This is a genomic window from Paenibacillus sp. P2(2022), from assembly GCF_029522175.1.
Lineage (GTDB): Bacteria > Bacillota > Bacilli > Paenibacillales > Paenibacillaceae > Paenibacillus > Paenibacillus polymyxa.
Genome location: NZ_JAKWFI010000008.1, coordinates 57,672 through 115,342, shown reverse-complemented (window position 1 = coordinate 115,342; position 57,671 = coordinate 57,672). Strand labels below are relative to the sequence as shown.

Genomic DNA, 57,671 nt, shown 5'->3' with positions numbered 1-57,671 from the left:
CAGTCTGGATGCTTCCGGTACAGCTCACTATCTGGGGAGATCATCTCCGGCTCGAACCAGAGTCCGAATTTAAGACCCAGCTGATTGATACGTTTGGCAACATCGGCCAGTCCGTCTGGCAGCTTCCGACGATCCTCGTACCAATCACCGAGAGACGAATTGTCAGAATCCCGTTTGCCGAACCAACCGTCATCCAAGACAAAGAGTTCGATGCCTAGCTCAGCTCCCTCTTTGGCTATCGATACCAACTTATCCGCATCGAAGTCAAAATAGGTAGCCTCCCAGTTATTGACCAGAATAGGGCGTTCTTCATCCCTATATGTCCCTCGGCAAAGCCGAGTCCGATACAAGCGATGATATGTACGCGACATTTCTCCCAGTCCTTGACCGGAATAAACCATAACGGCTTCTGGCGTTTGGAAGCTCTCCCCTGGATTCAGTAACCATGAAAAGTCAAACGAGTTTACGCCAATGCTAAACCGTGTAGAGCCAAATGAATCTAATTCTGCTCCCGCCTCAAAGCCTCCGCTGTACACAAGGCTAAAGCCGAATGCCTCACCCTGGCTTTCCGTGGTCTCCTGCGTGACTAATGCAGTAAAAGGATTGAGTTGATGGCTGCTCATGCCCCTTTTACTATCAATTCGGGTTTCACCTTGAAGAATCGGTTTGCGGGTAATATTCCCTTCCCGTGCCCATGCTCCCGAAAGATACATGAACTCTAAATCGCTTTTCCCCGCGAAATCGACACTGGCACTTAGCGCGCGGAGGAGTCGAAGATTTTGTTCCCCCGCATTACTTAGACGAGCCGAACGAGCGATTACGTTTCGATCCGCGAAGACGGTGTAAAGAAGAACCACTTTAAGACCTGAAAAGGCATCTTTTAATTCCAGTTCCAACGTATCCGCTTCGGCTTCATTCTCGGTATAAACGGCCGGAAGCCCGGGTAAAGATGGCTTTCCCTTAATGATCCGGTAACCATCGTACTTTAACTCCGTGATGCGTGTTCCATCCTCAAGCTCTACTTGATACGCCGGTGTACGGAAGTCTCCACTCCCATACTGCGGGTATTCTTGCGGCAGCCGATCTAATCCAGCCGTCGCGGGAGTGTGAAGCAATAGATCAGCCATGGGCTCACGGTGCTTCAACCTGTCTCCCCAGTATACATGCACAGGAAATCCATCGACAATCTGAATAATATAACTCATGCCCGACGACTGCAAATGAAACAGCCCCGGTTGCTCTTGAACAATGATACCCATTGGGAAAATAACCCCTCTCTTAGATAATAATCATCGGAGATCCACACCTAAAATGGCACTTAGAACAACCCTTTTGTAACAGCCATCAACTAAGTCCATATGGTGTAAAGCTTGATAAGATTCAATGATATAGCAATAGGTTCTATAGAAATCATATATTAATTTTAGATATGAAGTACATGGCATGGTACTCACTATTTATGTTATAATGCTTGATAATTTACATAAGGAGATATACCGTGATTGAGTATTTGCCACGTAGTAAACATCACTCTGAATTGTATCTAACTCAGTTTGGCATAGAGGAATGCATACCCGGTCACTTTTTTGGACCTGCTATAAGAGATCACTATCTGCTCCATTATATTTTGGACGGGGAGGGTACCTTCGAGGTCGGTGGGTTCAGTTATCGCTTACGGAAAGGACAATGGTTCCTAATCTGCCCGCAAGTCATCACTTATTATCAAGCCGATGTAGTGAATCCTTGGTCTTATTGCTGGTTTGGTTTTAACGGGTCACTGGCAGAAACACTCCTCAAGCAGGCAGGCCTGACGATGATGTCCCCAATCCTCTACTTTGAAGGAGAGCATTTGATTTATCAGTATTTGCAGCAAATGAACGAATCAAGTGGGTATCATAAAGCTCGGGAAACCAGATTGGCCGGGCTGCTTTACTCAATGTTATCGGAGCTAATTGAGTTCAGTCCGGCAACGTTCTCTGGACAAAAGGAAGGTCGGGCGGAAATTTACGTTGAAAAAGTGAAGGATTTTATCGAAATGAATTATGCTCAGAAAATTACCATTGAGCATATTGCAAATTTTATCGGACTCAATCGGAGTTATTTATGTTCGTTATTTAAACAACGAGTAAGCACAAGCATTCAGGACTATCTGATTCGCTACAGGATCAACAAAGCTTGTGAAATGATGGGTAACGCTGAACTTTCGATAGGCGATATTTCCCGTTCAGTCGGCTATAATGACCCTTTACTCTTCTCAAAAATTTTTAAAAAGGTAAAGGGATTCTCTCCCAAACATTATCGAGCCGAAACCCATGCTCAAATGCAAAACGACTACTGAAATTACCAGTAGAAGCCTCTAACGAATAAAAGAGGTCAACCAGAAAACTGGCTGACCTCTTTTATGTTTATTTTGCAGTTTGTCCTTCCAAATAAGAAACAGGTTCTTTAACCTCTACTTTGGTACCGCCAAATTCATCCTTAATGTACTTTTGAGTATCCTCGTTATGATAGAGATCCGCTAATTTTTGTAGTCCCTTATCGTTTGCCTTATCCGATGAAGTTACCAGAACGTTAATATTGTTCTTTGTTGCCTGACTGATCTCTTCGTGGAACAAGGAATCCTTCAGTACATTCAGACCGCCTTCTAAAGCAATCGTGTTCCCGATCAACACCAAGCCTACATCTTGAATCACGCGTGGACCAGTTTTGTCGTCGATGAGTTCAAATTTCAAGTTTTTTGGGTTACTCGTAATATCATTGACTGTACCTAAAGCATCATTAAAGTCAGCTTTAAGTTTAATCAAACCGGATGCTTCCAACAGCTTCAAACCTCTTGCTGTATTCGCCGGATTGTCCGCCAGAGCCACCAGCGCTCCGTCGGTCACTTCATCAATACTTTTGAACTTTTGCGAATAAATCCCCATCGGCTCCAGATAAGTAGTGGCTATCGCCTTCAAATCGGCTTTGCTCTCTTTGTTATAGCTCACTAGATATGCCCACGATTGGAATGCATTTACGTCCACATCGCCTTGTTTAGTCGCATTGTTCGTTTCGATTCCACCGTTAATTTCCTTTACTTCAATATCCAGCTTGGCATCCTTGGCGGCCTGGGATTGAGCAATATGCTTCCAAATCTGCGCGTCAGACCCCATGGAGCCAATGACTACCTTTTGCGTTTCCGCACCGGAAGCGGAGCTGGAGCCATTACTGTCTGTACTTTTATTACCGCACCCTGCGGCTACGAGTAATAAACTAATCCCTAATAGTAAAACGAACGATTTCTTCATGTTGTTTTCCCCCAGATCATGCTAGTATGCTAGTGCATCGTCATTCCACCTGTAACATTAATCGCTTGTCCTGTCATATATGCGGAGAGCGGACTTGCCAAAAACAGCACCACATTGGCGACATCCTCTACCTCGGCGGTTCTCCCCAATGGTACCTGCGAACAATCTTCTTCATATATCTCCTGGGCGGTCATTCCGCGAATGACGCCCCCTTCAATCCGCTCACGATGCTTCATCGGCGTTTCTACGATACCTGGACAAACCGCATTCACCAAAATTTGATGCGGAGCAAGCTCAATGGCCATCACCTTGGTCAAGCCGAGAACCGCATGTTTGGATGCACAATATCCGCCCATAGCCCGATATCCATTTTTTCCAGCCTGTGAAGCAATTTGGATAATTCGCCCCGGTTTACGCGCATCCACCATTTCCTTGGCAAACCGTTTGGACGCTACATACAGCCCGGTTGAATTGATCGAAAATACTTTCTCCCAATCAGCCAACTCACTATCAATGACATAATCCATCGTAGAAGTACCTGCGCAGTTCACCAATATGTCAGGAACTCCCGTTTCGCTGATTAGCAGATTGCACCATCTTTCGATATCATCCGGCTTGGATATGTCCAATTGAGTTTCAACCAACTGTGAATTGATCACTCTATACGGCTCTTCATATGAAATATCAGCAGAAATCACCTTAGCTCCACTTTGAATGAAAAGCTCTACAATCCCCTTGCCTATACCCGACTTACCGCCTGTCACTACTGCTGTCTGATGAGATAGGTCTATTGAAATCATAGATTTTAAAATACTCTTTTGAAAGGATCGCGACTAATGCCAGCCTCCAACACAATCTTCACATATTCCTGCGCGGAGAAAAGAGAATGGTCCTTATAGTTCCCGCATTCCAAAGCAGTAACAGCCGGGACTTCTGTCGTTTCCAGAATTCTCTTCAACGTTTTTTCCAAAGCAAGTGCAATTTCCTCAGGCTCGTGTTCATTCCATAAAATCAAGTAGAATCCCGTTCTGCAGCCCATTGGAGAAATATCAATAATTCCCTTGATTTCGTCTCTCAGATACGTCGCCAATAAATGCTCCAGCGTATGTACAGCAGCTGTTGGCAGTGCGTCTTCATTCGGTTGCAGAAATCTCAAGTCATACTTTTGTACCGTGCTTCCTTTTTCATCATGCTCTACTCCCGCTGCTCTTACATAAGGAGCCTTTACAATCGTGTGGTCTAATTGAAAGCTTTCTACTTTTGCCATTTTGCTCATCCTCATTTTCTATAATTTATATTTTTGATCTAATAACGACTACTCAACATTTGTGCTATTTTCGAAAAAATTTAATGCTTTAAATCAGCATTTTTGCAATTATACATCGGATTACTCGGTTTTACCACTATAATTATTATTTTATTTCTTATTTCTTTGTCCGTCTCTCCTTTGCCTGTACGTTTTGACATAGTGTACAATATATACGGTAATCCATTTTTACGAAATAGATCGAGGACATCGTAAGCCTCATTTAGGAGAATGCTCTGTGAATGAACCGGATTGGAAGCACTTGAATGCTGTCCCTTTGCCCTTGCAGGAATTTCAGCTACAGCTGGACCAGAACAGTGTTGACGCCAAGCAACTAGAGGAATGGAGAAAGATTCCCGTCCTTTATCAACTCGCTCTGGAGGAGTTAAAGAATAAAATTAAGCTGATCCAGACGGAATGGAAACTGATAGATGGTTTTAGCCCGATTGAGCACATTAAAACCCGGATCAAAGAACCCCACAGCATTGTGGAAAAGGTTCGGCGCAAAGGGCATGAGGTCACCCTGGACAATATATTGCGTGAAATTCATGATATCGCAGGCATGCGCGTGGTATGTGCTTTTGTCAAAGATATCTATCGTCTGATGGATCACCTCCGCACACGGGAAGACATTCGGATTCTAGAGGTCAAGGACTATATTGCCCATCCTAAGCCCAACGGCTATCAGAGCCTACATGTCATTGTGGAGATTCCGCTAATCCTGTTTGAGGGCACACGCTGGATTAAGGTCGAAATTCAATTGCGCACATTGGCTATGGATTTCTGGGCCAGTATGGAGCATATTTTGTACTATAAGTTTGATAAGAAAGTGCCCGAACACGTGGTTAACGGGTTGACCGAAGCTGCACGTGCAACCTACGAACTGGATCAGAAAATGCTCAAATTGCGTGGCGAAATTTTATCGCTTAGCGAGGAACAGGATGTGGAAGAGGCCTCGGTCAAACGAGCCGAGGAGTCAGCTTTGAAGGCACTTTCCCTCCCCGCAGATCACGCCACTTCTCGGTCGCAGACGTGCTAGGCATACAGGCACAGGATAACTAAAGCATTCAATCGAGGCTGTTCCCTCTCTCGTGCTGGAGCTTAGGAACTTATGTATGATGTATAAATAAAGAGCCGTCAAAACCACTATGATCATGGTTTTGACGGCTCTTTTATATATTTTTTAATCCAATATTACTGCTTCTCGTGAATCTCTGTGCTGATTTTCTCTACGATGTCCGCAATGCTGAATGATCCCAGATCGCCTTCGCCCCGTTTACGCACAGCTACAGTACCGGTTGTTTTTTCATTTTCCCCGATAACGAACATGTATGGAACCTTCTCCAATTGCGCTTCACGGATTTTATAACCAAGCTTCTCATTCCGAGTATCCACTTCGACGCGCAGACCCGCTTTCAGCAACGCTTCCTGCACCTCATTGGCAGTCTCGATATAGTTCTCGGATACAGGCAACAGCTTCGCATGAACAGGAGCCAACCACAATGGGAATGCACCTGTAAAATGCTCAGTCAGAATGCCCATGAAGCGGTCAATCGAACCGTAGATGGCACGGTGAATAACGACTGGACGGTGCTTCTGGTTGTCCTCGCCCACATAAGTGAGGTCGAACTTCTCAGGCATTTGGAAGTCCAATTGGATTGTTCCGCACTGCCAGCTGCGTTTGAGTGCATCGAGAATGTGGAAGTCAATTTTTGGACCATAAAATGCTCCATCTCCCGCATTAATACGGTAGTTCATGCCCAGATGTTCCAGCACGTTTTGCAAAGCTTGTTCCGCTTGATCCCACAGCGCTGGCTCACCCATAAAGTCATCTGGACGAGTGGACAATTCCACTGTGAATTCAAAGCCAAACACACTGTACATTTCGTTAATCAGCTTGATTACGTCTGTAATCTCTTTTTCAATCTGTTCTGGTGTCACGAAAATATGCGCATCATCCTGACAGAATGTACGAACACGCATCATACCGTTCAACGCACCGGACAGCTCATGACGATGCACTTGTCCAAATTCGGATATACGAATCGGCAGGTCGCGATAAGAATGAAGTTCATTTTTAAACACAAGCATATGCCCCGGGCAGTTCATCGGTTTCAGAGCAAATGTAGTTTCATCTACTTCGGAGAAGTACATGTTTTCTTTGTAATGGTCATAGTGTCCCGATTGTTCCCACAGACGGTTGTTCATCATCAGCGGTGTACGTACTTCCTCATAGCCATGCAGACGTTGAATGTCACGGGAGTAATCTTCCAGCGCAGTACGGACAACCATACCTTTAGGCAGGTAGAACGGCATGCCAGGTGCTTCTTCGGAGAACATGAACAGTTCCAGTTCCTTACCCAGCTTGCGATGGTCGCGTTTTTTCGCTTCCTCCAGCAAGTGCAGATGCTCATCCAGTTGCGCTTTCTTCGGGAAAGCTGTTCCGTAGATACGTTGCAGCATCTTGTTGTTGGAATCGCCTCTCCAGTATGCGCCCGCTACACTTAACAGTTTAAACGCTTTGATACGGCCAGTTGATGGCAGATGTGGACCACGACACAGGTCAAAAAATTCGCCTTGATCATAAATCGTAATTTCCGCTTCTTCCGGCAAATCACGGATCAGTTCCAGCTTCAATGGATCTTCCAGTTCACCAAAAATGCGAGTGGCTTCCTCACGGCTGACCACACGACGTGTAATCGGCAGATTTTCCTGCGCGATCTTCGTCATTTCCTTTTCGATCTTCGCCAGATCGTCAACGGACAATGGGTTTTCGATATCAATGTCATAGTAGAAGCCGCTGTCGATGACCGGACCAATACCCAGCTTCACGTTTTTCTCACCGTAAATGCGTTTGAGCGCCTGTGCCAGCAAATGCGCTGTACTGTGACGATAAATTTCCAGGCCGTCCGCACTGTCCAGCGTAATAATTTCAAGGTCAACGTTCTGATCCAAAACGGTGTTCAGATCTACAGCCTTCCCGTTCACTTTACCTGCTACTGCATTCTTTTTCAGACCGGAGCTGATCGAACCCGCCACGTCGGCGATGGATACACCCTGCTCGTACTCGCGTACGGCTCCATCCGGCAATTTCACTTGAATACTCACGATTAAAGCCTCCATTTCAAATTGTGTGCTATATCAAAATTGAACGCAAAAAAACGCCTCTCTCCCTCAAGGGACGAGTGCGTTCAGCTCGTGGTTCCACCCTAGTTCGGCTCGCTGCTGTACGTACATTCATGTTCATCGGAACATGCTCATGCACGACCTGCGTGGCCCTCCATTGGTATCCGTTAACGGGGATAAATCGGTGGGCGCTTACTGATGTCACTGCCAGCTTAAACAGTTACACGTTCAACGTCACGGCTACAAAGGGGTAACTTCACATGCGGTTGCCGGAAAAGCTCTCAGCCTTGGCTTTTCTCTCTGAACGGCCCTTCAAGGAAATCATGTCTTTGGTCAATGCCTTGAATATTACTATATGCTACAGCATTATAGTTCAAATTCACAGGTATTTCAAGTGGGCGTTTATGTAATTTTATGCCCGTTATTGATCATCTGGCTGTGGAGACGAATCGGCTTATATTTACACACCACTAAAACCATTGTAAAATCATTTTATCTAGACGATACCGTACATAAAGAGAGCGCGAGAGATGCCTAAGATTATTGTCACAGAAGAACAATGGATTCAAAAAGGAATGGAACGTTTTGAGCAGGGTGGAATCGATCAACTTGTTGTTGAAAAAATGGCCGCTGCTTTAGGGTGCAGTAAGAGCAGTTTTTATTGGTATTTTAACAATCGCAGCAGCTATATTCGACAGATTGTAGAGACATGGAAGGCACAGACGACGCAACAGGTTATGGCCGCGTCCATCACCCATGCTGCCGCAGATGAGCGGATTCGAGAAGTGCTAACCCAGATGTTCGGCAAGACGAAACGGGGAGATTTTCTGTTTTATCTACGCAGGCTGTCATTGAAGGATGATAGTTACCGTGCTTTACTCGATGAAGTTGAACAGATGAGAATGGAGTTTATGAAAGAGCTTTTAATCCAGAAGGGAATGCAGCCAGAAAAAGCCTTTCAGAGATCATGGATATTGTACCATTACTACTTGGGTTGGTATGAGCGTCACAAGCAAGAGACGTTAAGTGAAGAAGCCATTCAGCAGCATATTCATATGATTTGGACAGAGTGGATTTCAAATTAAGGAGGGAAGTCAGATGTTGGAGTTACTTACATGGGCAGTTGGCGGAATTTTATTTATACTGAGCGGCATGCATGTATATTGGGTATTCGGCGGACAAACAGGCGCTAAGGCAGCGATCCCAAGCACGGGAACGGATTTGCTCTTTAAACCCTCCAAAATAGGGACATCAATTGTTGCCTTTTTACTAGCTTTAGCCGCTTGGTTCGTCCTGCAGCTAGGGGGAGTTGTACCATTTCGGTTTTTTCATTCCTTCTATTCCTACGGTGCAGGCTTGTTGTCGAGCTTATTTATTTTACGTTCAATAGGAGATTTCAAATGGGTTGGGTTCTTCAAGAGAAAAAAAGGAACTGTTTTTGCAAAATGGGACACCGTGCTCTACTCGCCCCTTTGTTTTCTCTTGGGAACAGCCATTTTAATGATCATGCTTTTGCGTACGGCATAGCCTAAAGATGATCTTTACCCGTTTTGTTTCTTTCGTACGTCTCCACTCGTTTCTTTCTCAGTGAAAAAGTACAGTAAAGCCAGCACAGGCAAGATGACTCCAATCAGAGCACTTAAATTCCAACCACCTAATGCGTAAGACCAACCACCTAATGATGATCCAATCGCTCCACCTATGAAAAAGATAGACATGAATAATCCGTTCAGACGCCCTCTCGCTTCACTTCCCAAGGAGTAAATAACACGCTGTCCAAGCACAAGATTTCCCGATACAGCCATATCCAGTGTAATGGCTGAAATAAAGAGAAGGATGAGCGCAGCCGTCGAATGACTTTGAAAAATATAGATGACCAAAAAGGACAAGGCGGCAATGACCATAGCTAGCCCGGTTAATACTTTGCTCCAGCCTTTGTCAGCCAATCTCCCGGCAATCGGAGCAGCTATTGCGCCGCCTACACCTACTAAAGCAAACAGTGCAATCCCTTGCTGAGACATGCCGAAATCATCCGCCAAGCGTAGAGGAACAACCGTCCAAAACAGGCTGAAGGCGCCAAATAAGCAGGCTTGATACAGGGCACGCCGGCGCAATGCAGGCGTTTGTTTGAACAGAGTACCTAGTGAGAAAATCAGTTTACTGTAAGATACCGTAGGCACAGGCTTGCGCTCCGGAAGTGCTTTCGACAGGAGAATCGTCAACAACGTCAAAACAATGGCTGACATAATAAATACGGCTTGCCATCCCCAGATGCTGGTTATGAAGCTTGCCAATGGACGTGCGAACATAATCCCTAGCAGGAGTCCACTCATAACATTCCCTACAACCCGTCCGCGCTGCTCTTCGGATGCTAAATAGGTAGCATACGGCACCAGTATTTGGGCAACTACAGATCCAACTCCAATGAACAAGGATGCAGTAAGGAACAACGTGGCATTGGGGGCGAAGGCAGCAACGAGCAATGCACAGACTGTAATGATGAGCGATACGATCATTAGACGTCGATTTTCAATAATGTCACTAATCGGTACGATAAACAGCAATCCCACAACATAACCGATTTGAGTTAAGGTGACAATGAAGCCCGCTGTTGTGGAAGAAAGACCCAGCGCCACATGAATAGGCCCTACCAGAGTTTGAGCATAGTAAAGGTTGGCAACAATAAGGCCACATGCTGCTGCCAACAGAAACATCATCCAATTTGAAATACGGTTACCTTCTACGGCTTGTTGTTCTCTTTGCATGATAATCCTCCTCAATAATTTAAATACTGAACGTATAGTTCATTAATTCGATAATCAAATAATATACTGAACGTTTCGTTTTGTAAATAGACAAATTCAAATTTTTATTCTTACCCGATATTTGATATACTGAACGTATAGTTTACTTTTCTATGTTTTCTTATATCTATGTAAGAAGGTGAGCATTCCAGTGCAGAGTAAAAGAGGACGTCCGCGTAATGTTGAGTCGCAAAAATCTATCCTTACCGCTTCTTATGAACTACTGTTGGAGCAAGGATTTGGGGCTGTTACGGTAGAAAAAATTGCTGAGCGAGCAAAAGTGAGCAAAGCCACCATATATAAATGGTGGCCTAACAAAGCTGCCGTAGTAATGGATGGTTTCTTGTCAGCTACCATGGCAAGATTGCCCGTACCCGACACAGGTCGTGTATTGGACGATATTCTCATTCATGCTACGAATTTAGTACGGTTCCTAATCAGTCGAGAAGGTAAAATCATTACGGAGTTAATTGGTGAAGGGCAACTTGATCCAGGATTAGCAGAGGCATACCGAACACGATATTTCCATCCTCGAAGACTTGAAGCCAGGCATCTAATTGAGCGGGGAATTGAGCGCGGGGAATTGAAGGAGCATCTCGATGTTGAATTATGTATCGATCTCATTTATGGGCCGGTTTTTTATCGATTGCTGGTAACTGGTTATCCATTAGACGATGCCTATGTACGACAATTAGTCATGAATGCGTTTGAAGGGATTAGCTTGGACTGAATTGCGAATGCCATATAGCGGGATCATTTCTACCGTGCAATAAACCTTTAGATTGCACCAAGCAGCCACCACTGGGTATTCTCTGAGAATGGCTGCTTTTTTCTTTTTTCTTTTTTCTTTCTTCTTTTTTCCTTTTCTTTTACCCGCCGATCCTCTATGCTAACTCCTGATTTATTTATTCGTCAGGATCTGTACTAATCTTTTGCAGTAAGTCGATTAGAAGGTCCTCTTCCTCTTCGGATAAATTGCGGGCAAGACCGGCATTGAGCTCGTCCAATATCCCTTGTAAGACAGGAGCGAATTCTAACGCCTTGGCCGTAGGAGACACAAGTTGGGAACGACGATCATTGGGGTCCGTTTTACGTTCAATGTAGCCTGATTCCTCTAATTGTTTTACAGAGCGTGTCGTGGTTGCCTTGTCAAATTTAAGTTCATTCGTCAGCTGCTCCTGTGTAATGCCCGGCCGCTGCAAAATCAGCTTTAGGAAACTGTGTTGTCCCCCACTGCCGATTCCATAAGGAGCCAGTTTTTTGGACAGTATTTTTTGATTTCGACGGTACAGGTGGGAAATTAGCTTTCCAATCGGTTTTTTTCTCATCAAATACACCTCATTGGCTTGAAAATGGCAATCCCCAGCTGGGACCAAAACAAAGTTTACAATACTATTGTTGCGCACGCAACTAATTTGCTGTACACTAGAACCGTTCATTTAGTTGCGCATGCAACTAATAAAAAGGGCTTTCAACGATAAAGAGGTGTTCATAATGAGTTCAACTGCTACAACTGTTGCAACCTATCAAGAGAATATCGAAGTTCAGAAGAAACGTTGGATGATTTTGATTGTTTTAAATCTGTTTACGTTTATGTCCACTTTGGATGGAAGCATTGTTAATATTGCTCTTCCTGTGTTGTCTCGCACGTTACATTTACCCGTGGCACAAATTGAATGGGTGACAACCGCCTATTTAATGGCGATATGTACCGCTATTTTATTTTTCGGCAAGCTGGGGGATATGGTCGGTAAAATCAAAATATTCAAAATCGGCACAATCATATTCATTCTCGGCTCCCTATTGTGCGGTCTTAGCTCTTCACTCTCCCTATTGCTGATTTCGCGCATCATTCAGGCCATTGGAGCATCCATGACCATGGCGAACAGCCAAGGGATCGTAACAGATATCTTCCCGTCCACTGAACGGGGCAAAGCGCTTGGCCTCATCGGAACCTTCGTTTCTCTGGGCAGTATCGCCGGGCCGAGCTTGGGCGGTATTATTGTCTCCTCGCTGGGCTGGCAATACATTTTCTGGGTCAATGTACCGATAGGCCTGGTCGCTGTCTTTCTTGGCTGGAAGCTTCTACCGAAGGATCTGATCAAGGTGAAGGATAAGGTTGACATTCCCGGCAGCCTGGTGTTTGCCATTTTTATTCTGACCTTGTTCGTCGGATTGTTGCTGGGACAGCAGGTCGGGTATGGAGACGCACGTATTATTGCTTCACTGGTGGTGGCTGTAGTTGCTTTTGCCGTATTCATTCGGTTGGAATTGCGTCGTCCACAGCCACTGTTACAGCTCGCACTATTCAAAAATCCGCTGTTTTCGCTCAGTATTTTGTGTGCTTTTCTGGTGTTTGTCGCTAACTTCTGCTTTAACATCATTTCGTCTTTCTATGCGCAGAATATGCTGAACTTGTCGCCTTTTTATGCCGGATTTCTGCTGATGTTGTTCCCCATCTCTATGGTTATTGTGGCCCCGCTCAGCGGTGCGCTTTCCGATAAAATCGGGTCTGAACTGCTCACTTTCGCCGGGCTGGTCGTTATGGTCGTTGCCCAAATTGGATTAGCCCAGCTGCATGCAGGCAGCTCCATCCCGCTCGTCGGTCTGTGGATTGCCATGCTGGGTATTGGCAGTGGTTTATTCCAATCGCCGAACAACTCGCTGATTATGTCCAAGGTACCCCGCACACAGCTCGGCTCAGCCGGAAGTGTTAATTCGCTGGTGCGCAACGTCGGTATGGTTGTAGGGATTACGCTGGCCACATCCATTCTCTTTTATATTATGAGTAAAGAGGCTGGTTATCGGGTCACCGGCTTAGTTCCGGGTCATCCTGAAATTTTTCTGTCAGGCATGCATGTAGTCTTTATGACGTCTGCCTCCATCTGTCTTGTGTCGGCATTGTTAACAGGCTGGAGGCTGATTGGGGCTAAACGGGCAAGAACGCAACAAGATAAGAGATAGGGCCTCCTTACACTTCTACTAAACGCCCGTTCTCTCTCCAGGATTGCAGTATTTTCTCAAGTACCCACTGATTCTTGTATCCGTCATCGAACAATGGGGCTCGGTCCACGAACTCCCCCCTTGCCAGCTTAACAAAATCGCCATCGGCTGTATGATTATAGATTGGTGGAACAGCCCAATTTTCGTATTCGGCATCCGGGTGTTCCAGGTCACGCAGCACGATGCGAATACTTTCCGGATTATTGAGACTAGCGTGCAGCGTACCGAGCTCGCCGTAGATATCCACTTCGATATCGTGACGTTTGCCGATGGCATTTTTGTGAGTGATGAAGGTACCCACGGTATTATCGCCAATGATGCCATGAAAGGCGGCGAGATCTTCCACATCCACTTTTACAGGCAGACCCGTGACCGGATCGGGCCGCTCAGGTGTAATGATATGTAGCAGCGCCGCGACGCTTTTAAATTCACCAATCAGAAAACGGGCCAGATCAATAATATGTGAGGCAGTATCCCCCACGACTCCAGAGCCGGCCTTGGCTAAATTGTGTCGCCATGTATACGGATGCTGACGATACGGTGAAAATGAATCCATTAGATAGCGGAATTGAATATTGTAGATTTTACCCAGCTTATGCTCTTCCAGCAGTTGCTTGACATATTGGAAGGCCGCTCCGTAGCGATGCTTGTAGTGAACCAGCAAAGGCACTGGATTCACAGTATACAGCTTTTTCAATTCACCTGCCTCAGACCACGTGAGCGTCAATGGTTTTTCTGCCAGTACAGCTTTGTGTTCTTCCAGCGCAATCCTAATAATGTCAAAATGCACATCATTGGGTGTCAGCGACAGAATCGCATCTACCTTTGGGTCACGGATCAATGCTTCATAATGGGAGTACCGCTTGGAAGCAGGCAGTTGCAATTGCTCTCCGATGACTTGAAGGCGGTTCGCATTTACATCACTAACGGCCACAATCGATACCCCCGACATGCTGTGTAATGATCTGATATGATATTCAGCGATCAAGCCCAAGCCGATGATCCCCACCCGAATGGGTAGGATTGGGGAGGTAAAGGTACTCATATGTTCAGAATTCCCTTCTTTGCAATTTGGTTTGATATCTGGAGCACATTTCTTTTTGCTATGCAGTATCACCCTTACCTTTGTAGAATAGTCCCCACCAAGTGAATACAATTCCCCGTAAAAAAAAAGAATCTGCAGCTCCGTTGTTCGGTTTTGCAGATTCTTTGCACCTCTTCTCTATATTAACTACATCATTTCGACTACATCAAAAATGTACCTACGACAAAAGATACCCCGATGATGATTGAGCGTAGCAGTTGTGCCAGAGCCACATTGCCTTTAGCAATTTCCTCGCACACCTTGGTACGCGGCGTTACCAGATCAAAAATCACATAGACCAGGCACAGCACTACAATGCCTACGGCCGACCAGGTCAGCATATCGAGCCATGAATGGCTGCTATACGACACCATTCCCACGATGATACACAGGCCTAGCAGCTTTGCCCCCATGTAGATACCTGCCGCTTCATTGCCGCGTGCGATTTCCTTATTATCGTTATAACGTGTCAGCAAGCTGAACACAAAATAACCTACGATTAAGATGGCAAACAAGATAAGCAGGCCGATACCTACATTGCCCAATGCGTTGCCCAAACTGATATGAGAGTCCAATTTTTTTCCTCCTTATGATACTTATGAATAGGAACAGATCTGTTCGAATAGTGTACATTGTGCAATTCAGCTTATACAGCGGGTGGATTAGAAGGTTCGTTGGCAACGGCGGCAGCGCAATAATAGGCCATATCCCCTGTTACCTTTTCACCGATTCGCGGCAGGACCCCCGCAAAACGCCCCCCGATCACGAATATGCCTGTCAGCACGTAGCCGTGAAACAGCCCTTCCTCGGTCTGCACCACTGCGCTCTGCATGGGCCACAGCCGCTGATAAATCTTAGGCTGTCCCTCGTAATAAGCGGCAATATGTGCGGCTTCCTCCTGTTCAGGCGTTAGTGGAGCAACAACTTGATGAAGCAGATCAGGCTGGTCAGCCCTCACATTTTCAACCACTCCCAAGACGCCTTCCAGTCTCTCCTCGGGTTCAGGCTGCTCAATCAAATGCGTCCCTTTACCCTCTCGTCCCCATATACCTTTGGCGACATAAGGCTCTTGATTTTGCAGAAACACGGATGGCTCAAAATATGTAGGTAGCAGGTAGGTTCGTATGACCTCCAGCTCCCGGTCGTCAAATAAACGAAAACCGCAGAACGCTGGTGTCTGCTCATTGCGCTCGTACAGCGACCATACGGTTGCGGTGAACCCTTTGCTCTGGGTAATGATATGCTGCGGCGGATTAATGAGTCCTATTTTCCCGTCTGCCACCATATCCATTAACGCCTGCCCCACCTCAAGCCCCGTGTCCTCTTCCCGATCATCAATCAGGTATTCCAGCGGATACAGGCGATAGAGGATGTGAATCTGCTCTCCCCGGTGATACAATCCTTCATTCGGGATAATTTCCAGTTCTTCCAATGGCGCATAAACCACTTCAAACCCTGCTTGTTCACATAAACGCATGATATATTTGGTATTCGTCTGATCCTCAATATGCCAATCATAGCAAGTGAAGTGCACCTTTGTCCCTAAACCCTTGCGGCTATAAAAATGAATGAGCTCCGTCAAGGCAGACTGAATCGCCTCATCCATTCCAGATGAGGGTCCATGTAGAGCAATGTCATCCCTTGACATTCCCTCACTATGCAGCACCTCCAGCAGCTTTCCTTCGAGATAAGCTACCTCGGGAATCCCGGTTGGGGTATCGGTGTTATTCTCAATGCACTTGATCCCCGCTTCCCCCACAATCCAGTCCTGTCGGGTGATCCCATCCGGCGCGGCCTTCATACGTGCAGCACGCAGCAAGCCTGGATGAATTCCCAACCGCTCCACCAGGTATTCATCCGGCATATAGCGCTGGATGAATTGCTGAACCTTGCGATAAATACGATGTACCGCCTCAGAAGCAGCCTGAAGCTCTGCCAGCTCGCTTTCCCGATACACCGTTAAGGCCGGCACGCAATAGGACTTGCCGTACATGCGATGGTACGGAATCATACGGCTGATTTCACCCTGAAAAAGCTCGTCATGTTCATAAGGTAATTGCCAAATCGTACGCATGCTCATCTTAACCCCCAGAAAAAAAACCGCTGCGTGAGCCGCTGCTGCCAAAACCACTGTGTGAGCTGGAAGATGAAGACGAGCTCTTGCGATAAGAACTGGAAGATGAACGGCTGCTATGATATGAGGAGCCTCCGCTATAATAGGTCGATCCGCCATAATAATACCCGCTGCTGCCTGAATCCCGGCAGGCCGTTTGCTCCGATACAGGAAGCTCGTCGCAGTCATAATATTCGTCGTCACCGCAACCCGTCAGAGCGGCCGGGACAGCCAGCATCAGGGCAAAGGCCGCCATCCGTGCACGAGAGCCGGGCTTGGATTTCATGGTTTCCCAAGAATGCTCCATCACAGATCGACCTCCTTCACAAACAAATGCACCTTTTTCAGCTGAGGGTCCAATACTGAATATATAAATTCGTATGTTTTGCCACCCAAAACCGTATAGTGATCCAGTAGCCGTTGGGCCAGCTCCAAGGTAAATACCGAGCCTTCCCGCTGATCCATACTGCGGAACGCAGGCTCATGCCATACCCAGTACAAGGCGCTGAATGTGGAGCTGTAGCCTCCCTCACTAGCCAGGACGAGGTCTGTGATCGACGCGCCGTAAGGCTTCGCACGTTCCCCCGTAAATTCGGTTACATAGACGGAATGATCCGTATGCTCCTCACTTTCATTCGAGATATGCGCCCACAGCTTGTCATGGAGACGCGTAGCGTCTACAAGCTTGCGCAGGAACAGCTCATCTCCCGATACGGACTCCCGTGTTAGGCTGCGCAGTTCCTTTTGAGTGTCTTCTGACCATTCGCGATACGTTAATGAATAATAAATGATGATTCCCTTCCCTTCCTGTACGCTTCTGTCATGAGGTTTACTATAAATCCAAGCATCTATCGTCGTTCACTATACGAGATTCTACCTTGAAAAGGTTCAATTTGGAAGAAGAATACGACAAAAAGCCGCAATCCCCAGGATTACGGCTTGGTTGTAACGCCTATAGTTTGATATTGCTTTCGTCGAAATACTCCTCAAGTGTCAGCCCCTGCTTGGCAACATCCTCTGCAATATCTACTCCCACATAACGGATATGCCAAGGCTCGTACACATAGCCAGTCACATCTTCTTTACCCTTCATATAACGAATAATAAATCCGTATTCCGGTGCATGTTGTTCCAGCCATTCACCTTCCTTGGAAGCACCGAAGGATTGCTCCAGCTCATTGCCTACGCTGGGGCTGGATACGTCAATGGACAATCCCGTCTGATGCTCACTCGTACCTGGTACGGCGCTGACTTTAGAGGCATATTCCTGCCCCTTTGTCTTTACATTGTTGTTGAAAATAGACACCTGACGCTTATAGGATCGGTATCCCGATACCGCACGCAGCTCAATGCCGTCCTTTTTCGCACCGTCGAATAGCTTCTCCAGTGCCTCTGCCGCTTCCTTACGCAAATGCCGCTTCTCATGCGGTCCCTCGAAGGAAAAAGGCACCTGCGGCTCCACCAGATCATCCGGGACATAGCCCACGGGCAAGCTGCGCTTTTTGTTCACAACGACTGTATCTGAAGTCGCATTGGTGACAACCGCTGTTCCATCCTCTTCCTTAACCGTAGCTTGCAGCGCACTCTGGCTCCGCAACGCCATTACAGGGTCAGCTTGTCCGCTTCCAGTACCCGCGGTGGCTTGTCCAGCGCTAGCGCTGCCATTCCCCGCATCCGGCTGGGTGGAAGGCTGTACATTCTCCTGTACCGCTGTAGACGATTTTAATGGCTCACTTTCCTGTCCACCTGATCCTCCTTGCTGGCACGCTGCTAGCAATAGACCCGGCAGGATCAGTCCCGGAATAAGCGCTTTAGTCCATCGCTGAGATGTGCGCGTCTGTTGTATATGTCGTTTCATGCTGGTATCTCCTCCAATATTGCAATTGATACATGACTTGCAGTGACTTTTCCGTTTCCCCATTGTAACTGAACTTTGGACACACTTCGAAGCTGTTATCCTATCCAATGAAGGTGAACAGTCTCGAAAAAGGAAGCATATCCCCGAATTGTTACGGATTATGACGTTTTTGCGGGATTGCAGCCCGAGCTCGCTCGGCTACCCGTTCACGTATGAGTTTCAATGCTTCTTCAGCACGGGGTAACCTCGGCAGCAAAGACGTAATATCAGTTTCCTTCTTGAAAGCAAGTTTCTGTGGCAGATGGATTTCAATGGCATGAAAGCCTGCTCCGGGACGATGCAATGCTCCTTCAGCTGCGGATTCTGCAATCCATTCGCTAATTGCTGCCGATCCGCTGCGTCCGCCCTCCGCGCGTGAGGTAGGCTCAAGCGCGGGGGAGGTTCTCTGCACATGGGATAACTCTCCAGCCCAAGCACTAAACACGTACTCCAGCAGCTCTTCCGGCGTCATTCCGATCAACGCCGGACAGTGTTGGGGCTCGTTTTTCAGTCCAGCCTGAAGAGCTTCCTTCACGTCTTCGACTGCACCCACTCCATTCTCTCTGCTGGAAACGGCGGTCTCAGCTGCGAGTTGAACAATTTCATCCAGCGACAGGCAGGCTTCTCCTTTCAGGAGACGGTAGATGTCCAAAGGCTCCGCTTTTAGCTGCTCCAGCCATGCCCCTCGCTCTTCCAGGTTCAGTACAGGCACTGGGCCAGTCCATTGGACGGGTTGTGCGGAAGGTACACCCGTCAATTCACCTTCCGGCCCATTTCCGTCAAATCCCACGATCCATCGACCGTCAGTTACGTCCAGCTTCACTCGCGGTCTCGTCATCGCCTTCATCCTTTCTCTGCTCACTCGATCCATACATCATTTTGCAACGCAATCAGACCACGCAGTTCATCATCAGACATTTCGGTGAGCCAATGTTCACCCGAGCCGACAACCTGTTCGGACAGTGCCTTTTTGCTCTCGATCAGCTCATCGATTCTTTCCTCCAGTGTCCCCTGACAAATCAACTTGTGCACTTGTACATTGCGACTTTGACCAATACGGAATACCCGGTCTGTCGCCTGATTTTCCACCGCAGGATTCCACCAGCGATCATAGTGAATGACATGGCTGGCACGCGTCAGGTTCAGACCCACGCCACCTGCACGCAAGGAAAGTACGAATATATTCGGTCCTTTTCCCTGCTGGAAGTTGTGAACCATTTCGTCCCGTCTGGTTTTCGCCAGTCCCCCATGCAGGAAATATGGCTCTTCTCCCAAAATTTTGGCCAAACGGGAAACCAGTAGTTCTCCCATCGACACATATTGGGTGAAAATCAGCGCCGATTCATCGTTCTCGCGAATGGTTTCTACCAATTCCAGCAGTCGCTCCATTTTGCCCGAGTTTTCGGCTTTACTGCTGTCAGCACGGCCTGGAATAATTAAACCCGGATGATCACAGATTTGCTTCAACTTGGTCAGCGACGACAGGACAAGCCCTTTGCGGGCCATACCGACCTGTCCATCCAGTGTTCCCAACAATTGATCCACCACACCGCGGTATAATCCGGCCTGCTCTGGTGTCAGTACGCAATAGGACTTCAACTCCAGCTTCTCTGGCAAATCCTTGCGGATATCCGGATCGCTTTTGAGCCGACGCAGCATGAACGGGGAGACGAGACGATGAAGCTCACGCAACGCGGACCCCCGTTCCTCTCCTGCCAGACTGTACCGCTGGCGGAATGAAGACGCTGTACCAAGATACCCTGGATTCAGGAATTGGAAAATAGACCACAGTTCGCTCAAGCGATTCTCTACCGGAGTACCTGTCATGGCAATCCGATGTGGTGCGGACAACTTCATGACGCTTTGTGCCTGCTTAGTGCGTGCATTTTTTATATATTGCGCCTCATCCAACACGATGGAAGACCAGTAGACCGCAGATAAATCGCTGCCGTCCCGGCCCGCCAAATGATAGGTAGTGAGGACGATATCATACTCGCGTACATTTTCCTGAAACTGCTCCCCGTGGAGTCGCTGGTTGCCATGGTGAATATAAAGCGACAAATCCGGTGAAAAGCGCTTCAATTCCCGCTGCCAGTTGCCAAGCAAGGACGTCGGACAGATGATTAACGCCGGACGCTGATCCTCTGCTCCGATGCCACCATCGAGCAGACAGGTAATAACCTGAATCGTTTTACCCAGCCCCATGTCATCCGCCAGGCACACACCAAAGCCCAATCCGCGCATCGCAGCCAACCATTGAAAACCCCGCTCTTGATACGGCCGTAGTGCACCATGCAGCGTCTCCGGCACAGGACGCGGCTCTACGGAACGGAGTACCCCTCCCTCAGCCAACGACGCAAGCAATCCGGCGGATTCTGCGCCAAAGATAGACAAGCCCTTCCATGAGGCCTCGCCTGCACTTTCATTTTCCGCAGCCAAATGCATCCATTCGGACAAGCTCATTTCACCGTTTTCTCCACGCTTGATAAAGCGCAGCACCTGACGAATTTCCTTGGGGTCTACCTCGATCCATTCCCCTCCGAGACGTACGTATGGCAAATTGGCCGCGACGATGCTTTCCAGTTCCTCCATCGTCAAGGCCGTATCCCCCAGCACAGCCTCGGCGTCAAACGAAATCATTCGGTTAATGCCAACAGACGATGTATCGGCGATCACACCATCTGGCTTGGTCCCCTGCTCTGTCGAGCGCATTTTAAGCCGCAAGCCTGCACGTCTTCGCCCCTCCCGGCTCCAGCGTGAAGGCATTTGCACAGTAATACCGTTCTTTTGTAAAGAAGGTACGGCTTCCGTCAGGAAGCGGAAGAACATCTCCGGCTCCAGGGTCAACCCCTCGGGATAAGGGCGGTTTAATGCTTCCTGCAATATAGGTGCCGCTTCAGCCGCCTGTCCGAGCCTCGTCAGCAGTTGCGCCTGCACTTGACGGTACACAATTTCACCGCGAACCAGATCACGTTCAGGATATGCCCACAATGCCAGAGCAGGCAGTCGTAATCCGGGCTCTGCATCGCTTTCTGCCCAAAAGGTAATGCGCCATTCCTGGATACTCTCTTCCAAAGAAGGCTCCAAACGAAGGCACAGACGCAATTGCCCTTCAATGGGTTCCTTGGCTTCCCGTTCGGTGACAGGCATTGTGCTTCCCTCAAGAGAGGACGCCTGAAGAACCAACTCCTCCATCTCAGCAGGCGTTCCCTGAATCGCAACCTGACGCGAACCCGTCAACAGACTGTTCCACCACAGCTCCGCCAGCGGTGATCCTCCGCGCCGATAATCTGCCCGATATCGTCCCAGCTCACGATCTGATGCAGCCAGCACCGCGGTCGTTTCTGCATGAACGACCGCACACAAGAAGGAATACAGCACCATTCCGGCTGCATCCTCACGTGTTTCTGGCTCCTTGCCCGCAAAAACGGCCGGAGCTGCCATACAAACAGCCGGCATCGCAGCTGCCAGCTCATGAAAGCGGCGGATGTCTTCCTCTTCGCGAAGCCGAGGAATCCACACCCCTACCGCCGCATCCGGACCGCGTCGTCGCGGTCCAGAGGGACGCGCCTCTGTAAGTGATGGCACGATTTCGCCCCGCTGCATCAGCTCTAGCGCAAAATAAGCAGCCTTTTGCCAATATTGCATTTCCTCGCCAAGCGTAATGCCCGAAGCCGCACAGCCCTTCTCGTCCATGCGAGTCAGCAGAGCCATCGTCTCGCGAGGTTCCAGTGCCAGACCCTCCAGCGTACGCCCCAGCATGGAACGTCTTTTGCCACCTCTGCCCGCGGTTTCCACGCGAGCATTGTTAGGTATCCGCACCTCGGCAAGACGCAACGCAGCCTGCCGAAACGGCCGAAGGTCTCCCTTCAGCGTCAGCCTGCGGATCACACTGCTCCACGCATCAATACGTGGTTCCGACGTCTCACCAGAAAAGCAAAAAAACACATCTCCGAGCCATATTCCATAAAGCGGTTGATTCATATCTGTCTCCCGTCCAGCCTTCTGAATTATTACTCTTCATCATATACGAAAACGGGCTCTTTTCAAAACTTTATCACAAAAATAATTGGAAAGTCATACGTTAATAACCTTAAATATTCATGTAATTAACAATTAAGAGACTTATCCTTCCTGATCGGCCTCATCATCCTTCAGATAAGGATTCAGGCTGTCTTGCAGCAGCCGTTTGACTTGCATACGCAGCTCTTTCGGATATATAACCTCGGCCTCCGGCCCGTATTTTAACAGAAGTCTGGATACATATTTAAACTCTTCGACCGGGATATGTCCGTACCATTCCTGACCCCGCGATTTCTCATGAGAAACATTTTGGAAGAGGGGGTCTGATTCCGCCAGCCGAGCACCTAATGGTGTAAATTCTATTTTTGACGGAATTCCCGTACGCCAATCCTCCGCAGTCAACCATTCCTTAAGGGTGGGAAGGCCGGATAAGGTGTCTTCCAGTATGGTCATTGTCATCACTCTGTCTGAGCGGTACAAAATGATCCGATCTCTGCTTTGCGCAGGCATGTACCAATATCCGTGATCAAAATAGAGCCCCACCGGATATACTTTCGTCCACTTGTCCCCAGAAGCGGAGCGGTAAAGCATGTTCACCCGGCGTTTATTCAACGCAGCCTCCAAAATGAGCGAGGTGTAGGGTGACTCTGCGTGAGTCGGCATCATCCGAAAAGCGATATAGTCCTTGAATTGATCAATGCTATCCCGCACATCCTGAGGAAGCTCGGCATAATAGTGCTCGGATAAATGCTCCCGCACCGACCCGAAGGGGATGTCCGGGATATTTTCTAGCAGCTGCAGCATGAGAAAAAGACCAAAAGCCTCATCGCGAGCAAGATGAAGGGGAGGAAGAAGTCGATTGGGAAGTGCCCGATAGCCGCCATGAGGTCCGGTTTCGGTATACAGGGGTAACCCGGTCTGCTGCAAATAGTCGAGATCTCTTTGAATCGTCCTGACGGAGACACCAAACCGCTCGGCCAGCTCACGTGCCGTATATTTTTTTCGGGAATCCAGTATCCTCATAAGTGCGATTCTGCGTTCGTTCATAAGGTACTCCTCTAATAAAAATAAAGTTTAAACGATTATTTTACTACGACAAAGTATGTCATAAATAGATTGTAACATAGGTGATAGAAAGGAGTGATGAACCATGGATGCTATAAAATCCAACAAAGTCGTATTGTATATTGCCGTGAGTCTTGACGGGTATATTGCACTGCCGGATGGCTCGGTAGACTGGCTGTTTGATGTCAAAGGGGATGGTGGCGACAATGGATATGCCGACTTTTACGACACTGTAGGTACGGTACTGATGGGCAGGCTGACGTATGAAGAGGTATTGAAGCTTTCCGATGATTTCCCCTATGCTGGCAAGCCTTGTTATATACTCACCCGGTCATTAGCGAAGCATGAGCAAGCACCGCATGTTACATTTACGGACGAGGATCTGTCTGAGCTAGTTCCGCGTCTGCAAAAACAATCGGAAGGTTTGGTATGGCTAGTAGGTGGAGGTCAGTTAGTTCAGGCCTTCATGCAGGCTGGACTGCTAGAAAAGGCGATCATTGCGATCATTCCTAAAGTGCTTGGACAAGGAATACCGTTATTTCCAGAAGGAACACTGCCAAGTACATTTGAACTCCAAGAAATAGAACGCCGCGGGGATATTGTACTGCTTTATTATAATGTATAATTATGTTAACAAAAAAGCCTTCGGATGTTCAGGATCATGCAATCTCCCTGACATACGAAGGCTCTTCTGCGTATTTTATTTAATTATTTGGTCTTCAAATTATCCCATGTTCTCTGGAAATCCTCGAACAGCTTCCCAGCATCCGATTTACCTGCCACATAAGCTTGCATCTGACTTCCGAATTCTTGCTGCGCTCCTTCAGGATAACGGCTAAAGAACCAGCCCAGCAGTTTATTTTCCTGACTGTATTTCACCACTTCGGCACCCAGTTGGCCCATATCGGCCTCTTCTCCTTTGATGCTCTTGAACGCTGGAATGAACTTAAATTCCTTGGTGATATACTTTTTCCCTTGCTCGGATGTCACCATCCAATTTAAGAACTCTTTGGCCTCAGCTTTGACAGACGAATTTTTATTAACCACCCAGTTATTGGCGACACCTACAAACAGCTTATCTCCGGCTGTTGCATCTTCACCAATCGGCATAGGCAGAATACCCAGATTCAGTTTCGGATTAATTCCGTCAATTTGGACCTGAGTCCAGTTCCCTTGCTGCATCATGGCAGCCTTGCCAGTGGCAAAGTTCGTTACCTGCGTATTGTAATCAGTCGTGAGCGGCTTCGAATTGCCATACTTGAGCGTCAGATCGAGCAGCTTGATCCACTCGGCGAATACAGCATTGCCCGGAATTTTGGCTGTGCCATCATTCAGTCCCTTGACGAAGCCCGACGGGTCTGGCTGATTAGCAAATGCCACGTTCAGCAAATGATTGCCCAGCACCCAAAACTCCTGGTATCCGTTGGAGAAAGGTGTAATCCCTGCGGCTTGCAGCTTTTGCGCAGCAGCCTCCAGCTCGGACAGCGTTTTAGGAGGCTCGGTGATTCCAGCCTTTTTGAACAAATCCTTGTTATAAATAAAGCCGTATCCTTCCAGATTCATTGGCTGACCGTACAGCTTGCCATCCTTGGTCATCGGTTCTTTGGCGACATCGACCACATCACCAACCCAAGGTTGGTCGGATAGGTCCTCCAAATATTCCATCCACGTATCCAGCTCACGATATCCGCCGACATTAAAAATATCCGGCTGTTCACCAGAAGCAAACTTGGCCTTCAACGCCGCCCCATAGTCACTACCCCCACCTACGGTCTGAATGTCGAGCTTAATCCCCGGGTGAGTCGCTTCATACTCCCCCTTCATGCGATTTAGTGCTTCTGCAATCTCTACTTTAAACTGAAAAATGTGAATGGTTTTCTCCTTAACTTCCTCATTGCTTGCATTTTGCCCCCCGCTGCTGTTACATCCCGCCAAAACCAGAGCAAAAGCTGCAAAAAGCAAAATCAGTGCTTGGGCTTTCATTTTAAAAGTATGCGTTTTCATATTTATGTTCCTTTCTATTCTAGGTTTCATAGCACCATAATCAACACTCAACCTTTAACCGAACCTGCCATAATCCCTTGTATAATATATTTTTGCATGGCCAGAAAGAACGCGATGACCGGCAAGATACCCAGCACCAGAGCAGGTAATGCCAAATCCCACTGCTTCGTATATTGTCCGAAAAAGGCATAGGTTGCAATCGGAATGGTGCGCAATTCAGCCTTTTGCAGCACGAGAGAAGGCAGTAGATAGTCGTTCCAAATCCAGAGTGTATTCAAAATAATAACTGTTACCATCATGGGCAGCATCAACGGATATACAATCCGGAAAAACACCCCGTAAGGCGTGCAACCGTCTACTGTAGCTGCTTCTTCCACCTCGACTGGCACACCTTTGACGAATCCGTGAAAGAGAAAGATGGACATAGGAGCCCCAAATCCCAGATAACAGATTACCAGACCACTAATACTGTTCATTAAATCCAGCGTACTTACAACCTTGACCAAAGGGATCATCACCGATTGAAAAGGAATGACCATCGCGGCCACGAACAGGCTGAACAGCACCCGATTATAACGTGTTGGATGCCGAACCATTCGATAAGCAGCCATTGAGCTGATCAGTACGAGCAGCAGATTGCTGACCACCGTAACCACGAATGAGTTCCATAACGCTTCAGGAAAACGCGTAATGCTCCAAGCTCTAGCATAGTTGCTCCATACAAATGTTTGTGGCCAGGCCGCAGAATCCGTGAGCAGGTCACCAAAGCTTTTGACCGAATTCACGAACAAAAAGTAAAACGGGACGAGGAATACCAATGCGACGAGGATCATCACCAACTCAGTCGCCCAGGTTCCAACGCGGTAGCGATTGTTTGTTTCCATCTACGATTCCACCTCCCGACTTTTCGTCAGGCGTACCTGAAGGCTCGTAACGAGAGCAACAATGATAAAGAAAATAAGTGCTTTAGCCGTTCCCAACCCATAACGATTATTGACAAACGCTTCATTGTATATATTGAGCGCCACTGACTCTGTTGAACCAAAAGGACCACCCTTCGTCAATGACAGGTTGAGATCGAACATTTTAAACGACCATGATATCGCCAGGAAGAGACATACCGTAATGGCGGGCATGATCAAAGGCAGTATAATCGACCGCAAGATTTGCATCCGGCTCGCTCCGTCAATCTCGGCTGCCTCCAGCATATCCCGGGGCACGTTGGTCAGGGAAGAGATATAAATCACCATTAAATAACCGGCTGTTTGCCAGATAAACACGATCACAATGCCCCAGAAGGCCGTAATCTCATCTCCCAGCCAGGACAGGTTGAAGAAGGATAACCCCGTACTCTCGCCGATCGCTGCAAATCCCTTGACGAAAATAAACTGCCAGATAAAACCGAGCAACAGACCTCCGATCACATTAGGCATGAAAAAAATAGTTCGAAGCACATTTTTTGTTTTTAGCGGCTTGGTTAGAAAATACGCCAGCAGAAAACCAAAGATATTGGCTGCCACCACTCCAATCACCGTAAAACGGACGGTAAACCAGAACGCTGTCCCGAATTTGTCGTCATTTAATAAAATGTGACTGAAATTATCCAGCCCGACCCACTTTGCCTGATTGGCTACCCCATTCCACTCTGTAAAAGAATAGTACATTCCTAGCATGAAAGGGATTACAATAATGATAACGAAAAATAACGTCGATGGCCCTACAAAAATCCATTGCTGGAGCCATTGCGACGACTTGGCGCGATTCAAACCGATCCCCCCTTTGTTCTCTTTGGTGTCTGGAACGCTCCTCTACGGCATCCTTGCAAGCAGTGTGGACGTTGAATCCGTATGGATATGCAATTCACATGTTCATTATGTCGAATTAGCGCTCTGGAGAACACGCAAGATCGTGAACCATTAAGGGGGAAAATATTGACCTCAGGCCTGCCTTGAATTGTGAAAGGAGCTTACCTGCATGAAATTTCATAGCATTCGTTCTCGCCTAATCTGGTTTCTACTCATTGCGGTCACCATTCCGTTGCTGCTTTCAATGACCATGACCTTCATCCTCACCAAGCAATCCTTACGGGAGCAGGCCACCCAAGAAAATGAGCGGCTTATTTTTCAGGGAATTACGAATCTGGATAACTATTTACAGGGATTAAATCGCGCATCGATCGGAGTCTATAATGACCCTCATTTTCTGCGCAACCTGGCTAAAATTCCAGATGATTACCGGGCCGTTGCCGAGATTTACACCACGCTGCAAACGATGATGAATGCTTCCTCAGGTATTGACCAGGTGTACTTGCATTCGTTTGAGGCTGGGCAATCTACGCTGATTACCAGCACGGTTCCTTTACGGGAGTTCCGGCTGGAGCCCTTTACCGGTTCTATCCATTACGGCCCTTCCGGACTGTTCATACAACCCTCGCATATAAAGCATTTGTACGGCTTTTCGGCGGTTTCCTATGCGGAGCACAGCACAGAGCGGCAGGTATTTACACTCCACCGGGCGATTCGGAACATTCCGTCTTCAGAAACGCTTGGGGTACTGGCTATAGACGTTGATCTGGAGGCACTGCGCAGTATTTGCCGTCAATTGTATGATGCAGATACAGAGGAGCTGTTTTTAATTGATCGGAACGGAACGATCATCTATAGTGGAAAAGAATCATCCATTGGAACACACTGGAAGGAATCTGGCCTACTCAAGCGAATTTCTAAAGAAGACGAGCACGGTGTAATTGAAGATGATACAGCACTGCACGTATATGGCAAACTGGATGCCAACCTGTCAGGCTGGACACTCGTCAAGAAAATCCCTCATCGGACGCTTTATATGCGAGCTACCCAACTGACCCAGATCAATGCGGTCATTACAGGCGCCGCATTGCTGCTCGTTATTGTCGCCACGTTATGGATTTCAATAAAAATTACGGAACCGATTAAGCGGCTGACTCGCTACATAAACCAGATTCAGTCTGGTCAACTGGATGTAGACATCCGGGCCATGAGCAACGATGAGATTGGAGTGCTCTCGCGTCGTTTTAGACAGATGATGGATACCATCAACAACCTCATTTTGCGGGAATACAAGCTGGAACTGGCAAACAAGACACACCAATTGAAAGCGCTTCAGGCACAGATTAATCCTCATTTTTTATATAATACGCTACAGTCTATTGGAACACTGGCTCTACAGCATGAGGTGCCGCGAATCTATTCGCTGCTCTCTTCCCTTGCCAAAATGCTCCGCTATAACATGCGGGACCATACGATTGTTACACTCAAGGAAGAGGCTGAGCATGTAAAACAATATCTTGATTTGCAAAAGGAACGCTTCGGTGAGCAATTAGAAGTCACCTATCAATGGGATGATCAAGTTCTGAATGATCGGGTGCCTAAAATGATTCTCCAGCCGTTGGTGGAAAACTACTTTAAACACGGTGCCGATCCCCGGCTGGGACCCGGTAAGATTCGTATTACAGCCTGCCGAATCCGGGAAGGCATTGTGAGGATTGAAGTGGAAAATAACGGCGCTTCGATTCCACCAACCGAGTTGGAGCAGCTTCAGCATATGCTGCAACGTCCGCTGAAAGCCCATGAAGAATCAGACACTGATGAGCAAAACTCTATTGGTCTTCGTAATGTTCTATTACGTATCCAGCTTCACTCGGATGATGGTTCTAATACCCTGTGTGTAGACAATATTCTGCCTCATGGCGTTCGTTTCACACTTGAAATTCGCACCGAGCCCCATACAGAAATTCATATTAAGGGAGAGTGATCTGTCAATGAAGGTCCTGATTGTGGATGATGAAAGGCATGTACGTCACGCCATTCGGATGCTTGTACATTGGGAAGCTTACGGTGTGACCGAGGTGATCGAGGCTGAATCAGGCGATCAGGCGATTGAGGTCATTACCGCATTTTCCCCACCCGTGGTACTCACGGATATGCGAATGCCTGGTAGAGATGGAGTAGCCTTGATGGAGTGGATTCAAGCCAATTCTCCAGCTACCAGAGTCGTGGTGGTCAGCGGCTATGATGATTTTGAATTGGTTCGGCAGGCCATTCGCCGGGGAGGCATGGACTATATCCTTAAGCCCGTAGATCCGGTAGAGATCAATGAGGCGCTCAGTAAAGCCACTCAAGCTTGGCGGACAGCGGAGCAAGACCGGAACAGGCAGACCATGCAGGCTATGGAGGTCAACCGGATGAGGCCGCACTATGCTGATAAACTCCTGACCGAACTCATTTCCGGTACGGCGCTATCCATCACTCCCTTACGTGAGGAGCTACGTCTTCCCACAGCTATTCAGATCTGTAATGCAGCAGTGATGAGTACCACTCAACTGGATGCCGATATACTGGACAAATATAAAACGCGCCGCGCGCTTCTAGGCTTTTCCCTCATTAACATTTGCAACGAATTTCTGGGTACTTCTCAAACCGGAATTGCATTCCGTCATCTGGAGCGTACGGACGAAATTATTCTGCTGTATTGGGCCGAGCCGGCTCGTTGGCCAGTGCTCTTGCAGGAGATTCACACAGGGATTAGAACGGCGCTGCGCTGCTATATGCACATCGGGGTTGGTTCTTTCGGAACCTTTCCGATGGGGGCAGCCACAGCCTACCAAGAAGCACGGCAAGCGCTCTGGAAACGGGATATGTTGCAGGCCACCGACTGGATACATGAGAGTTCTCCGGCCCGGCAGACCGTTCGTCTTCCCCAGTTGTCTGAAATGGAAGAGGAACTACGGCTTAGTGCGCTCAGCTGTAATGCCAGTCGCGTATCTACAGCGGTAGGCGACTGGGTGGCAGCCGTAGCCGTGCTGCCTTCGGTTACAGCAGAGCAGCTCGCTGGCTGGAATCAAGAGCTGGATTGGATGCTGGCTCGCTGGCTGAATGACAGACCTGGAGATGCCGAAGGCGAGGAGCTGACAGATGAGTCCAACTCCATACCTGCCCTGCCAGTCGACAACCGTGGGGTGCTTTCCCTACCTTTATGGAAAAAACAGATCGAAAATCGATTGCTGGCAGCCGGTCAGGCACTTACGCCAAGCCATAGCCCAAACAACCCGACGATCCGTGATATTGCCCGCTATCTGGATGCTCACTATGACGAGGATATTTCCCTACAGGATATAGCGAGCCGCTTTTACCTCAGCCGGGAATACATTTCTCGTAAATTCAAGCAGGAGTACGGGGTTAATCTGTCCGATTATTTGTGCCAGATCCGGATGAGCAAGGCAAAGCTGTTACTGCTGAATGACAAGCTGCGCCTTCACCATATTGCCGGTATGGTCGGATATCAGGATGAGAAATACTTTGGCAAGGTGTTCAAAAAACTTGAGGGAGTTACGCCTGGCGAATTCAGAAGGCGTCATTCTGCAAATCCTCAGCCGTTATCGCATATAACACATGATCTTCCCACACACCATTAATCTTCAAATAGTTGAGAGCCAGCCCCTCGCGGCGAAATCCCGCCTTTTCCATCACTCGATGGGAAGGCGAATTTCTTGGCATGACTCCAGCTTGAATACGGTGTAATTCCAACTCATTCAGGGCGTAGCGGACAATATCCTGCACTGCGGAGGTAGCATAGCCTTGTCCATGATATGCAGGATCTACGAAGTAGCCCAGATTGGCATTTTGGAAGGGACCTCTAGCGACACCAGACAGCTCCATTCTGCCGATCAGCTTATCATTTTTCGGTAAAAAAAGTCCAAACGTATATCCCTGTCCGGCTTGTGCAGCTTCCAAGCCGTTGGAAATCAGACGCACCTGTTCTTCCAGGGTAAAGTAATGTTCAGGTCGTTCTGGCTCGAATGGTTTGAAAAACTCAAAATGTTGGCGTCTAATTTCTAATAAACGTTCTGCATCCTTTACTTGTAAAAGCCGAATCTGTAGACCTGGATGGGTGGACTTCATCGAAATCACACCATTCGTTTCATGGGACATTATCATTACCTTCTCTCTGTGTTATTCCTACGTAATTGTAATTCACAGTCACGAGACAAGAAAATACCCCAGGCGCATAAAAGCAGCCTAGGGTATTATTATTTAAAATTTAGTCCGTAACAGGCATCCAGCCAGGAATAGTCGTCAGCGCACCCCACAAGTAGTCAGGAATGACCAGCTCCTGCTGGGCTTGCTTGGACAATGTCGTGCGAATGGTATCCTCTGTACCGTTCTGCACTTTCTGAACCCATTGCGGCTCCATCAGCAACGGACGTCCCAGTGAAACAAGCGGTACACCTGTCTCCAGTGCTGCAAGCGCCTCGTCTGGTGTATTCAGGGAACCCACTCCCATGACTGGTACACGGTTCCCAACCTTCTCATGAATCAGAACCGTACGTGAACGTTCGTCACTACGGTCGCGGAACGAACCGCCGAAGAAATGATTTACGGAAATGTGCAGGTAATCCAGCCCTTCATCCGCCAGACGGTCTACAAGCACCATCGTATCATCCAGCGTGATGCCTGGCGTGTGTCCTTCCTCAGGAGACAAGCGGTATCCGAAGATAAATGGACGCTTCGCATGCTCTGTGATTACTTTCTTCACTTCGTGAACAATTGCCAGCGGAAAGGTCAAGCGTTTCTCAAGACTTCCTCCCCATTCATCGGTACGAATGTTGGAATGCGGAGAGAAGAATTGCTGCACCAGGTAACCGTTCGCTCCGTGAAGCTCTACACCATCATAGCCTGCTTCAATCGCGCGGCGAGTTGCTTCGCCATAGGCGCGGATGACGCGGTGGATATCGTCAGATGTCATTTCACGCGGCACAGGTGCGCCTTCTTTTTCCTCAGCTACTGCGCTTGCACTGATCGGTTGTCCGTCTGGAATCTGATCCGGTGGGCACAGGCGACCACCATGATAAATTTGCAGAATCGCTTTCGCGCCCTCCTGATGAATCGTATCCGCCAGACGACGCAGGCTAGGAATCATTTCATCCTTGTCCGCACCAAACTCATTAACAAATCCTTTGCCATCTGGAGTTACATACACACAAGCGGTAATAACCGCGCCCACACCACCGGAGCGTTCACGGTAGTATGCCAGTTCCTGGTCACTGACTTCGCCATTTTCGTGGGAAGCAAAGTTAGTCATAGGAGCCATCGTAATGCGGTTCTTCAATGTAACACCGGATGGCAGGGTATAAGCTTCAAATAAAGGATTATATTTCGGGTTCATTCGTTCTCTCTCCTTCAGTTTAAGTCAGATCAGATCATATAGGGCTATTGAGCATGAAACGAATACGAATTCAATGTCATTTTCCTTCCATGACGAAGCCTCTTTGCTGTTGCTTACTTAAATACAGTGGTTATAATAACCACAGTATAATGATCCGCCCCTATAAAGTCAAATCCAACCTTTTTGACCTCCCTTAAACTGTCCGAAAAGTCCGAAATTTAGCCACTTTACATCAGCTATTGACAGTCGCTTATTTGCTTCCGGCTATGCTATCTTTCTCCTCCCGGCGTGAAAACCAGGTCGCGAGCAACGAGCCGGAAATATTATGCCACACGCTAAAAATCGCACTCGGTACAGCAGCAATCGGATTAAAATGAGCCGCTGCCAGCGCAGCGCCCAGCCCGGAATTCTGCATTCCTGTTTCCAGCGTAACGGCTTTACGCTTGGAAAGATCCATGCCGAATAGCTTGGCAAACCAATATCCGAGCAGAAAGCCGATACCGTTATGCAAAATAACCACAGCAAAAATAATCGGACCTGTCTCCAAAATCTTGCCTCTGCTGCCTGCAACCACAATAGCCACGATAAGTACAATCGCCATGGTTGAAATGAGCGGCAGCGCCTTGACACTGGCTTCCGCTTGTCTGCGGAATAGCGATTTGACGATTACACCCAGCACAATAGGGACAATAACCACGATGAGAATATCCATGATCAGCGACTTCGCATCAATATTCATCCAGCGTCCGGCAAGCAGACTAATCATCGCTGGGGTTGCCAGTGGAGCAACCAGCGTCGACACTGAAGCGATCGATACGCCAAGCGCCACGTCTCCTTTGGATAAGAGCGTCATTACGTTGGATGCAGTTCCACTTGGACAACAGCCGACCAAAATGACACCCACCGCAATATCCGGTGGAAGCTGCAATACTAATGCCAATACAAAGGCGAGAAACGGCATGATCAGATAGTGCCCTACCACTCCTATAGCCACATCCACTGGACGCCGGAACACTTCACGAAAGTCGGCCGCAGATAAAGTCAGCCCCATCCCGAACATGACAATGCCCAGAAATAACTGTATGTATCCTTTCAACCCTGTAAACGCCGTAGGAAAGAAAAATCCCAAACATGCAAATAAAAGCACCCAGATGGAAAAGGTCCCACCTACAAATTTTCCTACTTTCTCTAATCCTCTCATTCTACTGATCCCCTTACTTCTATATAAGCTGATTTAAGAAAATGCACATCGGAAGCATCTTCTGGCTGCATAGTTGGCACGCCATGTGAACTCTTCCTTCAGCTTATATAGTGCTTAAAATTTTTACCATTGTACTACATATGAATGCATATACATACAACTTTTTATGATTTTATTGGGATCAAGAAACTTTTCCCCGTTCGGACATATTTGAAAGCAAAGTGGGTATATTCATAGTAGAAGATAGTGACCAGTCGGTCATTTTGAACATCATTTGTTGAGGAGGAGTTATTCCTATGTCACGAAGCCATCCGTATAAATGGTGGAATATTATTGCATTCATCGCTGTCGTTCTCGTTAATATTTTGGCTTCTACACTTCCTATTGGCGGAAGAAGCACCGCTGCTGTATCCAACATGTATCCTACCTTAATTACGCCAGCAGGTTACGCTTTTTCCATCTGGTCGGTCATCTACGTGCTACTCGCCTGTTTTGCCGTGTACCAAGCTACATCAACAGGGCAAGCCAAGACAAGCGTTCAATCTATCGGTATTTTCTTTATTTTGAGCTGTCTCTTCAACATCATCTGGATTTTCCTATGGCAGTATGTATACGTAGAACTGTGCGTGATCGTCATTATTTTATACTTGCTCTCCCTATTCGTCGTATATACACGTACTCGTACACCGCAGCCAACTCGCGGAGAAATGTGGTTCGTCAAGCTTCCTTTCAGTCTGAATCTCGGTTGGGTATCTGTGGCTACCATCATCAACATTGCAGTAGCATTGGAAAAGAATGAATGGAGTGGCTGGGGTCTCAGCGATACGATATGCGCGATCATCATCCTGTTTATTGGCACCGTATTGGCCATCTTGGTCAGCTTTCCTTATCGTGACAGCATCTACCCACTTGTATTTGTATGGGCCTATGTCGCCATCGCCATCGAGCATCCACACAATGAAAATGTACGGCTGGCTGCATGGATCTTGTCGGCAATCATCCTGGTGTACGCGCTATGGCTATTCTTTGCCCGTAATCGAGACCGGGATTAAAGGAAACGAATATCATCTCCTAGCAACAAGCACAAGCGAGCATGGGTCTGAATCATTTTAGCCCAAGCTCGCTTGCTTTGTTTTTTCTAAAATATGATCAGGCATAGACTTTAATCAAATCTAAAAGCTTGCTTGTCGATTGATCCGTATTAATTTTCTCCATATTGTGAATGTAATCCAACCTTTTTTCATACAAACGAAGAATCATATCGACAAAGCGTTCAGATTCCAGCTCTTCTTCTTCTAAAAATTCACACAAGCCTTGTGCTTTAAATGATTTTGCATTTAGAATCTGATCCCCCCTGCTGACTGCCTTTGAAAGAGGTATCAACAGCATAGGCTTACGCAACGTCAAGAATTCAAAAATGGAATTTGAACCTGCCCTGGAAACAACCATATCTGCCATCGCCATTACATCCGCCAGTTCATCGTTTATGTATTCAAATTGCTGATAACCATTCGTACGAATAGAATCATTCACTTGGTTCTTACCACAAATATGCACGATTTGAAATTGAGCGAGCAAAGCCTCTAAATTCAGCCAAACCAGCTCATTGATCTTCTTGGAGCCTAAACTCCCACCCATGATGAGCATGATGGGCTTATTTCGAGTAAAACCGCAGTAGGCTAACCCTTTGGCCGCCTTCCCCTCTTTTAGCTCATCTCTCACAACAGCACCAATATATCGGGTATTCCTAGAGCGAAAATATTCAGTTGTTTCAGGAAAAGTAGTACAAATTTCGGTAGCAAACATGCTGGAAATTTTATTCGCTAATCCAGGGGTAAGATCGGATTCGTGGATGATGACGGGGACTCTGTTCAACCACCCAGCCAATACCACAGGAACGGAAACAAACCCGCCTTTTGAAAAAATAATATTTGGTTTTTCTTTCTTTATAATTCGGTATGCTTGAGAAACGCCCTTTAGCACTTTAAAAGGGTCCTTAACATTATTCCAGTCAAAATATCTGCGTAATTTCCCGGTTGCGACACTAAAATAACACACGTCTTCTAATCCAGAGATCAGTTTTCTTTCAATCCCTTGTTCAGAGCCTATGTATTGGACACTCCAATGCTGTTCCAATAAGTGAGGAATCAAAGCCAGGTTTACTGCTACATGTCCTGAAGAGCCTCCACCAGTGAACATTATTTTTTTATTCATCATCTCCACCTCCACTTGTATATAAAAGAACAGCACTCATTACATTCAAAACAACCGGATGCCACTATAGTAGTGACACCCGGTTCCATGCAAACTATTTATTATATGAACGAACCCTGGTAACTTATTCGCCCTTCAATGCAATGACTTCAATCTCCACCAGTGCGTCCTTAGGCAGACGAGCTACCTCCACCGCACTCCGTGCTGGGTATGGTTGCTCGAAGAAGGAACTGTACACCTCATTGACACTGACAAAATCGTTCATGTCCTTCAGGAATACAGTCGCTTTCACAACCTGGTTCATGTTGCTGCCTGCCGCTTCCAGAATGGCCTGTACATTGCTCAAGGACAGGCGAGCCTGCTCCTGTACATCCTTGCCGAACTCACCTGTTGCCGGATTCAGCCCAAGCTGTCCTGAGGTGTAAATAAACCCGCCTGCCTCTACCGCTTGGCTATAGGGCCCGATCGCGCCGGGGGCTTTTTCAGTAGCAATTGTTTTTTTCATAGGGGTTGGATTCTCCTTCCTGATACTGGTTCACCGTATTATAGCATGTGAAGTCCAAAGCCACTATTCCGTGCGACGGTTTGACACGTTAGGTTTCTCTAAAGAACCTTATTGCGATGGTGCTACATAATTTTATTTCCGCTGTAACCTTTAGCGCCCATGTATCATCTAATTCTTGTAACCTGCTACACAATAGATTGTACAAATTCAAATACAGGTACAATTACATTGATCATAGCTAGTATAGACGGGAAAGGAGCACCATCCTTTGAATCTCGAAACAAACGTATACCAAGCAAGGCACGGGGATCGCAAGGCGTTCGTCGCCTTGATGAAACAGATGGAATCCGATATGTATGGCATGGCGCGTTCCATTCTTCGCAGCAATGAGGATTGCGCGGACGCAATACAAGAAGCGATGCTCAAAGCATACAAGTCTCTGGGTGAGCTGCGTGAACCTCGCTATTTTAAAACATGGCTGCTTCGTATTCTCATTAATGAATGCCATCTCATGATCCGCAAGCAAAAACGGGTTGTACCCGTCGCGGAATTTATAAAGGAACCGTCCACCTCGGGCGGATACGAAAAAATCGAGCTGCGCGAGGCCATCGACCACTTGGAGGAATCCATGCGAACCGTGATTTCCCTGCACTATTTGCGTGATATGCCGATCAGGGAAATCTCAGAGCTACTGGACCTATCAGAGGGTGCCGTCAAAACACGATTGCACCGTGCTCGCAGAACATTAATGGATCTGCTACAAAATCGCGGAGAAAGGAAGGTGACCTTTCAATGAATCCTTCAGAGTATGAGAATCAGGAACAAAAGCTGGATGAGAAATTACAATTGGAAAAAGAAAACTTGGAAGCAGATATGGCAGACATCCCTGATTTGGTAAGGCAACGCCTAGACGCATTTTATGCACAAATGGAATCAGATTCTGACCTGCTACCCGACCGTTCATCCTCTCATCGACCCGTTAAAAGGTTTCTTCGGAGAACTGCAATTACCGCTGCTTCTGCAGCGCTCGTTGGCGTTATGATCATTGGCAGCGCCTATGTTTCGCCTACAATGGCGGAATCATTGAAACAGGTCCCCCTTGTCGATAGCGTGTTCAAGCTCGCTGGGGATCTGGGGCTGCAAACCGCTGATCAGAAAGGATTGGTAACTTCATCGAATCTCAGCGTTACCCATGGCGGTATTACATTGGAAGTACCTCAAATCATATTTGACGGGACACGCTTGGTCGTAGCGTTGGAAAAAAGCGGTGGGGATTCACAACATGAACCCCTGTATCCCACTACCAATACGCAAGGGCAGGAAGAGGATATAGTGGAGAAAATAGACCTGTTCATCAATGGGACGTCGGTCGACAGCAACAGTAGCGCCTTTAATCTCATGTATGGTCGTCCGGGCAAAGACAATAATTCTATGCTGATTGCGTATATGCGTGACCCTGCCAGTGGTAAAGCCGCCTTACCAGATCAGTTTGAGCTAGAGGTATATGCAAAGTTAAAAGGTGTATTCGAGCCGTTCCGCATACAAACCACGGTTCACAAAACTAAAATAAATAACAAGATACTTCAGCCGCAAATGAGCAAATCTAATCCTTATCTTGCATTTACGGTAGAAAAGTTAGAAATGACCCCTATCACGACCAAGATTACAACATCGTTCAAAATGCTGACCGATATTGCACATATGCCGGATGAGTACACCGTGGAACGAGAGTACAATAACATGAAGAATGGACACACGATCCAGTACACCAAAAAGGAATTGGATATACTCGATTATGCTGTATTCGACGAGCAGGGAAGAGAACTTCAATTGCTGAGCGGTTCTGGAGTTCCCCATACCCAAGAACGTGACAGCAAAATGATCACACTGTTTACTCCTTTTGTGGACACTCCCCAGAAGATCATTTTCAAGCCATATATCTTGCCAACCCAATCAGGAGGTAGCGCCCTACTCGATGCTAAAGGTAACTGGACACGCCATTACATCGATGAATTAGAAATTACGATCGATGTGCCGCAAAATACAAACCACCCATAAAACACGAATAACGCCGCTGCTGTCCGAATGATCGGGCAACAGCGGCGTTATTATCATTTCTAATCCTAAGCGTGGTTTTAGACATTGTCATCAGGAGTCGTTCCTGTACCAGGTTCCTCATCATCGGAGGTTAGTTCTGCACCGATGACCCGAATGATGTCATTCGGATAAATATGTACACCGCTCGCCTGCGCGAGAGCAATTCGTACCATAGCTCGTGCGATGAACGAAGCGGGAATGGCGCGATAGGAAGCGAACCTGCCCGTCATTAGGCCATCTAGCGCTTTCATGACAATCGTGGCAGCGGCCTCGCCAAATCGTCGTTCAGATCTCGCTCCCAAAATGAGCGACGGACGGAACAAATGCAGTGCAGGCAATCCGATCGCGGCAAGCGCCTCTTCAGCCTCACCCTTGGTACGGTTATAAAACACACGTGAATCCGGATCAGCGCCCATCGCAGAGATCGCAAGCATTTGTACTGCTCCAGCCTCTTTACCCAACTGAGCTGTCAGAACCGGATAGTCCAGATCCACCTGTCGAAACTGCTCCTTGGAGCCAGCCTTTTTCATCGTTGTCCCAAGGCAGCAAAACACATCATCCACCCCTTCGAGGGCGAAGGCCGACTTCTGTGGTTGTTCCCAGTCGATGAGCGCCTGCTCTAGCTTGGGATGCTTGATGTCCAATGGACGCCTGCCCAAAACCATGACGCGGGTGTATTCTTTTTGCACCAGTAGCTCCCGTACAACATAACCCCCGACAAGCCCTGTGCCACCCACAACGACCGCTTTACGTTCCATGATATACCTCCTAACGCTCCTTGTCCCATGATTGCGATCAGGTTAATTTAAACGGCTGTTCGTCCGCCTCCTTGCTGTCGGACGGACACATAGGCAGGTACAGGGAAAAAGTACTTCCCTTGCCCTCTTCACTCTCCAGACGGATAAATCCGCCCAACAAACGGGAAAAATCACGGCTAATGGACAACCCCAGCCCAGTTCCACCATATTTACGATTAATCGAACCGTTCGCCTGCTGGAATGCCTCAAAAATAACATGCTGCTGAAGCTTGGATATACCGATGCCTGTATCTTTTACAGCAAATACAACCCAATCTCCCTCCTGACCCTTTCGATCCAGATGCTGTGTGCTGATTTCCAGTAATACACGCCCTTCATGAGTAAACTTAAAGGCATTGGACAATAGATTACGTAAAATTTGCTGTACTCGTTTGGAATCGGATCGGATTTCATCCGGTACATGTTCATGCACGTTCAGGCTGAATTCCAGGTTTTTATCCTTCGCTGTGACATCAAAATGCATCATCATCCCCTGCGCAATTTCACGCACACTGACTGGCTCACTTACGATTTCCATGTGTCCAGCCTCGACCTTGGATAAGTCCAGAATGTCATTAATCAGTTGGAGCAAATCATGGCCCGAGGCATAAATTAGATCACTGTACTGGTATAGCTCGTCCTCATTCAGCTCTTTTCCCTGCTCATTGATAATCTGTGCCAGGTTAATGATGCTGTTAAGAGGTGTACGTAACTCATGCGACATCGTTGCCATAAAATCCGATTTATACTGGGAAGCCATCATCAACTGCTTGGCGCGTTCCTCTAAAATAATCTTTGCCTTTTGCAGCTGATCACGCTGCTCTGACAACAACTCATTCGCCTGCTGAATCTGATAGTTTCGCTGCTGCTCCATCTGAAAATCACGTAATATCAGTGCAAATAAAAAGCTGAGGATAACGGCGATAGGCAGTGTAAGAGGAACGACCTCTGCTACATAATAGCGCCAGGGAATGACGCCCAGGAAGGCAATATTTAACGTATTTACAATATTAACCGCTAAAATGGTTACAGATGCCTTAATAATCAAGCGCCAAGTGGAGCGGCGCATCCAGTAGTTCAAACCGGCGCATAATACGCCCAAAATGCTCATATTCAGAAAACCGACCCACGCCGCCATATTCAGGCCGAAAGTAAATCTCGTAAGACCGATTGCTACCCCAATAATAATCAGCGTGTAGGAACGGGGATACACCAATGCTGCGATAATGAGCGGAACAAAACGCAGATCGAAAATAACCGTTTCATTGAAATTAAAGCCAAAGCAAGAACTGACCCATCCGCCAAATACCACCAGCAACACTGAGCTGACATATTTGAACCGCGTAGACGTACGACTCAAGCCATATTTATAAATCACGTTCGCCACATAGGCAACGGCAATCAGCATCCCCAAATTCATTATAAACATCGTTGAAAATTGCATGGATTCACACTCCCATTGCGCGAGAAATTGGATGCCAGGCCTATGCTAGCCGATTTTGCCTTACTCGTACATCATAACATGAAGCCCCATCTTTCGACATATCCAAGAGGCTTGCGTGTGTGTATAAAAAAAGCGAACCGCAACGGCTCGCCCTAGTGGGAGTATCTATAGAGTCAGCTTGGAATGCCTTTGTTCCGGCGCCACTCCTTGACAAATAATTCGGCAAAGTAAGGATCCCACTGGGTTCCTTTACCCTCTTCCAATATCATAACCGCCTTCTCTTCCTTCATACCTTTCCGATAGGGACGATCCGACGTCATCGCATCATAGGCATCTGCTACGGCTATGATGCGCCCAAATAGTGGGATGTCTTCCCCGGAGAGCTGGTCAGGGTATCCCTTGCCATCATAACGCTCATGGTGCGAGCGCACGCCGGGCAGATAAGGGGCCATAGCATAAGCCGGCTCCACTTGCCGAAGAATACTCTCCCCCATAACCGGGTGCATCTTAATCTGGTCAAACTCCTCGTCCGTCAGCTTGCCATCCTTAAACAACACAGCGTCAGCCACACCGATTTTACCGATATCATGCAGCAAGGCTGTTTTACGCAGCAAGTCAAGATCCGTCTCGCCCAAGCCGCCCTTTCTCCCAATGAGTACAGAGTATTCAGCCACGCGCAACGAATGTCCTGCGGTATAGGCATCCCGCGCATCCAACGCTGCAGCCAAAGTGGCAAAGTAACTGTCTAATAGCTGACCGTTTTTTTCCTCTCGTTCCTTCAGGCCCTCGATCATCATGTTAAATCCTTCGACCAGCTCCGCAAATTCGTCCGAATACAAGTCGCTGGCGTTACTGTTCAGGCGGCCTTCCTTCACTTCATTCATTTTTTCCAACAAGTGATGGATCGGCTGTTCGATCTCACGGGTTAGCAGCCTGCCTCCCAAATAAGCAAAGGCTACACCAGATATTAAAATCGTACCCGCCCATGCCCAATAGGAGCCGGAATCCGCCGCCTCCAAACGTTCCAGCCGAATCTGCGTAGCTAAACAAAACAGAAATAGAGGAAAAGCACCAATTAACGTTGCACTTAACTGAAATTTATGCCGAAGTGACAGCAAAACTCGACCTCGCAGGGACAGGTTCAATCCATATTGCTGATAGGTTCGATCCCGAATCTCCTCCAGCAGCGGTTTGATTGCTCTCATGGTCAGAAAAAATTCAACCAGTGCATGCATGGAAGCGACCAGACAAGCTCCTATACAGGCGATTCCTACATAATAAAAGGGAAAGGTAAGTTGTCCAGTATGTATCATCCATAGTGCAATGACGGCTGCCGGGATAGAGAAGCCTAGCAAATGCGGTCCGACAATACGTAAAACTGACAAATTAGGCAGATGATGAACCCGGATATACACCGCTTCTACATCCTTGAGTGTCTCCTGATTGCCTTGGAAAAAACGATGAACGGGTCTTAAGTGCATTCGAAACACTATGGTTTCACAGACAATCATAATGACGCTGGAAAATGCAACAATTTTGACAAGACCCAAAAGCTCATAGTGGGCTACATTTAACGTGGAAAATACAAAAATCATACATACCAGTAGTACAGCAATAAATGAACCTATAATATAGTTCAGGATAACATGCTGAATAAAGCGCTTATAGATCGGCAAAATGCTACCCCTCTTTTCATCCGTACGCTCATAAAATATCTTTGTATTCAATATCGGAGTCCAGCCGTCAAAAGTTAACCTTCTTCCATGAGCAATTTGCATGAATTCTAGGAAAATAACACTAGCGAGCGGTCCGCATCGGATTGCGGCTTTCGCAGGGCACCTTGGTCTGGCAAAGTCCGCAACCGGCACCCGATTCAGCCTCACCGCCGTTTAACACTGCCCACTTTCGAGATTCCTCGCCGTACACAAATTTCATGCAGGCGATTTTGTCATGACCGCCTTCCTTGCTGATGGCCTGCACAGGACAGCGGGTAATGCACACACCGCAAATGCCTTTGCTGCACAGCAGACAGTTACCGGTATGGCTCAGGTTCGAGGATACTCTGACATCAGGCGGCACCTGCAGATCCGTTACTACAGACAGCAGGCGGATGGCAATTCCTTTTTCGGTGATGAAGCCATCGTTGATACTGAAGGTGCCGAGACCGGCTGCATACGCGATATGCCGTTCCGACCAATTAGAGACCGGACCACCTGTGGCACCGTGGATGTTGTACCAATCCGTATCCAGCGGCGCCACAGCTCGATAGCCAAGTCCAGTCAGATATCCCGCCAAATGGTGCCTTGCCGACCGCACAAAATATTCATCGCCAAAGGTCCGTAGTAGCGCCCACTCTCTGGAGGCTCTTGCTTTTTGCGCACGATTGGCCTTGCGAATCGTCTCACTGATCGGCAGCACAACACTGACAACGGTGCCTCCACCAAAACTTCCTGTGCCGAAGGTCCGTTCGAAGGCTTCCTGCGGTGTAGCATGGTCGGGGCCCACCACTCTTTTATAATCCTCAAACAAAGGATCATTGGCCTCTGCAAATTGAATAATCGGTTCCTCGTAGTAAGGGCTCTGTAATTCTTCGCAGAAATTGCCCTTGTCTTCGCTCACATAGGCCTTCATCTCGGCTGCGATAAGTTCTTTCATGTCTGGTACGGGCGTTACCATCCTATCCACATCCCTCTTCTTAAGTTATTGTGATTCTCTCGAATTCCTGGCGGATACCCGGTTACCGATGAATGGCTGCGTTACATATTTGAATCCCTATTCGTGTATATACACGAATAGGTCAGCATGACCTCCCTTATTAGGCGAAGGCTAATCACAGTCTCAATTTTTCAATTTTGGATAACAGTGCGGTCAATATCTGCAAATCGGCGCCTCCCAGTGACTCCTGTAAAAATAACTGCGCCTCCTCCCAGAGCTCTGCTGCATCGTTATATAACGCTTTTCCTCTCTCTGTTAGGATAAGGCAGCGGTTCCGGCTTCCCTCAGCGGATGTATCCTCCACATACCTACTTTGCTCCAGTGCCTTCAAATTGCGCACAAGCGTGGTTCGGTCGAGTCGCATCTCCGATGCTAATTCGCTTACGCTTACCGGTCCCAGTACCGTTAAGTGCTTGAGCAGCGAAAACTGGCTGATATTGAGTCCACTTGGAGCCAGATACTGGTCATACAGCCCTGTTACAGCCATCGAGGCACGACGCAGATTAATGCATGTGCAGACTGAGGGCGAGTTATTCTGTGATGTTTGTTTGTCTTTCCTTGAGGCAGTCATAGTTCTTGTTTCCTTCCATCTTTCGTGTAACTACACTATTTCAAAATTCGTACGCTCTGTCAGGGCAATTTATCACAGCCTCTATTCTCTGCAAATGAAAATAAGTCTAATCCATTGCAGAAAGTGCATTATTTCCAGTCTACAATCAAAAAAACCAAAAATCCCTTGTGTTTTAGAATCATTATTGTTATACTGTATTAGTATGTATTAACCCCATAGGATTCCACGCAAGAAGCTATACTCCTATCACCGCATGGAGCTTCTCCAAATTTTATGTATAACCCTAATGTAGAATTTTGAGCTTTTGCCGAAGATTTTCACATTCACACTGGCGCGGTCATCGGAGCCGCAAGGACGAAAGAGAGGTAGGGCTTTTGTCGTTTGGAAAATGAACAGAGGAATCAGACTGCCCCTTATGAACATGCTGACCATATAATACAAGGTAGCAGGGGTTAAATATATATTATGCCGTCAAACGATGAAGTTTGAGCAGGCCGTGCAGTATAGGCAAGCTGCGCAGATCCTCCGGATGATCCCCGGGGGATTTTTCATATACGGAAAACGCATCTATGAACAAAAAAGTGACCCTGCCGATACATCGACAGGGCCTATAGCTTGATCAAAAAGGGGTTAATAGGGTCATTATAGTCTTGCTTTCTTAAAACAAAATGATATGCACCTTAAAAACTCATTAATTTTCCAGCTTTATATGGCTACTAATAATTCGTCCAATATTCCATACTACCGGACTGTATCTTTTGGGTAGTATGGCGTCCAGCTTCCACTTGGGCAGGCTTGTAGCTGGAAGGACGCTCCCATCCTTCCAGTAAAACAATATGCTGGGTACCTGTGTTAGTTTCCCATGTGATATAGCGCTCTTGTTCCATATGTCGCAATGCAGCTGTAATTTCAGGGTCTCGCCTACCCGTTTTTGCTGACAATTCAGCCATTGTAGGCATATGGCGATGCTGAGCAAAATAATTATACAAAATACGTAGTAGCTTCCGTTCCAAATCCGGCAACATCGTTACCCCTCCTAAAGAACATATGTTCCCATTATAACACATAAAAATGCACCCTCCTACTGGAAGATGCATACGGGCTTGTATGCCCATGCTGAATTTAGTTTTTTTCCTTTTCCTGACGACCGATAGAGCGCAACCACCAAGAGATTCCTCCAACGCTTCCAAGCGCCAAAACCGTCAAGAAAATAATATAAAACAAATGAAATGTACGATCACTCATGGCAATCGCCTCCTTACTTTATGTATACACTTTCCAGCTAAGCCTGTAAACCTCTTTTTGATCCCACAATCACATTTTCGCCAAACATTTGACAATAGATACTTGCTTAGGATGCATCGGTGCACACTTATCAAAAATGGTTAATATCAAATAGGAGACAGATCAAGGAGGTTATCGAATATGAAGTTTCTATTGATCGTGATCATCATTGCGCTAATCGTTGTTTTGCTCATGAGAAGACGCAGATGAACGAAGACATCCTCTATGGTTAACTGAGAATACAAAAAGGGCTTTCGGTACATCACCGAAAGCCTTTGTTCATCTGAGGTTAAGGCTGAACTACGCCTTGTTCTTTTTGCTATATTTAATAAAAGCAATCACAAGCGCTATAGCAAACAATATTCCGCTGACCACCCATGTGGTCAGAAACGCCATACCCAAGCCGACATTAGCCCCCATGGTCGGGTGCTTCATAGCAGTAAACACCGAGCCCTGCATCATAAATATGGTACAGAACAAAACAACGGGTGCCAAAATAATTGTGCTTGCGGTCTTACGACTACCAGATACTGCAATCACACACAGAGCAGAAATCACCAAGATCACCCAATAGATAACTGCTTCCCAAATCGCTGAAGTGCCCACCTGTTCGACCTCTTTTCTATCCATCATATATACCTCTTCTATTGTAACAGACGTCACACAGTGAACCAAGCCATAATTTGATTAGAAAAGGGCTAAACCCTGCCGACAATGTAAATAATGTATAGTAGCAGACAAACCTACATAGAAGAAATGAAAGGAATTGATCTTATGAGAAGTGCAAGTCCTTTTGTCATTGTGAACGATGTGCAGCAGTCTGTTGACTATTACCAATCTGTTTTAGGCGGGAAAATCAAAGTACTGAACAAGCAGGACGGCAGGCTCTTACATGCCGAACTGCACTTGGGCAGCAGCCATATCCATTTTTCCGATTCCTATGGTAAACCACTGAAAGCACAGCATGTCCAAATCATTCTCGACTGTGAGAGTGAGGATGAGCTTAAACAGGCTTACCATGCACTATCCGAAAAAGGCACCATCACTGTAGAACTACAAGATACCTTCTTTGGTGCGCTACACGGCGAAGTAACGGATCATCTGAATCAAATTGGATGGGTGATGAACTATTTCAAAAGATGATTACGTTTAGCCATAACTGAATACGTCTTGTAGCCGCCATCAACGTTTCTCACCCGATATCCGGATTGGGTTAGAATTCTGGCCGCTAGATAGCCGCGTAGCCCGACTTGGCAGGATACCGCGATCTCCAGATCAAGAGGAATTTCCGACATCCGCTCTCTGATCTCGGCCAGAGGAATATGAATAGAACCTGGAATCGCTCCTCCCTGTAGCTCCATCGCATCCCGGACATCAATAACAAGACCACCATTGCGGTAAAAATCGTCAACTTCATGCCACTGTATCGTCTGGACCAGCCCATCCAGGATGTTCGAAGCTACGTAACCCGCCATATTCACTGGATCTTTAGCTGAAGAATAAGGAGGTGCATAAGCAAGCTCGATATCTGCCAGCTCACGGACGGTTAAATGGCCGCGAATCGCCGTCGCAATAACATCAATCCTTTTGTCGGCTCCGTCAGCCCCAACAGCCTGCGCTCCGTAGATCATCCCGGTCTTCGGATGAAAGAGCAGCTTCATAGAAATGGGTGACGCGCCAGGATAATAACCGGCATGTGAACCAGGATGAATATGAATAGCCTGATAAGGAACAGCCAGCCGCTGCAATGTTTTTTCATTGTTACCTGTAGAAGCTGCGGTCAATGCAAAGGTCTTAATTACGGATGTTCCGAGCGCACCATCATAGGAAATCGGCTGACCATTAATATGATCCGCTGCCAAACGCCCCTGCCGATTGGCTCCCCAGGCCAGCGATACCATCGTTGCAAACCCATGATTGCGGTCTTTGACCTGGATGGCATCACCTACCGCATAAATGGACGGATCACTGGTTTGCAGCTGTGCATTCACCTGAATAGCGCCGCGAAAACCTAGTTCCAATCCGCATTGCTTGGCCAACTCATTTTCAGGCACAACGCCAATCGCCAAAATAACCATATCCGTCTGAAGCATCTCCTCAGAGGTCAAACGTAGCCGTGTACCCTGTTCTTCAAAAGCTGCGACTCCTTCCTCTAAACGCATCTCCACCCCGTTCAGCTGCATATGCTGTTCCACCAGTTTGGCCATTTCAGGGTCAAGCGGATTCAACACTTGTTGTCCTTTATCCATAACGGTTACTGCAAGTCCACGCTCCCGCAAATTTTCAGCCATCTCCAGCCCAACAAATCCAGCACCAATTATCGTGGCATGCTTGGGTTGCCTTTCATCTACATATGCCTTAATAAGGTCGGTGTCATGAATGTTTCTTAACGTAAATACATTTGTAGCTTCATGTAGTCCGGGAATGTCTGGTATCATCGGTTTGGCTCCCGGCGACAATACCACAATATCGTACACCTGCTCATCCATCTCTCCTGTGATCATATCGCGGTAACGGACAAGCTTATGCTCGCGGTCTATTTGTATTACTTCTTTCAGCACCCGAACATCTATATTAAATCGGTCTCTAATGCCTTGAGGCGTCTGGAGAAACAGCTTCTCCCGTGCCTGGATTGTCCCCCCAATATAGTAGGGAAGACCACAGTTTGCAAAAGAAACATGCTCACCGCGTTCAAACAGAATAATCTCGTCTTCCTCATTCCATCTACGCAATCTCGCCGCAGCAGAAGCTCCACCTGCTACCCCGCCAATAATAACTATCCTCTTACCCATTTCTTCTCCTCCTCATATACCCTATGGGGTATAATATATACCTATGGGGGTATGATGTCAACAAACAAAAAAGGCAGAGGTTACCCCCCGCCTGCTCAAACCCTAAACGAAACCCGATTGGAATCACAAATCACTTGCGACTGCTGCAAAAATGCCTTATCTCACTGGGCTAACTAGCCGCCAACTACTGTTTATTACTGTTGACTGGCCGCGATTGCCTACTCCAGATCATACAAAATATCGTCTATCGCTTCGGTCCCGACAGATAAACGTAACAGCTCCGGTTTGACTCCAGCAGCCACCTGTTCTTCTGCGCTCAGCTGCTGATGGGTTGTGCTTGCCGGATGAATAATCAAAGACTTGGAATCGCCAACATTCGCCAGATGAGAAAACAGCTTTACATTCGCAATCAGCTTGCTTCCCGCCTGACTCCCGCCTTTGATACCAAAGGTCAAGATTGCCCCTTGTCCTTTTGGCAAATATTTTTGGGCCAACTCATAGGATGGATGGCTCGGCAATCCAGAGTAGCTGACCCACTCCACATCCTTGTGACTTTCGAGGTATTGCGCTACTTTCAGGGCATTCTGACTATGTCTTTCCAGCCGCAGATGCAATGTTTCCAAGCCTTGAAGCAGTAGCCATGAATTGAACGGAGAAATGGCTGCTCCCAAGTCACGCAGCAATTGCACCCGTGCCTTGATAATGTACGCGATAGGTCCCACCGCCTCGGTGTACACAACTCCATGGTAGCTTGGGTCCGGCTCAGTCAGTCCGGGGAAACGACCACTCGCTTTCCAGTCAAACTTGCCACTGTCCACGATTACCCCGCCAAGAGACGTACCGTGTCCGCCAATAAACTTGGTTGCCGAATGCACCACAATGTCCGCTCCATGTTCGATAGGGCGTAATAAATAGGGGCTTGGGAACGTGTTATCCACAATCAGCGGAATACCATATTCGTGTGCAATCGCTGCTACAGCTTCTACATCCAGCACATTTCCCTGTGGATTGCCAATCGTTTCGGCAAATATGGCCTTCGTTTTATCCGTGATGGCTTGGCGGAAATTCTCCGGATCATCCGAATCGACAAAATGCACCTTAATACCCAATTTCGGTAGTGTAGTAGAAAACAGATTATATGTACCGCCATACAGGCTGGAGGCCGATACAATTTCATCTCCAGTTCCTGCAATGTTCAGAATGGAGAAGGAAATCGCCGCCATTCCCGAAGCTGTGGCCAACGCGCCAGCTCCGCCTTCCAGTGCGGCAATTCGTTGCTCGAATACATCCGTAGTCGGATTCATCAGACGCGTATAAATGTTGCCGAATTCTTTCAGCGAGAACAAATCAGCCGCATGCTCGGCATCCCGAAATCCATATGAAGTGGTTTGGTACAACGGAACGGCGCGGGCAAAGGTATTAGGATCAATCTCTTGTCCGGCATGGACAGCGAGGGTTTCGAATGACAGCTTGCGTTCTTCTGACATGATTATTGCCTCCCTTGTTATACGTGCTGTATGAATCGTCTCTTCCTGTATGCGTAGTCTTGGATGATTTTTCAACTATTCTCGCACAAAAAGAACGATTTGGGAAGATAATTCTCATTATTCAGGTAGGATATTATTATTTTGTTGAATAATCAGGTTTCGGATCGGAAGGTTTTGCCCAAATGCTCGCCCAGACCAAAATAATGGCGGAAATTATAGATGAGCGGACTCCACTTTGCTGGATCAATATGATTCTCTCCGAGGATGATATCCTGATGAACATGCACCTGTATGGCTTGGGTTTCGACGATCGCAAAATAAGGAGAATGGTCAGGAATCCGCATCTCCTTCACCTTGGCTTCAATTTGAATAGGGCACTCCCTGATTCGGGTGGGCTTGACTCTATTCGATTCAATCGCAGCCAGTCCGCTGATCTCATACTTATCTTTTTGATATGAAAATCCATTTTTCTCTTTTTCCACTGGAACGGGATTCTTACCTGTAAAAGGAGCCAAACGCTCTACATTTCCCCACATGGAAGGCCCAGGAACATTGATTACACATTCGGGATGCCGCTCCATATTTTCTAATGCTTTGCCACCTGTTCCAATGCCTAGTACCACACAATCTCCTAATGCCCACGAGGAGGAAATAGGGCTAATATTGGTCGTTCCATCCTCATTCAGCGTGTTGAGTAAAATCACAGGAGTTCCGTAATATAAAATGCTAGGGGTTATCGTTTGTATGCTTGGGCTGACATTCGATTGATTTATTTGATTCATTGAGTCCATGTTCTCTTCTCCTTCTGTTCAGATCTGCCTCCTTATTGTAAAATGTAAACATTTCAACCTTCATCGAAGTATGGATTACAAAGGGGGATAACCGTGCCATGAGCACCCAATCGAATGTAGCCATGATTGCTTCTCTCGTCAGCGAGCCTTCCCGTGCAGCTATTCTCACCGCTTTATTAGATGGTAGATTCCACACGGCAAGTGAATTAGCCCATATGGCAGGTATCAAACCGCAAACCGCCAGTTTCCATCTGGCTAAAATGACCGAGGCACAAGTCGTTACCGTAGAAAAACAAGGACGGCACCGTTACTATGGCATTCAAGACCCCGAGGTTGCCCAGGTGATGGAGTCACTTTTGTCCATAGCTCCACCTGTTCCAATCAAGTCATTCAAGCAAGCCTCCGAAAACGAGGCCATACGGTTGGCAAGAACTTGCTACGACCATGTTGCGGGTCATTTAGGCGTACAGATCATGAGTTTTTTCATGCAAAAGGGAATTCTTTCCGAGGATCAAGACGGACTTCATATCACCCAACAAGGAGAGATTTTCTTCGCTGACTTTCAGATCAACCTCAAGAACACAAGACAAAAGCGTCGCTCCTTCTCACATAAATGCCTGGATTGGAGTGAACGACGCCATCATCTTGCCGGTGCTTTAGGAAGTGCTCTTCTAGACAGATTATTCGAATTACATTGGGTCGAGCATCTGCCCACAACCCGAGCGATACGCATTACAGCCGAGGGTAAAAGAGGCTTTAAAGAGGTATTTTCGATAGAGATCGGCTAAGTAATCATAGTTCTAATGCTTTTCTTGTTTCGCATTGGATGTTATGACTGGAGACAAGGACCTTTGTTTTCTCGTCAATGGCCGGACATAGGCATAATTGTTTTTTGGAGCCTTTCCTTTTGCCACACCTGCTTTATATCCTCCAGCAGCAGCCGGAATGGCAACCAAGGTTCCATAGGTTCTCATCGCCCGTTCAATTGGGAAAGATACAGAACGCATTCCATCGGTAGATCCGGCAAAATGAACTGCGGCTGCATAATTGTTCAGCCGATCGTTACTGTCATTCAGCCATACGGAACCCGAATCTCCAGGTCCAGTTCGTCCCTGGGTAAAACGAATGACGGTTTGATCACGGAAAATCTCGATTCCCGAATCGCCCCTCACTCTTTGTTCCACGCCAATCGCCTCCACGACTCCTCTGGCGAAGCCGTTTGTTTTAGCCATTCTTTTAAACGTCATTCCCAGACGATAGCTCAATAAGTGCCCAGGCACGGTAATAAGACCACCACTTTGGTTAATCAGATACCTCGGATTAAGCAGACTATTTGAATTGGCAATAGCTATGGCAGAGTCCTGAAAGTTAACACCTGTCGTAGTAAGCGGGACAAATTGAAAAGCTCTCCCGATCTGATCCGCCGTTCTGCCTCCATCTGCCGGAGAAGGCTGAATGGTATTGTGAAATTGGTTTGTATTCGTTGGGACTAGGACATGGGCATTACTCAAAATAAACAAAGTATTATTCTTAATAACAATGAGTCCTCCGGTTCCTCCTGCAGTGGTGGGAACCGTTGTTCCTACACTGACCGCACCGGGCACGGGGCGCCATCTTTGGCGTGGGTTCGTTTGGGTAGGAGTCGCCGCTTCCCTTTTGAAGGAACCCACACCCAAAATTCGGATAGGTACCGCAGAAGCCTGACTTATATTATGGGTTACTGCCTGCAATTTGGTTTGCGTCACAGCCGAAAGATTTCTCAAGGTGTATACCACTATCGCCGCGCCCTTTGCCGGTCTATTGGGATCAGCATAACCTACTCCAATCCCTGTTACTCCGTTCCGTTTGAGCATCGTTCGCCATATCCGACTCTTCAGCTTGAAAGCTTGATAAAAGGTAGCCACAGCCACATACATCTCCTTTTCATAGTCAATGATGTATATACATATGACTAATCCGCACATCATGACTGTGCGTTTCCCCAGAACAGTGAAAAAGGTGTGGGCTGGAAGCAAACGACTGCTTTTATTGATCAGCCTTCCTAAAGAACTCTACCATTTCGATAAATGATTGCTGAGCTGAATGTACGTGATATCGGGGAGAGTACGGATCACTGAATCCGTGCTGTCCGCTGAATTTATGTACCCGGATATTATGGTTGTCTAAAGCTGAAATGAGCTCATCCACATTAAATGATATTTCTTCCTGTGGGAAAAAAAGTAGTGTTGGACAATGTGGAGTTATTTCCAAATAATTTCGAATACGAGAGCCGTAGTATCCTACGATTCCATCAACATATTTTTCTTTGCTACACAGCCAGGCAATCGTTGCCCCGATGCTAAACCCGACGATAAATACCTTTTTATAGCGAGCTCGAATACTTAATAATAAACTTTCAATATGATAAGAAGCGCGTTCGAATCCTATATTTTTCATAAAATGGGCATAGGCAGCTTCCTCTTGCGAATAGTCAAAAGGCGTTTCTTTGCCTATTAAATTTGGACAAATGACGTCGTAATTCTCATCCGATAATAAGCTGCAAAAATTTTGTATATGCTGGTTAATTCCATAAATCTCATGCAGCACAACAATAAGGGTGTCCGACTTTTTATCTATGCTTATCATGTTGCCCCCCCTTACCAGGTTTGAATATAGGAAAACAATTCAACCGGATACGCATATTTATACTCTTATATTAACAACCTGCAGAAAAGCCTCATCAGATATCGGAGGAGTATCTGGGATTATTGTGGTTTGAGGGATGATGTGGTTTCCATTTCCCGTCTTATCGAGTCAGAAAACTCATCAAAGGGCTTATTCTCTCTTGCCCGGGACCCTACGATATAAATCGCTATATTTCATCATTAGAAGTTCCCCATTCGAATATTCGCTCTTCGAGCACTTCGTAAGCATTATTCATACTTCCTAACCTCCCTTTTTTAGAAAATACTATATCCAATATGATCATTTCGCTATATATTTTTAGTTGAAATCTTGAGAAATGCTACCTGGCATACACCACTCATCCAATCAATTCTACATCTTCACCCTATGATATAATTCTCTCAGTATTATCGTATGGAAGGAGGATACAGATGTCGGAGCAGCAAGTATACGTCCGGTTCCCAGAAGAAGTGGACGTCACAGAATTGACAGCAATGTACAAACGCAATCGGGAATTCTTTGATACGTTTTCGCCAAACCACCAAGAAGAGCACTATACGGAGGAGCACCAGCTCCAAACGATTATTAAGAGTAAGGCTGACATGGTAGAGGATCGGAAATATTCCTTCGTGGTGTGCCACAAGGAAGACAATCAGATTATAGGCAGCATAGGTCTATCTTTTGTGGTGAGGGGACCACTTCAGAGCTGTATGATCGGATACAGCCTAGACCAAGCCTATAACGGCAAGGGTTATATGACGGAGGCGGTGAAGCAGGTGGTTCGCTACGCTTTCGATGAACTAAAATTTCATCGGATCGTCGGAGAAGCCTCTCCTCGGAATCCAGGGTCCATCCGTGTGCTTGAGAAGGCTGGCTTTCACAAAGAAGGCATTTCTCGAAGCAACGTAAAAATTAATGGAAAGTGGGAGGACCATCAGGTTCTGGCGATTATCAATCCATCAGAGGATATCTAAGTTTAGTGAATATTGGTCTCGAAAGTTAATGGAAAAGAAAAGTTATGACAACCTAATAGAATGCGTTAGTTGAATGACAACAGCGACAGTCTAAGACTTTACTTTTTAAGTCTTGTTCTGCCGCTGTTTGAATTTTTGCTCAATCTAAAACTTTATTTCCAATGCACATTTTACAGAAACTATATTCGTTTTGCTGGGAATCTCAGTGCATGATTTCTTTCTTATTCACCTTAACGCCGGATAAGGACTGATCAAACATTTCGAGAATAAAGAGGAAGCGCTCAGCTTCACGAAATACATGATCAGCTAATAGAGGATGGATAATGCTTTTTATTCGGCACTCGTCGATCAAATCACGCGCTGTTTTCTTAAAATCTCGCAAGGACTTAACAGAGATACGGTTTTCATCCACAAATTGACTCAGAAGTGGAACGGTCTGCGACTGTGGACGCATATAACTTAAATCAATCGCCTGAAACATCAGTGTATCAAAGTCATTACTAAACTCCCTAGCTTGTTCAACCAGTTTGCGTTCGGATGGATCCAGCAAATGGCCTATGAATTTTGCGTGATCGGCCATGATCTTTAAGAAAAAAATATTTTCATCAATAATAGCATCGGGTAATGGTTCAAGCGTTCCTGAATTGAGTTCCCCTAAACGGTTTCTGAAATAATTCGCTTCCCGGCTTACATGATCTACCAGTAAGGGAAAATTGGTTTGTCCAGGAAGTTTGCATTGTAATATAAGCCCCAATACCATCCTCTTAAATGCCCAAATATTTGTCGCCGCATTCTGTACTTCCGTATTAAACTCTTTGATTGTATAAGGATCTGTATTGATATTAAATTCATACGATCTTTTCTCAATATCCTCAAAGATAGCGTAAAACCGATTGGCTTCTGTTTTAAGTTGAGTATCTTCCGCTCTAAAGCCTAACCCCAGAAAAAAGGAATGCTCCTTCATAATCCTGGACCAAAAACGTATTTCATCTAATGAGCGTGAAACAAATGCATCCAATGATATCCCTCCTCTAAATGAGCAAAAAAGCACTTACTTAGTCATATGGGATATGACAGGTCATTATGAATATCGAAGTTCAACGTCTCATACGAATCCAATTTCGAAATTGAGCCGGAGTTATTAAATCATTCAGGGTTTTCTTCCGCTACCAAGTCTACCCGAAACTCAAGCTGGTCTCTCATAAAAATTTTACCTGCTATCTTGGCCGATTCTGGCTTAATCTCCTCTACTATTCCCCCACAATCCTCAAACGTCACGCGTAATTCCTCATCAACGGATACCACATATACATGCGCCTGGACCAAAGCGGCTCCGAACAGTTCCATATCTGTCTTCAATACTTTATATGTACGTTTCACAACGATCACCTCAAATATTTTCATTCGGTAGATTATATATAGATTCCTTCTGCAACAAGCATTTCTGCGTATGTTATCTCATGATCCTCATGAAAATTAAATTCCATAATATAACTCATATTTGAATATATATCATTTAATGTTTGGACAATTATCCCACTCAAGTTCTATAATTCACTTGTTATTACATAATTTTAGGAGGAAGTCATGAAAAATATTATATTCAAAAAACTTGGAACAATAGTGTTAGCCCTACTTATTGGAGTTTCGGTGTTCTCATTGTTCCCTAACGTTACAAAAGCTGAGACAACAAATGTGACTTGGACAAATGGTTCTTTAGTAACTTCTCTTGATGGTTCAGGAACAAGAGACAGAGCAACAGTTGGGAAAACAAATGGAAAATGGTACTGGGAAATAAAAGTAACTAATGTTGCATCATTCGTAGGAATAACAGGTGAATCAGATCAACAGGCTCAAACTATTTATGGAAACAATGGTTCGATTTATAACAGCATCAAATCACCTGTTATTATAGGTTACAGTCCTGGCTTTGGAACAGGTGACGTTATCGGCATTGCATTGGATTTAGATAACGATAAAATTGTCTGGTACAAAAATGGAGTCTCCCTTGGAGCTAATTCCATAAAACCATCTGAATTAGAAGGTGCCCAGATTTTCCCTGTGATTGCAAGTGGAACTGGTACAAAAATAAATTTTGAAGCTAATTTCGGAGCAAGTGATTTTAAATATCCAATCCCTGAAGGGTTCTTACCTTATCAAGCTACGGGTGGATCTACAACACCTGATCCATCAACAAAACCCGACCCATCTACAACACCTGATCCATCTACAACACCTGACCCATCGGATACAGATGGATCATCGCAACCAACTGGTGATCGCGCCATTCTAACTGTAACGATGGACAATGGATTTGATAAAGAATTCGATCTGAGTAAAAAAGAATTGAATGCCTTCATCGCTTGGTACGACGCAAAAGATGCGGGCAGAGGTGCTTCATTCTTTGCCATTGATAAGCATAATAATAACAAAGGCCCATTCAGCAATCGCAAAGATTATGTAATCTTCAACAAAATTCTCACATTTGAAGTAAGTGAGTATTCAACCAAATAAATATAGGGTTTGCAACCTGCTCATTTCAATAAAAAAGCGCAGCTTCCAAAAAGCATGGACGCTGCGCTTGTATTTAACTAAACTGCTCTTGAATGAGTGCAAAAAAACAACCTAGACTTGGCTTCCAACTTGGTTTGGATTAAGATCCATATTTTTAGTGTACACCTTGCTATTAATGAGACTGATGATGCTGTTAACAATAATTGAGGTAAGTATCGTTAACAGAATTAACCACAACAAAATCAAGATAGATACCTTGGGGAAGAAAACAATGCTCTGAAAATAATAATAACAAAAAAAGGTATGGGTTAACCAAATATTCATTGAATTTTTACCTAGGTAAGCGAAAGGTTTGGTTAGTTTTAATTTATTCATTAAATGAATACTAACGAGGATAACTATAGGGGCTATTATCATATCAATCGTTGTCTTCTCAAACCATTGACTCGTAGTACGAAAACGGAATAATAGCACAAGAACAATAACATCAAATAGTATATTATTGAAAATAATGGAATCATAAATCTTACTCATCCATGAGTACAATTTATATTTTGCAAAGAACAGCCCTATCATAAAAGGCAGCTGCCAATACATAATACTGTAATAGTTTCCTTGTGAATATGAATTATAAAAAACTAGGCCAGCAATTAGAAGAGTTACCCATGCGTTACGTTGGAAGGCTTGGAAGGTGACCGGAAAAATTAAT

The 57,671-nt window shown here is 46.5% G+C and carries 56 protein-coding genes (2 of these 56 cut by a window edge); 16 read left to right on the top strand and 40 right to left on the bottom strand.

Annotated features, from left to right (window positions below; genetic code table 11):
* Positions 1-1,259, bottom strand: the 5' portion of a protein-coding gene (locus MMB75_RS21345) for an alpha-galactosidase (protein WP_045245059.1). Its footprint begins 925 nt before the window's first position; only the first 1,259 of its 2,184 coding nucleotides appear in the window; the start codon lies at positions 1,257-1,259; the stop codon falls past the left edge of the window.
* 239 nt (positions 1,260-1,498) lie between these two features.
* Here MMB75_RS21345 and MMB75_RS21340 point away from each other — a divergent pair, with 239 nt between their 5' ends.
* A complete protein-coding gene (locus MMB75_RS21340) occupies positions 1,499-2,338 on the top strand; it encodes an AraC family transcriptional regulator (protein ID WP_045245060.1) in 840 nt (279 codons plus the stop codon).
* Positions 2,339-2,405: 67 nt separating this feature from the next.
* Here MMB75_RS21340 and MMB75_RS21335 read toward each other — a convergent pair whose 3' ends face one another.
* From MMB75_RS21335 to MMB75_RS21325, 3 genes are read right to left on the bottom strand one after another with little or no spacing between them, the layout of a single operon-like run.
* Positions 2,406-3,287, bottom strand: a complete 882-nt coding sequence (locus MMB75_RS21335; RefSeq protein WP_016819515.1) for a MetQ/NlpA family ABC transporter substrate-binding protein — start codon at positions 3,285-3,287, stop codon at positions 2,406-2,408.
* Positions 3,288-3,316: 29 nt separating this feature from the next.
* Positions 3,317-4,087, bottom strand: coding sequence for an SDR family NAD(P)-dependent oxidoreductase (locus tag MMB75_RS21330; RefSeq protein WP_016819514.1), 771 nt, complete (start codon positions 4,085-4,087; stop codon positions 3,317-3,319).
* A gap of 5 nt (positions 4,088-4,092) precedes the next feature.
* A complete protein-coding gene (locus MMB75_RS21325; protein WP_013369209.1) occupies positions 4,093-4,554 on the bottom strand; it encodes an S-ribosylhomocysteine lyase in 462 nt (153 codons plus the stop codon).
* A 277-nt stretch (positions 4,555-4,831) separates the two neighbouring features.
* Between MMB75_RS21325 and MMB75_RS21320 the strand changes: the two genes are divergently transcribed.
* On the top strand, positions 4,832-5,632 hold the full coding sequence (locus tag MMB75_RS21320; RefSeq protein WP_016819513.1) for a GTP pyrophosphokinase: 801 nt from the start codon (positions 4,832-4,834) through the stop codon (positions 5,630-5,632).
* 155 nt (positions 5,633-5,787) lie between these two features.
* Here MMB75_RS21320 and thrS read toward each other — a convergent pair whose 3' ends face one another.
* Positions 5,788-7,701, bottom strand: coding sequence for a threonine--tRNA ligase (gene thrS, locus MMB75_RS21315; RefSeq protein WP_016819512.1), 1,914 nt, complete (start codon positions 7,699-7,701; stop codon positions 5,788-5,790).
* A gap of 548 nt (positions 7,702-8,249) precedes the next feature.
* Here thrS and MMB75_RS21310 point away from each other — a divergent pair.
* Both MMB75_RS21310 and MMB75_RS21305 read left to right on the top strand, forming a co-directional pair.
* Positions 8,250-8,804: a TetR/AcrR family transcriptional regulator gene (locus MMB75_RS21310; RefSeq protein ID WP_016819511.1), complete on the top strand. Its 555-nt coding sequence runs from the start codon at positions 8,250-8,252 to the stop codon at positions 8,802-8,804.
* A 13-nt stretch (positions 8,805-8,817) separates the two neighbouring features.
* The gene (locus MMB75_RS21305) at positions 8,818-9,246 is read left to right on the top strand and encodes a DUF3995 domain-containing protein (protein WP_277510532.1); all 429 of its coding nucleotides are present in this window, start codon (positions 8,818-8,820) and stop codon (positions 9,244-9,246) included.
* Between the two features lie 14 nt (positions 9,247-9,260).
* Here the strand turns inward: MMB75_RS21305 and MMB75_RS21300 are convergent, their stop codons facing one another.
* Positions 9,261-10,484: an MFS transporter gene (locus MMB75_RS21300; protein WP_045245063.1), complete on the bottom strand. Its 1,224-nt coding sequence runs from the start codon at positions 10,482-10,484 to the stop codon at positions 9,261-9,263.
* A 190-nt stretch (positions 10,485-10,674) separates the two neighbouring features.
* Between MMB75_RS21300 and MMB75_RS21295 the strand changes: the two genes are divergently transcribed.
* The gene (locus tag MMB75_RS21295) at positions 10,675-11,253 is read left to right on the top strand and encodes a TetR/AcrR family transcriptional regulator (protein WP_016819508.1); all 579 of its coding nucleotides are present in this window, start codon (positions 10,675-10,677) and stop codon (positions 11,251-11,253) included.
* Between the two features lie 175 nt (positions 11,254-11,428).
* Here MMB75_RS21295 and MMB75_RS21290 read toward each other — a convergent pair whose 3' ends face one another.
* Positions 11,429-11,851, bottom strand: a complete 423-nt coding sequence (locus MMB75_RS21290; RefSeq protein ID WP_017428023.1) for a MarR family winged helix-turn-helix transcriptional regulator — start codon at positions 11,849-11,851, stop codon at positions 11,429-11,431.
* A 166-nt stretch (positions 11,852-12,017) separates the two neighbouring features.
* Between MMB75_RS21290 and MMB75_RS21285 the strand changes: the two genes are divergently transcribed.
* Entirely contained in the window at positions 12,018-13,487 is a 1,470-nt protein-coding gene (locus MMB75_RS21285; protein WP_045245064.1) for an MFS transporter, read from the top strand.
* A gap of 7 nt (positions 13,488-13,494) precedes the next feature.
* Here MMB75_RS21285 and MMB75_RS21280 read toward each other — a convergent pair whose 3' ends face one another.
* The 9 genes from MMB75_RS21280 to MMB75_RS21240 form a co-directional block, all read right to left on the bottom strand.
* Positions 13,495-14,571, bottom strand: a complete 1,077-nt coding sequence (locus MMB75_RS21280; protein ID WP_039276698.1) for a Gfo/Idh/MocA family protein — start codon at positions 14,569-14,571, stop codon at positions 13,495-13,497.
* Positions 14,572-14,771: 200 nt separating this feature from the next.
* On the bottom strand, positions 14,772-15,185 hold the full coding sequence (locus tag MMB75_RS21275; RefSeq protein ID WP_031462776.1) for a DUF350 domain-containing protein: 414 nt from the start codon (positions 15,183-15,185) through the stop codon (positions 14,772-14,774).
* Positions 15,186-15,256: 71 nt separating this feature from the next.
* A complete protein-coding gene (locus tag MMB75_RS21270; RefSeq protein WP_045245065.1) occupies positions 15,257-16,690 on the bottom strand; it encodes a glutathionylspermidine synthase family protein in 1,434 nt (477 codons plus the stop codon).
* Between the two features lies 1 nt (position 16,691).
* Positions 16,692-17,030 (bottom strand): hypothetical protein, encoded by a 339-nt coding sequence (locus tag MMB75_RS21265; protein ID WP_013369194.1) that lies wholly within the window; start codon positions 17,028-17,030, stop codon positions 16,692-16,694.
* A complete protein-coding gene (locus MMB75_RS21260) occupies positions 17,030-17,188 on the bottom strand; it encodes a hypothetical protein (RefSeq protein ID WP_225164838.1) in 159 nt (52 codons plus the stop codon). Before MMB75_RS21260 ends, MMB75_RS21265 begins: the two co-directional genes overlap by 1 nt.
* 487 nt (positions 17,189-17,675) lie before the next feature.
* Positions 17,676-18,581, bottom strand: coding sequence for a M15 family metallopeptidase (locus MMB75_RS21255; RefSeq protein WP_016819500.1), 906 nt, complete (start codon positions 18,579-18,581; stop codon positions 17,676-17,678).
* A 151-nt stretch (positions 18,582-18,732) separates the two neighbouring features.
* Positions 18,733-19,458, bottom strand: coding sequence for a hypothetical protein (locus MMB75_RS21250; RefSeq protein WP_016819499.1), 726 nt, complete (start codon positions 19,456-19,458; stop codon positions 18,733-18,735).
* A gap of 20 nt (positions 19,459-19,478) precedes the next feature.
* Positions 19,479-22,604, bottom strand: a complete 3,126-nt coding sequence (locus MMB75_RS21245) for a DEAD/DEAH box helicase (protein WP_016819498.1) — start codon at positions 22,602-22,604, stop codon at positions 19,479-19,481.
* 141 nt (positions 22,605-22,745) lie between these two features.
* On the bottom strand, positions 22,746-23,690 hold the full coding sequence (locus tag MMB75_RS21240) for a helix-turn-helix transcriptional regulator (protein WP_025363901.1): 945 nt from the start codon (positions 23,688-23,690) through the stop codon (positions 22,746-22,748).
* A 103-nt stretch (positions 23,691-23,793) separates the two neighbouring features.
* On the opposite strand from MMB75_RS21240, the gene MMB75_RS21235 reads away from it, so the two are divergent.
* A complete protein-coding gene (locus MMB75_RS21235) occupies positions 23,794-24,333 on the top strand; it encodes a dihydrofolate reductase family protein (protein ID WP_025363900.1) in 540 nt (179 codons plus the stop codon).
* A gap of 83 nt (positions 24,334-24,416) precedes the next feature.
* Here MMB75_RS21235 and MMB75_RS21230 read toward each other — a convergent pair whose 3' ends face one another.
* Genes MMB75_RS21230 through MMB75_RS21220 form a run of 3 tightly spaced genes read right to left on the bottom strand, consistent with a single transcriptional unit; the run spans position 24,417 to position 27,478 of the window.
* The gene (locus MMB75_RS21230) at positions 24,417-25,712 is read right to left on the bottom strand and encodes an ABC transporter substrate-binding protein (protein ID WP_080942707.1); all 1,296 of its coding nucleotides are present in this window, start codon (positions 25,710-25,712) and stop codon (positions 24,417-24,419) included.
* 47 nt (positions 25,713-25,759) lie between these two features.
* Entirely contained in the window at positions 25,760-26,596 is an 837-nt protein-coding gene (locus tag MMB75_RS21225) for a carbohydrate ABC transporter permease (protein WP_016819492.1), read from the bottom strand.
* A complete protein-coding gene (locus MMB75_RS21220) occupies positions 26,597-27,478 on the bottom strand; it encodes a carbohydrate ABC transporter permease (protein ID WP_016819491.1) in 882 nt (293 codons plus the stop codon).
* 208 nt (positions 27,479-27,686) lie between these two features.
* Here MMB75_RS21220 and MMB75_RS21215 point away from each other — a divergent pair, with 208 nt between their 5' ends.
* Positions 27,687-29,501, top strand: coding sequence for a sensor histidine kinase (locus MMB75_RS21215; protein ID WP_016819490.1), 1,815 nt, complete (start codon positions 27,687-27,689; stop codon positions 29,499-29,501).
* Between the two features lie 7 nt (positions 29,502-29,508).
* Complete coding sequence (locus MMB75_RS21210; RefSeq protein WP_045245066.1) at positions 29,509-31,161, top strand: response regulator; 1,653 nt, start codon at positions 29,509-29,511, stop codon at positions 31,159-31,161.
* Here MMB75_RS21210 and MMB75_RS21205 read toward each other — a convergent pair.
* The 3 genes from MMB75_RS21205 to MMB75_RS21195 form a co-directional block, all read right to left on the bottom strand.
* On the bottom strand, positions 31,091-31,678 hold the full coding sequence (locus tag MMB75_RS21205; protein WP_016819488.1) for a GNAT family N-acetyltransferase: 588 nt from the start codon (positions 31,676-31,678) through the stop codon (positions 31,091-31,093). The genes MMB75_RS21210 and MMB75_RS21205 overlap by 71 nt on opposite strands.
* A 109-nt stretch (positions 31,679-31,787) precedes the next feature.
* The gene (locus MMB75_RS21200; RefSeq protein WP_016819487.1) at positions 31,788-32,912 is read right to left on the bottom strand and encodes an NADH-dependent flavin oxidoreductase; all 1,125 of its coding nucleotides are present in this window, start codon (positions 32,910-32,912) and stop codon (positions 31,788-31,790) included.
* 250 nt (positions 32,913-33,162) lie between these two features.
* On the bottom strand, positions 33,163-34,113 hold the full coding sequence (locus MMB75_RS21195; RefSeq protein ID WP_044787070.1) for a bile acid:sodium symporter family protein: 951 nt from the start codon (positions 34,111-34,113) through the stop codon (positions 33,163-33,165).
* Positions 34,114-34,409: 296 nt separating this feature from the next.
* Here MMB75_RS21195 and MMB75_RS21190 point away from each other — a divergent pair, with 296 nt between their 5' ends.
* Positions 34,410-35,165 (top strand): tryptophan-rich sensory protein, encoded by a 756-nt coding sequence (locus MMB75_RS21190; protein WP_045245067.1) that lies wholly within the window; start codon positions 34,410-34,412, stop codon positions 35,163-35,165.
* Between the two features lie 97 nt (positions 35,166-35,262).
* Here the strand turns inward: MMB75_RS21190 and MMB75_RS21185 are convergent, their stop codons facing one another.
* Both MMB75_RS21185 and MMB75_RS21180 read right to left on the bottom strand, forming a co-directional pair.
* A complete protein-coding gene (locus MMB75_RS21185) occupies positions 35,263-36,327 on the bottom strand; it encodes an undecaprenyldiphospho-muramoylpentapeptide beta-N-acetylglucosaminyltransferase (RefSeq protein WP_196300133.1) in 1,065 nt (354 codons plus the stop codon).
* 124 nt (positions 36,328-36,451) lie between these two features.
* Positions 36,452-36,832: a RidA family protein gene (locus MMB75_RS21180; RefSeq protein WP_013308546.1), complete on the bottom strand. Its 381-nt coding sequence runs from the start codon at positions 36,830-36,832 to the stop codon at positions 36,452-36,454.
* Between the two features lie 268 nt (positions 36,833-37,100).
* Here MMB75_RS21180 and MMB75_RS21175 point away from each other — a divergent pair, with 268 nt between their 5' ends.
* Both MMB75_RS21175 and MMB75_RS21170 read left to right on the top strand, forming a co-directional pair.
* Positions 37,101-37,628, top strand: a complete 528-nt coding sequence (locus tag MMB75_RS21175) for a sigma-70 family RNA polymerase sigma factor (RefSeq protein WP_016819485.1) — start codon at positions 37,101-37,103, stop codon at positions 37,626-37,628.
* Complete coding sequence (locus MMB75_RS21170; protein ID WP_044787073.1) at positions 37,625-38,890, top strand: DUF4179 domain-containing protein; 1,266 nt, start codon at positions 37,625-37,627, stop codon at positions 38,888-38,890. The genes MMB75_RS21175 and MMB75_RS21170 overlap by 4 nt, the downstream gene beginning before the upstream one ends.
* Before the next feature lie 77 nt (positions 38,891-38,967).
* Here MMB75_RS21170 and MMB75_RS21165 read toward each other — a convergent pair whose 3' ends face one another.
* The 8 genes from MMB75_RS21165 to MMB75_RS21130 all read right to left on the bottom strand — a co-directional run bounded on the left by MMB75_RS21165 (position 38,968) and on the right by MMB75_RS21130 (position 46,373).
* Positions 38,968-39,687: an NAD(P)H-binding protein gene (locus MMB75_RS21165; RefSeq protein WP_016819483.1), complete on the bottom strand. Its 720-nt coding sequence runs from the start codon at positions 39,685-39,687 to the stop codon at positions 38,968-38,970.
* 37 nt (positions 39,688-39,724) lie between these two features.
* Positions 39,725-41,170 carry an ATP-binding protein gene (locus MMB75_RS21160; protein ID WP_045245069.1) on the bottom strand — a complete coding sequence of 482 codons (1,446 nt, stop codon included), beginning with the start codon at positions 41,168-41,170 and terminating at the stop codon, positions 39,725-39,727.
* Between the two features lie 173 nt (positions 41,171-41,343).
* Entirely contained in the window at positions 41,344-42,846 is a 1,503-nt protein-coding gene (locus MMB75_RS21155; RefSeq protein ID WP_031462759.1) for an HD-GYP domain-containing protein, read from the bottom strand.
* A gap of 121 nt (positions 42,847-42,967) precedes the next feature.
* Positions 42,968-43,846, bottom strand: coding sequence for a (Fe-S)-binding protein (locus MMB75_RS21150; protein ID WP_052679237.1), 879 nt, complete (start codon positions 43,844-43,846; stop codon positions 42,968-42,970).
* A 154-nt stretch (positions 43,847-44,000) separates the two neighbouring features.
* A complete protein-coding gene (locus MMB75_RS21145; protein WP_045245070.1) occupies positions 44,001-44,456 on the bottom strand; it encodes a MarR family winged helix-turn-helix transcriptional regulator in 456 nt (151 codons plus the stop codon).
* 716 nt (positions 44,457-45,172) lie between these two features.
* A complete protein-coding gene (locus MMB75_RS21140) occupies positions 45,173-45,481 on the bottom strand; it encodes a LexA family transcriptional regulator (RefSeq protein ID WP_045245071.1) in 309 nt (102 codons plus the stop codon).
* A 97-nt stretch (positions 45,482-45,578) separates the two neighbouring features.
* Complete coding sequence (locus MMB75_RS21135; RefSeq protein ID WP_016819476.1) at positions 45,579-45,701, bottom strand: hypothetical protein; 123 nt, start codon at positions 45,699-45,701, stop codon at positions 45,579-45,581.
* 339 nt (positions 45,702-46,040) lie between these two features.
* Positions 46,041-46,373 carry a hypothetical protein gene (locus tag MMB75_RS21130; protein ID WP_016819475.1) on the bottom strand — a complete coding sequence of 111 codons (333 nt, stop codon included), beginning with the start codon at positions 46,371-46,373 and terminating at the stop codon, positions 46,041-46,043.
* 141 nt (positions 46,374-46,514) lie between these two features.
* On the opposite strand from MMB75_RS21130, the gene MMB75_RS21125 reads away from it, so the two are divergent.
* On the top strand, positions 46,515-46,883 hold the full coding sequence (locus MMB75_RS21125; RefSeq protein ID WP_016819474.1) for a VOC family protein: 369 nt from the start codon (positions 46,515-46,517) through the stop codon (positions 46,881-46,883).
* On the opposite strand, the gene MMB75_RS21120 is transcribed toward MMB75_RS21125, so the two are convergent.
* The 3 genes from MMB75_RS21120 to MMB75_RS21110 form a co-directional block, all read right to left on the bottom strand.
* Positions 46,868-48,532 carry a CoA-disulfide reductase gene (locus tag MMB75_RS21120; RefSeq protein ID WP_045245072.1) on the bottom strand — a complete coding sequence of 555 codons (1,665 nt, stop codon included), beginning with the start codon at positions 48,530-48,532 and terminating at the stop codon, positions 46,868-46,870. The two genes, MMB75_RS21125 and MMB75_RS21120, sit on opposite strands and share 16 nt — an antisense overlap.
* Before the next feature lie 218 nt (positions 48,533-48,750).
* Positions 48,751-50,019: a homocysteine synthase gene (locus MMB75_RS21115; RefSeq protein ID WP_277510487.1), complete on the bottom strand. Its 1,269-nt coding sequence runs from the start codon at positions 50,017-50,019 to the stop codon at positions 48,751-48,753.
* 152 nt (positions 50,020-50,171) lie between these two features.
* A complete protein-coding gene (locus MMB75_RS21110; protein WP_045245073.1) occupies positions 50,172-50,810 on the bottom strand; it encodes a flavin reductase family protein in 639 nt (212 codons plus the stop codon).
* Positions 50,811-50,908: 98 nt separating this feature from the next.
* Between MMB75_RS21110 and MMB75_RS21105 the strand changes: the two genes are divergently transcribed.
* Entirely contained in the window at positions 50,909-51,598 is a 690-nt protein-coding gene (locus MMB75_RS21105) for an ArsR/SmtB family transcription factor (RefSeq protein ID WP_045245074.1), read from the top strand.
* Positions 51,599-51,610: 12 nt separating this feature from the next.
* Here the strand turns inward: MMB75_RS21105 and MMB75_RS21100 are convergent, their stop codons facing one another.
* Together MMB75_RS21100 and MMB75_RS21095 are read right to left on the bottom strand one after the other, a co-directional pair.
* Positions 51,611-52,777, bottom strand: coding sequence for a hypothetical protein (locus MMB75_RS21100; RefSeq protein ID WP_052679238.1), 1,167 nt, complete (start codon positions 52,775-52,777; stop codon positions 51,611-51,613).
* Positions 52,778-52,835: 58 nt separating this feature from the next.
* Entirely contained in the window at positions 52,836-53,435 is a 600-nt protein-coding gene (locus tag MMB75_RS21095; protein ID WP_277510480.1) for a dienelactone hydrolase family protein, read from the bottom strand.
* Between the two features lie 470 nt (positions 53,436-53,905).
* Here MMB75_RS21095 and MMB75_RS21090 point away from each other — a divergent pair, with 470 nt between their 5' ends.
* Positions 53,906-54,448, top strand: a complete 543-nt coding sequence (locus tag MMB75_RS21090) for a GNAT family N-acetyltransferase (RefSeq protein ID WP_016819467.1) — start codon at positions 53,906-53,908, stop codon at positions 54,446-54,448.
* 202 nt (positions 54,449-54,650) lie between these two features.
* Here MMB75_RS21090 and MMB75_RS21085 read toward each other — a convergent pair whose 3' ends face one another.
* A complete protein-coding gene (locus tag MMB75_RS21085) occupies positions 54,651-55,466 on the bottom strand; it encodes a DUF2935 domain-containing protein (RefSeq protein WP_016819466.1) in 816 nt (271 codons plus the stop codon).
* A 128-nt stretch (positions 55,467-55,594) separates the two neighbouring features.
* Positions 55,595-55,828 carry a hypothetical protein gene (locus tag MMB75_RS21080; protein ID WP_371317267.1) on the bottom strand — a complete coding sequence of 78 codons (234 nt, stop codon included), beginning with the start codon at positions 55,826-55,828 and terminating at the stop codon, positions 55,595-55,597.
* Positions 55,829-56,035: 207 nt separating this feature from the next.
* Between MMB75_RS21080 and MMB75_RS21075 the strand changes: the two genes are divergently transcribed.
* Positions 56,036-56,962 carry an SPRY domain-containing protein gene (locus MMB75_RS21075; RefSeq protein ID WP_277510477.1) on the top strand — a complete coding sequence of 309 codons (927 nt, stop codon included), beginning with the start codon at positions 56,036-56,038 and terminating at the stop codon, positions 56,960-56,962.
* A 111-nt stretch (positions 56,963-57,073) separates the two neighbouring features.
* On the opposite strand, the gene MMB75_RS21070 is transcribed toward MMB75_RS21075, so the two are convergent.
* Positions 57,074-57,671: the 3' portion of an acyltransferase family protein gene (locus MMB75_RS21070; protein ID WP_019685998.1), read on the bottom strand. It continues 458 nt past the right edge of the window; the window shows 598 of its 1,056 coding nt (coding positions 459-1,056); its start codon lies beyond the right edge, outside the window; the stop codon is at positions 57,074-57,076.

Excerpts from the sequence above, each read along its gene's own strand:
- MMB75_RS21335 (WP_016819515.1), bottom strand. The coding sequence starts at position 3,287 with ATGAAGAAATCGTTCGTTTTACTATTAGGGATTAGTTTATTACTCGTA.
- MMB75_RS21330 (WP_016819514.1), bottom strand. The coding sequence starts at position 4,087 with ATGATTTCAATAGACCTATCTCATCAGACAGCAGTAGTGACAGGCGGT.
- MMB75_RS21325 (WP_013369209.1), bottom strand. The coding sequence starts at position 4,554 with ATGGCAAAAGTAGAAAGCTTTCAATTAGACCACACGATTGTAAAGGCT.
- MMB75_RS21310 (WP_016819511.1), top strand. The coding sequence starts at position 8,250 with ATGCCTAAGATTATTGTCACAGAAGAACAATGGATTCAAAAAGGAATG.
- MMB75_RS21305 (WP_277510532.1), top strand. The coding sequence starts at position 8,818 with ATGTTGGAGTTACTTACATGGGCAGTTGGCGGAATTTTATTTATACTG.
- MMB75_RS21300 (WP_045245063.1), bottom strand. The coding sequence starts at position 10,484 with ATGCAAAGAGAACAACAAGCCGTAGAAGGTAACCGTATTTCAAATTGG.
- MMB75_RS21290 (WP_017428023.1), bottom strand. The coding sequence starts at position 11,851 with ATGAGAAAAAAACCGATTGGAAAGCTAATTTCCCACCTGTACCGTCGA.
- MMB75_RS21285 (WP_045245064.1), top strand. The coding sequence starts at position 12,018 with ATGAGTTCAACTGCTACAACTGTTGCAACCTATCAAGAGAATATCGAA.
- MMB75_RS21280 (WP_039276698.1), bottom strand. The coding sequence starts at position 14,571 with ATGAGTACCTTTACCTCCCCAATCCTACCCATTCGGGTGGGGATCATC.
- MMB75_RS21270 (WP_045245065.1), bottom strand. The coding sequence starts at position 16,690 with ATGAGCATGCGTACGATTTGGCAATTACCTTATGAACATGACGAGCTT.
- MMB75_RS21265 (WP_013369194.1), bottom strand. The coding sequence starts at position 17,030 with ATGGAGCATTCTTGGGAAACCATGAAATCCAAGCCCGGCTCTCGTGCA.
- MMB75_RS21260 (WP_225164838.1), bottom strand. The coding sequence starts at position 17,188 with ATGGATCAGCGGGAAGGCTCGGTATTTACCTTGGAGCTGGCCCAACGG.
- MMB75_RS21255 (WP_016819500.1), bottom strand. The coding sequence starts at position 18,581 with ATGAAACGACATATACAACAGACGCGCACATCTCAGCGATGGACTAAA.
- MMB75_RS21250 (WP_016819499.1), bottom strand. The coding sequence starts at position 19,458 with ATGACGAGACCGCGAGTGAAGCTGGACGTAACTGACGGTCGATGGATC.
- MMB75_RS21245 (WP_016819498.1), bottom strand. The coding sequence starts at position 22,604 with ATGAATCAACCGCTTTATGGAATATGGCTCGGAGATGTGTTTTTTTGC.
- MMB75_RS21240 (WP_025363901.1), bottom strand. The coding sequence starts at position 23,690 with ATGAACGAACGCAGAATCGCACTTATGAGGATACTGGATTCCCGAAAA.
- MMB75_RS21235 (WP_025363900.1), top strand. The coding sequence starts at position 23,794 with ATGGATGCTATAAAATCCAACAAAGTCGTATTGTATATTGCCGTGAGT.
- MMB75_RS21230 (WP_080942707.1), bottom strand. The coding sequence starts at position 25,712 with ATGAAAACGCATACTTTTAAAATGAAAGCCCAAGCACTGATTTTGCTT.
- MMB75_RS21225 (WP_016819492.1), bottom strand. The coding sequence starts at position 26,596 with ATGGAAACAAACAATCGCTACCGCGTTGGAACCTGGGCGACTGAGTTG.
- MMB75_RS21215 (WP_016819490.1), top strand. The coding sequence starts at position 27,687 with ATGAAATTTCATAGCATTCGTTCTCGCCTAATCTGGTTTCTACTCATT.
- MMB75_RS21210 (WP_045245066.1), top strand. The coding sequence starts at position 29,509 with ATGAAGGTCCTGATTGTGGATGATGAAAGGCATGTACGTCACGCCATT.
- MMB75_RS21205 (WP_016819488.1), bottom strand. The coding sequence starts at position 31,678 with ATGTCCCATGAAACGAATGGTGTGATTTCGATGAAGTCCACCCATCCA.
- MMB75_RS21200 (WP_016819487.1), bottom strand. The coding sequence starts at position 32,912 with ATGAACCCGAAATATAATCCTTTATTTGAAGCTTATACCCTGCCATCC.
- MMB75_RS21195 (WP_044787070.1), bottom strand. The coding sequence starts at position 34,113 with ATGAGAGGATTAGAGAAAGTAGGAAAATTTGTAGGTGGGACCTTTTCC.
- MMB75_RS21190 (WP_045245067.1), top strand. The coding sequence starts at position 34,410 with ATGTCACGAAGCCATCCGTATAAATGGTGGAATATTATTGCATTCATC.
- MMB75_RS21185 (WP_196300133.1), bottom strand. The coding sequence starts at position 36,327 with ATGAATAAAAAAATAATGTTCACTGGTGGAGGCTCTTCAGGACATGTA.
- MMB75_RS21180 (WP_013308546.1), bottom strand. The coding sequence starts at position 36,832 with ATGAAAAAAACAATTGCTACTGAAAAAGCCCCCGGCGCGATCGGGCCC.
- MMB75_RS21170 (WP_044787073.1), top strand. The coding sequence starts at position 37,625 with ATGAATCCTTCAGAGTATGAGAATCAGGAACAAAAGCTGGATGAGAAA.
- MMB75_RS21165 (WP_016819483.1), bottom strand. The coding sequence starts at position 39,687 with ATGGAACGTAAAGCGGTCGTTGTGGGTGGCACAGGGCTTGTCGGGGGT.
- MMB75_RS21160 (WP_045245069.1), bottom strand. The coding sequence starts at position 41,170 with ATGCAATTTTCAACGATGTTTATAATGAATTTGGGGATGCTGATTGCC.
- MMB75_RS21150 (WP_052679237.1), bottom strand. The coding sequence starts at position 43,846 with ATGGTAACGCCCGTACCAGACATGAAAGAACTTATCGCAGCCGAGATG.
- MMB75_RS21145 (WP_045245070.1), bottom strand. The coding sequence starts at position 44,456 with ATGACTGCCTCAAGGAAAGACAAACAAACATCACAGAATAACTCGCCC.
- MMB75_RS21140 (WP_045245071.1), bottom strand. The coding sequence starts at position 45,481 with ATGTTGCCGGATTTGGAACGGAAGCTACTACGTATTTTGTATAATTAT.
- MMB75_RS21135 (WP_016819476.1), bottom strand. The coding sequence starts at position 45,701 with ATGAGTGATCGTACATTTCATTTGTTTTATATTATTTTCTTGACGGTT.
- MMB75_RS21130 (WP_016819475.1), bottom strand. The coding sequence starts at position 46,373 with ATGATGGATAGAAAAGAGGTCGAACAGGTGGGCACTTCAGCGATTTGG.
- MMB75_RS21125 (WP_016819474.1), top strand. The coding sequence starts at position 46,515 with ATGAGAAGTGCAAGTCCTTTTGTCATTGTGAACGATGTGCAGCAGTCT.
- MMB75_RS21120 (WP_045245072.1), bottom strand. The coding sequence starts at position 48,532 with ATGGGTAAGAGGATAGTTATTATTGGCGGGGTAGCAGGTGGAGCTTCT.
- MMB75_RS21115 (WP_277510487.1), bottom strand. The coding sequence starts at position 50,019 with ATGTCAGAAGAACGCAAGCTGTCATTCGAAACCCTCGCTGTCCATGCC.
- MMB75_RS21110 (WP_045245073.1), bottom strand. The coding sequence starts at position 50,810 with ATGGACTCAATGAATCAAATAAATCAATCGAATGTCAGCCCAAGCATA.
- MMB75_RS21105 (WP_045245074.1), top strand. The coding sequence starts at position 50,909 with ATGAGCACCCAATCGAATGTAGCCATGATTGCTTCTCTCGTCAGCGAG.
- MMB75_RS21100 (WP_052679238.1), bottom strand. The coding sequence starts at position 52,777 with ATGATGTGCGGATTAGTCATATGTATATACATCATTGACTATGAAAAG.
- MMB75_RS21095 (WP_277510480.1), bottom strand. The coding sequence starts at position 53,435 with ATGATAAGCATAGATAAAAAGTCGGACACCCTTATTGTTGTGCTGCAT.
- MMB75_RS21090 (WP_016819467.1), top strand. The coding sequence starts at position 53,906 with ATGTCGGAGCAGCAAGTATACGTCCGGTTCCCAGAAGAAGTGGACGTC.
- MMB75_RS21075 (WP_277510477.1), top strand. The coding sequence starts at position 56,036 with ATGAAAAATATTATATTCAAAAAACTTGGAACAATAGTGTTAGCCCTA.